The organism is Streptomyces capparidis (genome assembly GCF_054782095.1).
In genome coordinates this window covers 56,472-111,737 of sequence record NZ_BAAGTD010000010.1, presented here as the reverse complement: position 1 = coordinate 111,737, position 55,266 = coordinate 56,472, and the positions used below count along the sequence as shown (strand labels likewise).

At 76.5% G+C, this 55,266-nt stretch carries 54 protein-coding genes and 1 pseudogene (2 of these 55 running past the window's edge); 27 read left to right on the top strand and 28 right to left on the bottom strand.

What is annotated here, in order from left to right:
- The 3 genes from ACYVO2_RS11085 to pcaDC all read right to left on the bottom strand — a co-directional run.
- Window positions 1–148, bottom strand: partial view of a metallophosphoesterase family protein gene (locus ACYVO2_RS11085; RefSeq protein ID WP_461007507.1) — the beginning only. It extends 362 nt beyond the left edge of the window; only the first 148 of its 510 coding nucleotides appear in the window; it begins with the start codon at window positions 146–148; its stop codon lies off the left edge, out of view.
- Window positions 149–161: 13 nt separating this feature from the next.
- A complete protein-coding gene (locus ACYVO2_RS11080; protein ID WP_461007506.1) occupies window positions 162–806 on the bottom strand; it encodes an MBL fold metallo-hydrolase in 645 nt (214 codons plus the stop codon).
- Between the two features lie 253 nt (window positions 807–1,059).
- Complete coding sequence (pcaDC, locus tag ACYVO2_RS11075; protein ID WP_461007505.1) at window positions 1,060–2,286, bottom strand: bifunctional 3-oxoadipate enol-lactonase/4-carboxymuconolactone decarboxylase PcaDC; 1,227 nt, start codon at window positions 2,284–2,286, stop codon at window positions 1,060–1,062.
- A 61-nt stretch (window positions 2,287–2,347) separates the two neighbouring features.
- On the opposite strand from pcaDC, the gene ACYVO2_RS11070 reads away from it, so the two are divergent.
- Window positions 2,348–3,019 (top strand): YigZ family protein, encoded by a 672-nt coding sequence (locus ACYVO2_RS11070; protein ID WP_461007504.1) that lies wholly within the window; start codon window positions 2,348–2,350, stop codon window positions 3,017–3,019.
- 82 nt (window positions 3,020–3,101) lie between these two features.
- Here the strand turns inward: ACYVO2_RS11070 and ACYVO2_RS11065 are convergent, their stop codons facing one another.
- The 5 genes from ACYVO2_RS11065 to ACYVO2_RS11045 all read right to left on the bottom strand — a co-directional run bounded on the left by ACYVO2_RS11065 (window position 3,102) and on the right by ACYVO2_RS11045 (window position 7,926).
- Window positions 3,102–3,620: a hypothetical protein gene (locus ACYVO2_RS11065; protein WP_461007503.1), complete on the bottom strand. Its 519-nt coding sequence runs from the start codon at window positions 3,618–3,620 to the stop codon at window positions 3,102–3,104.
- On the bottom strand, window positions 3,617–4,735 hold the full coding sequence (locus ACYVO2_RS11060) for an ROK family glucokinase (protein WP_461007502.1): 1,119 nt from the start codon (window positions 4,733–4,735) through the stop codon (window positions 3,617–3,619). Before ACYVO2_RS11060 ends, ACYVO2_RS11065 begins: the two co-directional genes overlap by 4 nt.
- A gap of 313 nt (window positions 4,736–5,048) precedes the next feature.
- Window positions 5,049–5,873 (bottom strand): ATP-binding cassette domain-containing protein, encoded by an 825-nt coding sequence (locus tag ACYVO2_RS11055; RefSeq protein WP_461007501.1) that lies wholly within the window; start codon window positions 5,871–5,873, stop codon window positions 5,049–5,051.
- Complete coding sequence (locus ACYVO2_RS11050; RefSeq protein WP_461007500.1) at window positions 5,870–6,922, bottom strand: ABC transporter permease; 1,053 nt, start codon at window positions 6,920–6,922, stop codon at window positions 5,870–5,872. The genes ACYVO2_RS11055 and ACYVO2_RS11050 overlap by 4 nt, the downstream gene beginning before the upstream one ends.
- Entirely contained in the window at window positions 6,919–7,926 is a 1,008-nt protein-coding gene (locus tag ACYVO2_RS11045) for a sugar ABC transporter substrate-binding protein (RefSeq protein WP_461007499.1), read from the bottom strand. The genes ACYVO2_RS11050 and ACYVO2_RS11045 overlap by 4 nt, the downstream gene beginning before the upstream one ends.
- A 373-nt stretch (window positions 7,927–8,299) precedes the next feature.
- Between ACYVO2_RS11045 and iolB the strand changes: the two genes are divergently transcribed.
- The 4 genes and pseudogenes from iolB to ACYVO2_RS11025 form a co-directional block, all read left to right on the top strand.
- Window positions 8,300–9,178, top strand: a complete 879-nt coding sequence (gene iolB, locus ACYVO2_RS11040) for a 5-deoxy-glucuronate isomerase (RefSeq protein WP_461007498.1) — start codon at window positions 8,300–8,302, stop codon at window positions 9,176–9,178.
- Between the two features lie 331 nt (window positions 9,179–9,509).
- Window positions 9,510–9,839, top strand: a complete 330-nt coding sequence (locus ACYVO2_RS11035; RefSeq protein ID WP_461007497.1) for an STAS domain-containing protein — start codon at window positions 9,510–9,512, stop codon at window positions 9,837–9,839.
- Window positions 9,840–9,844: 5 nt separating this feature from the next.
- Window positions 9,845–10,798, top strand: coding sequence for an anti-sigma factor RsbA family regulatory protein (locus ACYVO2_RS11030; RefSeq protein WP_461007496.1), 954 nt, complete (start codon window positions 9,845–9,847; stop codon window positions 10,796–10,798).
- Window positions 10,711–11,286, top strand: a pseudogene (locus ACYVO2_RS11025) (GNAT family N-acetyltransferase); the annotation flags it as partial. The gene ACYVO2_RS11030 and the pseudogene ACYVO2_RS11025, both read left to right, overlap by 88 nt.
- On the opposite strand, the gene ACYVO2_RS11020 reads toward ACYVO2_RS11025, so the two are convergent.
- The 4 genes from ACYVO2_RS11020 to allB all read right to left on the bottom strand — a co-directional run bounded on the left by ACYVO2_RS11020 (window position 11,217) and on the right by allB (window position 15,350).
- Complete coding sequence (locus ACYVO2_RS11020; protein ID WP_461007578.1) at window positions 11,217–11,405, bottom strand: hypothetical protein; 189 nt, start codon at window positions 11,403–11,405, stop codon at window positions 11,217–11,219. The pseudogene ACYVO2_RS11025 and the gene ACYVO2_RS11020 sit on opposite strands and share 70 nt — an antisense overlap.
- Window positions 11,406–11,512: 107 nt before the next feature.
- Window positions 11,513–12,721: a cytochrome P450 family protein gene (locus ACYVO2_RS11015; protein WP_461007495.1), complete on the bottom strand. Its 1,209-nt coding sequence runs from the start codon at window positions 12,719–12,721 to the stop codon at window positions 11,513–11,515.
- 77 nt (window positions 12,722–12,798) lie between these two features.
- Entirely contained in the window at window positions 12,799–14,007 is a 1,209-nt protein-coding gene (alc, locus tag ACYVO2_RS11010; protein WP_461007494.1) for an allantoicase, read from the bottom strand.
- Complete coding sequence (allB, locus tag ACYVO2_RS11005) at window positions 14,004–15,350, bottom strand: allantoinase AllB (RefSeq protein ID WP_461007493.1); 1,347 nt, start codon at window positions 15,348–15,350, stop codon at window positions 14,004–14,006. The genes alc and allB overlap by 4 nt, the downstream gene beginning before the upstream one ends.
- A 385-nt stretch (window positions 15,351–15,735) precedes the next feature.
- On the opposite strand from allB, the gene ACYVO2_RS11000 reads away from it, so the two are divergent.
- The 8 genes from ACYVO2_RS11000 to ACYVO2_RS10965 all read left to right on the top strand — a co-directional run bounded on the left by ACYVO2_RS11000 (window position 15,736) and on the right by ACYVO2_RS10965 (window position 23,839).
- Window positions 15,736–16,521, top strand: coding sequence for an IclR family transcriptional regulator (locus tag ACYVO2_RS11000; protein ID WP_461007492.1), 786 nt, complete (start codon window positions 15,736–15,738; stop codon window positions 16,519–16,521).
- A gap of 126 nt (window positions 16,522–16,647) precedes the next feature.
- Window positions 16,648–18,135: a hypothetical protein gene (locus tag ACYVO2_RS10995; RefSeq protein ID WP_461007491.1), complete on the top strand. Its 1,488-nt coding sequence runs from the start codon at window positions 16,648–16,650 to the stop codon at window positions 18,133–18,135.
- A gap of 61 nt (window positions 18,136–18,196) precedes the next feature.
- Window positions 18,197–18,799, top strand: coding sequence for a nucleotidyltransferase family protein (locus ACYVO2_RS10990; RefSeq protein ID WP_461007490.1), 603 nt, complete (start codon window positions 18,197–18,199; stop codon window positions 18,797–18,799).
- A gap of 256 nt (window positions 18,800–19,055) precedes the next feature.
- A complete protein-coding gene (gene aceB / locus ACYVO2_RS10985) occupies window positions 19,056–20,702 on the top strand; it encodes a malate synthase A (protein ID WP_461007489.1) in 1,647 nt (548 codons plus the stop codon).
- 203 nt (window positions 20,703–20,905) lie between these two features.
- Window positions 20,906–21,682, top strand: coding sequence for an SDR family NAD(P)-dependent oxidoreductase (locus ACYVO2_RS10980; protein WP_461007488.1), 777 nt, complete (start codon window positions 20,906–20,908; stop codon window positions 21,680–21,682).
- A gap of 2 nt (window positions 21,683–21,684) precedes the next feature.
- Complete coding sequence (locus ACYVO2_RS10975) at window positions 21,685–22,683, top strand: aldo/keto reductase (protein ID WP_461007487.1); 999 nt, start codon at window positions 21,685–21,687, stop codon at window positions 22,681–22,683.
- The gene (locus ACYVO2_RS10970; protein WP_461007573.1) at window positions 22,683–22,994 is read left to right on the top strand and encodes an L-rhamnose mutarotase; all 312 of its coding nucleotides are present in this window, start codon (window positions 22,683–22,685) and stop codon (window positions 22,992–22,994) included. The genes ACYVO2_RS10975 and ACYVO2_RS10970 overlap by 1 nt, the downstream gene beginning before the upstream one ends.
- Window positions 22,982–23,839, top strand: coding sequence for an amidohydrolase family protein (locus ACYVO2_RS10965; RefSeq protein ID WP_461007486.1), 858 nt, complete (start codon window positions 22,982–22,984; stop codon window positions 23,837–23,839). The genes ACYVO2_RS10970 and ACYVO2_RS10965 overlap by 13 nt, the downstream gene beginning before the upstream one ends.
- A gap of 45 nt (window positions 23,840–23,884) precedes the next feature.
- On the opposite strand, the gene ACYVO2_RS10960 is transcribed toward ACYVO2_RS10965, so the two are convergent.
- The 4 genes from ACYVO2_RS10960 to uraD form a co-directional block, all read right to left on the bottom strand.
- Window positions 23,885–24,250 (bottom strand): STAS domain-containing protein, encoded by a 366-nt coding sequence (locus tag ACYVO2_RS10960; RefSeq protein ID WP_461007485.1) that lies wholly within the window; start codon window positions 24,248–24,250, stop codon window positions 23,885–23,887.
- A 232-nt stretch (window positions 24,251–24,482) separates the two neighbouring features.
- Window positions 24,483–25,859 (bottom strand): 8-oxoguanine deaminase, encoded by a 1,377-nt coding sequence (locus ACYVO2_RS10955; RefSeq protein WP_461007484.1) that lies wholly within the window; start codon window positions 25,857–25,859, stop codon window positions 24,483–24,485.
- A 42-nt stretch (window positions 25,860–25,901) separates the two neighbouring features.
- Window positions 25,902–26,807: a factor-independent urate hydroxylase gene (gene pucL / locus ACYVO2_RS10950; RefSeq protein ID WP_461007483.1), complete on the bottom strand. Its 906-nt coding sequence runs from the start codon at window positions 26,805–26,807 to the stop codon at window positions 25,902–25,904.
- Between the two features lie 6 nt (window positions 26,808–26,813).
- The gene (uraD, locus tag ACYVO2_RS10945) at window positions 26,814–27,737 is read right to left on the bottom strand and encodes a 2-oxo-4-hydroxy-4-carboxy-5-ureidoimidazoline decarboxylase (protein WP_461007482.1); all 924 of its coding nucleotides are present in this window, start codon (window positions 27,735–27,737) and stop codon (window positions 26,814–26,816) included.
- Between the two features lie 372 nt (window positions 27,738–28,109).
- Between uraD and ACYVO2_RS10940 the strand changes: the two genes are divergently transcribed.
- Window positions 28,110–28,835 carry a hypothetical protein gene (locus ACYVO2_RS10940; protein ID WP_461007481.1) on the top strand — a complete coding sequence of 242 codons (726 nt, stop codon included), beginning with the start codon at window positions 28,110–28,112 and terminating at the stop codon, window positions 28,833–28,835.
- Window positions 28,836–28,916: 81 nt separating this feature from the next.
- On the opposite strand, the gene ACYVO2_RS10935 is transcribed toward ACYVO2_RS10940, so the two are convergent.
- Window positions 28,917–30,482 carry an AMP-binding protein gene (locus ACYVO2_RS10935; protein ID WP_461007480.1) on the bottom strand — a complete coding sequence of 522 codons (1,566 nt, stop codon included), beginning with the start codon at window positions 30,480–30,482 and terminating at the stop codon, window positions 28,917–28,919.
- 311 nt (window positions 30,483–30,793) lie between these two features.
- Here ACYVO2_RS10935 and ACYVO2_RS10930 point away from each other — a divergent pair, with 311 nt between their 5' ends.
- Both ACYVO2_RS10930 and ACYVO2_RS10925 read left to right on the top strand, forming a co-directional pair.
- Window positions 30,794–31,579, top strand: coding sequence for a helix-turn-helix transcriptional regulator (locus tag ACYVO2_RS10930; RefSeq protein WP_461007572.1), 786 nt, complete (start codon window positions 30,794–30,796; stop codon window positions 31,577–31,579).
- 226 nt (window positions 31,580–31,805) lie between these two features.
- A complete protein-coding gene (locus ACYVO2_RS10925; RefSeq protein WP_461007479.1) occupies window positions 31,806–32,975 on the top strand; it encodes an FAD-dependent oxidoreductase in 1,170 nt (389 codons plus the stop codon).
- Between the two features lie 44 nt (window positions 32,976–33,019).
- Here the strand turns inward: ACYVO2_RS10925 and pucD are convergent, their stop codons facing one another.
- The 3 genes from pucD to ACYVO2_RS10910 are packed head-to-tail and all read right to left on the bottom strand — an operon-like array spanning window position 33,020 to window position 36,818.
- A complete protein-coding gene (gene pucD, locus ACYVO2_RS10920; protein ID WP_461007478.1) occupies window positions 33,020–35,407 on the bottom strand; it encodes a xanthine dehydrogenase subunit D in 2,388 nt (795 codons plus the stop codon).
- On the bottom strand, window positions 35,404–35,943 hold the full coding sequence (locus ACYVO2_RS10915) for a (2Fe-2S)-binding protein (RefSeq protein WP_461007477.1): 540 nt from the start codon (window positions 35,941–35,943) through the stop codon (window positions 35,404–35,406). Before ACYVO2_RS10915 ends, pucD begins: the two co-directional genes overlap by 4 nt.
- A complete protein-coding gene (locus ACYVO2_RS10910) occupies window positions 35,934–36,818 on the bottom strand; it encodes an FAD binding domain-containing protein (protein WP_461007476.1) in 885 nt (294 codons plus the stop codon). The genes ACYVO2_RS10915 and ACYVO2_RS10910 overlap by 10 nt, the downstream gene beginning before the upstream one ends.
- A 337-nt stretch (window positions 36,819–37,155) precedes the next feature.
- Here ACYVO2_RS10910 and ACYVO2_RS10905 point away from each other — a divergent pair, with 337 nt between their 5' ends.
- The 4 genes from ACYVO2_RS10905 (at window position 37,156) to ACYVO2_RS10890 (ending at window position 42,227) form a co-directional block, all read left to right on the top strand.
- Complete coding sequence (locus ACYVO2_RS10905; protein ID WP_461007571.1) at window positions 37,156–38,865, top strand: PucR family transcriptional regulator; 1,710 nt, start codon at window positions 37,156–37,158, stop codon at window positions 38,863–38,865.
- Window positions 38,866–39,089: 224 nt separating this feature from the next.
- Window positions 39,090–39,827, top strand: a complete 738-nt coding sequence (locus ACYVO2_RS10900) for a hypothetical protein (RefSeq protein ID WP_461007475.1) — start codon at window positions 39,090–39,092, stop codon at window positions 39,825–39,827.
- 356 nt (window positions 39,828–40,183) lie between these two features.
- A complete protein-coding gene (locus tag ACYVO2_RS10895; protein WP_461007474.1) occupies window positions 40,184–40,984 on the top strand; it encodes a (2Fe-2S)-binding protein in 801 nt (266 codons plus the stop codon).
- A 172-nt stretch (window positions 40,985–41,156) separates the two neighbouring features.
- Entirely contained in the window at window positions 41,157–42,227 is a 1,071-nt protein-coding gene (locus ACYVO2_RS10890; protein WP_461007473.1) for a DUF2637 domain-containing protein, read from the top strand.
- Between the two features lie 116 nt (window positions 42,228–42,343).
- Here ACYVO2_RS10890 and ACYVO2_RS10885 read toward each other — a convergent pair whose 3' ends face one another.
- The 3 genes from ACYVO2_RS10885 to ACYVO2_RS10875 all read right to left on the bottom strand — a co-directional run bounded on the left by ACYVO2_RS10885 (window position 42,344) and on the right by ACYVO2_RS10875 (window position 44,844).
- Complete coding sequence (locus ACYVO2_RS10885; protein ID WP_461007472.1) at window positions 42,344–42,820, bottom strand: ATP-binding protein; 477 nt, start codon at window positions 42,818–42,820, stop codon at window positions 42,344–42,346.
- 70 nt (window positions 42,821–42,890) lie between these two features.
- Window positions 42,891–43,604, bottom strand: coding sequence for a hypothetical protein (locus ACYVO2_RS10880; RefSeq protein WP_461007471.1), 714 nt, complete (start codon window positions 43,602–43,604; stop codon window positions 42,891–42,893).
- 118 nt (window positions 43,605–43,722) lie between these two features.
- Window positions 43,723–44,844 (bottom strand): protein phosphatase 2C domain-containing protein, encoded by a 1,122-nt coding sequence (locus ACYVO2_RS10875; RefSeq protein ID WP_461007470.1) that lies wholly within the window; start codon window positions 44,842–44,844, stop codon window positions 43,723–43,725.
- Between the two features lie 333 nt (window positions 44,845–45,177).
- On the opposite strand from ACYVO2_RS10875, the gene ACYVO2_RS10870 reads away from it, so the two are divergent.
- From ACYVO2_RS10870 to ACYVO2_RS10860, 3 genes are all read left to right on the top strand, one after another.
- Window positions 45,178–45,621, top strand: a complete 444-nt coding sequence (locus tag ACYVO2_RS10870) for a hypothetical protein (protein ID WP_461007469.1) — start codon at window positions 45,178–45,180, stop codon at window positions 45,619–45,621.
- Window positions 45,622–45,856: 235 nt separating this feature from the next.
- Window positions 45,857–46,510 carry a DUF3105 domain-containing protein gene (locus ACYVO2_RS10865; RefSeq protein ID WP_461007468.1) on the top strand — a complete coding sequence of 218 codons (654 nt, stop codon included), beginning with the start codon at window positions 45,857–45,859 and terminating at the stop codon, window positions 46,508–46,510.
- A gap of 86 nt (window positions 46,511–46,596) precedes the next feature.
- The gene (locus ACYVO2_RS10860; RefSeq protein WP_461007570.1) at window positions 46,597–47,208 is read left to right on the top strand and encodes a DUF305 domain-containing protein; all 612 of its coding nucleotides are present in this window, start codon (window positions 46,597–46,599) and stop codon (window positions 47,206–47,208) included.
- A 61-nt stretch (window positions 47,209–47,269) separates the two neighbouring features.
- Here the strand turns inward: ACYVO2_RS10860 and ACYVO2_RS10855 are convergent, their stop codons facing one another.
- A complete protein-coding gene (locus ACYVO2_RS10855) occupies window positions 47,270–47,773 on the bottom strand; it encodes a methylated-DNA--[protein]-cysteine S-methyltransferase (protein WP_461007467.1) in 504 nt (167 codons plus the stop codon).
- A 2-nt stretch (window positions 47,774–47,775) separates the two neighbouring features.
- Window positions 47,776–49,320, bottom strand: coding sequence for an AlkA N-terminal domain-containing protein (locus tag ACYVO2_RS10850; protein ID WP_461007569.1), 1,545 nt, complete (start codon window positions 49,318–49,320; stop codon window positions 47,776–47,778).
- 156 nt (window positions 49,321–49,476) lie between these two features.
- Between ACYVO2_RS10850 and ACYVO2_RS10845 the strand changes: the two genes are divergently transcribed.
- A complete protein-coding gene (locus ACYVO2_RS10845; protein WP_461007466.1) occupies window positions 49,477–50,550 on the top strand; it encodes a LacI family DNA-binding transcriptional regulator in 1,074 nt (357 codons plus the stop codon).
- 150 nt (window positions 50,551–50,700) lie between these two features.
- The gene (locus ACYVO2_RS10840; protein WP_461007465.1) at window positions 50,701–50,856 is read left to right on the top strand and encodes a hypothetical protein; all 156 of its coding nucleotides are present in this window, start codon (window positions 50,701–50,703) and stop codon (window positions 50,854–50,856) included.
- 75 nt (window positions 50,857–50,931) lie between these two features.
- Here ACYVO2_RS10840 and rsgA read toward each other — a convergent pair whose 3' ends face one another.
- Window positions 50,932–52,053 carry a ribosome small subunit-dependent GTPase A gene (gene rsgA / locus ACYVO2_RS10835; RefSeq protein WP_461007464.1) on the bottom strand — a complete coding sequence of 374 codons (1,122 nt, stop codon included), beginning with the start codon at window positions 52,051–52,053 and terminating at the stop codon, window positions 50,932–50,934.
- Window positions 52,054–52,616: 563 nt separating this feature from the next.
- Here rsgA and ACYVO2_RS10830 point away from each other — a divergent pair.
- Complete coding sequence (locus ACYVO2_RS10830; RefSeq protein ID WP_461007463.1) at window positions 52,617–53,036, top strand: VOC family protein; 420 nt, start codon at window positions 52,617–52,619, stop codon at window positions 53,034–53,036.
- On the opposite strand, the gene ACYVO2_RS10825 is transcribed toward ACYVO2_RS10830, so the two are convergent.
- A complete protein-coding gene (locus tag ACYVO2_RS10825) occupies window positions 53,008–53,709 on the bottom strand; it encodes a helix-turn-helix transcriptional regulator (protein WP_461007462.1) in 702 nt (233 codons plus the stop codon). The genes ACYVO2_RS10830 and ACYVO2_RS10825 overlap by 29 nt on opposite strands.
- The gene (locus tag ACYVO2_RS10820; RefSeq protein ID WP_461007461.1) at window positions 53,706–54,890 is read right to left on the bottom strand and encodes a YihY/virulence factor BrkB family protein; all 1,185 of its coding nucleotides are present in this window, start codon (window positions 54,888–54,890) and stop codon (window positions 53,706–53,708) included. Before ACYVO2_RS10820 ends, ACYVO2_RS10825 begins: the two co-directional genes overlap by 4 nt.
- Before the next feature lie 18 nt (window positions 54,891–54,908).
- Here ACYVO2_RS10820 and ACYVO2_RS10815 point away from each other — a divergent pair, with 18 nt between their 5' ends.
- Window positions 54,909–55,266, top strand: partial view of an acyl-CoA dehydrogenase family protein gene (locus tag ACYVO2_RS10815; RefSeq protein WP_461007460.1) — the start only. The gene runs 1,307 nt beyond the window's last position; only the first 358 of its 1,665 coding nucleotides appear in the window; it begins with the start codon at window positions 54,909–54,911; the stop codon falls past the right edge of the window.

Here is a 55,266-nt window from a genome sequence, read left to right as displayed (position 1 = left end):
CGGACTCGAACAGGTCCAGGGTGGCGGTGTCCACCCAGTCCCCGGCGTGGATCACCACGTCGGCCGCCGCCAGGCCCGCCAGCAGCTCGTCGGGGAGCCGGTTGGCGCGCTTGGGCAGATGGGTGTCGGAGGTGAGCAGCAGGCGCACGGCCGTCCCCCGGTCAGGCCAGCTCGGTGCTCTCGCCGGGCAGCAGCCTGCGGAACGTGGCGCCGGTGCCGGGGCCGCCCTCGCCGAGCATCCGGTCGTAGACGACGAAGCCGTTGTCCGAGAGCAGGCCGTCGTGCAGGGAGTACGTCCGCGCGGGCTTGACCTCCCGGACGTAGTCCAGCACCTCGGCGATCTTGGACCAGGGCGCGTGCACGGGCAGCATCAGGTGCTCCACGGGCCTGCCGGGCACGGTCAGGGCGTCACCGGGGTGGAACAGGCTGCCGTCCACGACGAACCCGATGTTGGTGATCCGCGGGATGTCGGGGTGGATCTCCGCGTGCAGTTGGCCGTGCACCTCGATCTCGAACCCGGCCGCGGTGAACGTGTCGCCGTCGCCGACCGTGTTCACCCGGCCGGGGAACATCCCGGTGAGCTGGTCGGCGACGCTGCGCAGCGTCCAGATCCGGGCCTCGGGGTTGCGGTCGAGGGCGGCCCGCAGCCTGCCGACGTCGAAGTGGTCCGGGTGCTCGTGCGTGACCAGCAGCGCCTCGGCGTCCACGGCCGCGTGCTTCTCGCTGAACGCCCCGGGGTCGATGACGAGCGCGCGGCCGTCCTTCTCGACGCGGATGCAGGCGTGGCCCCTCTTGGTCAGCTTCATGGCTGTCGCACCTCTGTGACTGTTGCCTTCTGTTACTGCCGGGATGGTTCCGGTCGGGTGTGCCCACCGGCGTGGACGGCCACACCGCCGTGCGTGCCTCACCGCCGTGCGTGGTCGCACCGCCGTGAGAGGTGTTGCTGGTGTGCATTGTGGTGCCTGTGGTGTCCCGTGGGCGGGTTCCTCCGGCTACCAGTACCCCGTCAGCGGCCGCCCTCGCCCCGATCCGCCGGTTTCCCGCATCCCTGCCGCGCGCTCAGCGCTCGGCGGCGATCACCCGCTGGGCCACCGCGAACGCCGAGTTCGCCGCGGGCAGCCCGCAGTACACGGCCGTGTGCAGCAGCACCTCCTTGATCTCGTCCGGGCTCAGCCCGTTGCGCAGGCCCGCCCGGACGTGCAGCTCGAGCTCCTCCAGGTGGCCGCGCGCGACCAGGGCGGTGAGGGTGACGACCGAGCGGGTGCGGCGGTCCAGGCCCGGCCTGCCCCACACCTCGCCCCAGGCGTAGCGGGTGGCGAACTCCTGGAAGTCGCCGGTGAAGTCGTCGGCGCGGGACAGGGCGCGGTCCACGTGGGCGTCGCCCAGCACCTCGCGGCGGATCTTTATCCCCTCCTCGTGGGCGTCCCGGCCCTCGGTCCCCGGCACGGGCACCGGGACGGGGATGTGCACCGGCTCGGGGGCGGGCGGGGGCGGCGGCGGGGGCGCCTCGCGCCAGGTGGCGGCGAAGTGGCGCAGCAGCAGTTGGGTGACCGGGCCGGGCTGTTCGAGGTTGGCCAGGTGGGCGGCGTTGGGGACGACGGCGAGCCGGGAGTCGGGGATGCCGGCGATCAGCTCGCGGGCGGCCCCGGGCGGCGCCGTGGTGTCCTCCGCCCCGGCGATCACCAGGGTGGGGGCGGTGATCGCGGGCAACTGGTCGCGCAGGTCGTGCTTGGCGAGGGCGTCGCAGCAGGCGGCGTAGCAGGCGGGGTCCACGGTGCGCACCATGGCCGCGCACGGCTCGGCCAGGCCGGGCTCCTCGGCCAGGGAGGCGGCGGTGAACCAGCGGGCGGCGGCGGTGCGCGCCTCGTGCTCCAGGCCGGTGGCGCGGACCACCACGGCGTGCTCCCGCCAGGTGGCCGGCGGTCCCGGCGGGCCCGCCGAGGAGCCGATGAGGGCCAGCGACGCCACCCGGTGCGGGTGGCTGAGCGCGAGCAGGGTGCCCACCGAGCCGCCGATGCCGACCCCGGCGTAGCCGAACCGCTCCACCCCGAGCGCGTCGAGCAGCTCCAGCAGCAGCACGGCGAGCTCCTCCACGCTGTCCGCCGGGTGCGCGGCGGAGCCGCCGTGCCCGGGCAGGTCGTAGCGCACCACCCGCCAGTACTTGGCGAGGTCGGCTATCTGCTCCTGCCAGATCTGGGCGGTGGTGCCCAGAGCGGGGCCGAGCACCAGGGCGGGGGCGTCCTCGGGCCCGTCCAGCCGGTGCCTGAGCAGAGGGACGTCGGTCATCGGGGAGGTCCTTCGTCGCGGGGGGAGGGCTGACCGTCGAGCGTAGGCTGTGCGGGCGGAGATGGGACAGTCACCCTGGGAGTGTGGGCAGGTGCCGGAGCCCGGCGGGGCGTTCTCGCGGACCGTCGCGGGCGGCGGCGAGCACGAGATCGAGATCAGGAAGTCGCGGTTCCGCTGCGCGGTGGCCCGGGTGGCGGACGAGGAGGCCGCGCAGGCGTTCGTCCGCGAGGTGCGCAGGCGGCACTGGAACGCGACGCACAACTGCTCGGCGTACGTGGTGGACGGCGGCCGGGTCCGCAAGTCGAGCGACGACGGCGAGCCGGGCGGCACCGCGGGCGTGCCGATGCTCGAGGTGCTGGTGCGGCGCGGCCTGGACCAGACGGCGGCCGTGGTCACCCGCTGGTTCGGCGGGGTGAAGCTGGGCGCGGGCGGGCTGATCCGGGCGTACGGGTCCGCGGTGTCGGCGGCCCTGGACCAGGTCGGGGTGCTGGAGCGCAGGCCGCACGTCCTGGTGACGGCGGAGGCGGACTACGCGGTCGCGGGCCCGCTGGAGAGCGAGCTGCGCGCGGCCGGGCACACGGTGCGCGAGGTGCGGTACGGGGCGCGGGTGGCCGTCGAGGTGGCGGTGCCGGAGGCCCGGGTGCCGGACTTCACGGCCTGGGTGGCCCGCGCCACGGCGGGCGCCGCCGCGGTGACGGTGGGCGGACGGGTGCTGGTGGAGGTGCCCGCCTGAGGGCGGGCGCGGCTCCCCCGCGCGCCGCGGCGGCCCGGCCCGGGACGCACCCGGGCCGGGACCGCGTTGGTACCTCGCGCGCTCAGAAGTCGAGCGTGGACACCACGTACACCGCGGGCCGATCGGGCCGGGTGAGGTTCACCACCAGCGAGCGGGTCGGGCCGCCGTCGTGGGGCGGGTCGAGCCGCAGGCCGTACAGCTTCTGCCGGGCCGCCCAGTCGCCGTGGAAGTTCCAGCCCACCTTCTCCTGCTGCTCCCAACTGATCGGCACGGCGTTGGCCCGCAGCTCGGCGCGGCTGGTGCCGAGCTCGCCGAGGAACCAGTCCAGGCCGCCGGGGACGGTGGTGAAGCGCACGTACAGCGAGCTGCTGCGCCAGGAGTTGGTCTCGAAGAACCGGGCGGCCTGGGCGCGCCCGGGCACCGGGACCTCGTAGATGTCGCGGGTGGTGCTGTCGGGGCGCCCGTGCAGGGGCGAGGTGGCGGCGGCCACCCGCTCCTTCATCTCGCTGCCGTCCAGGCTCTGGAAGGAGGCGACGACCAGGTAGGTGGCCGGGATGGTGACCAGCACGGCCGCGACCGCGGCCTTGCCGAGCCGGTTCATCGGTCGAACACCCCCGCGTACCGCTCCACCCGGCTGCGCTTGGCCCGGCGGAAGCGGCGGGCCACCAGGCGGGCCAGGTCGGCGGCGCCGACCAGCCCGGCCTCGTTGCCGAGCTGGGCGCGCACCACCCGGGCCTCGGGGCGGAAGCCGCGCCCGGTGAGGGTGCGGCGGTACGCCTCCCGGGCGGGGCCGATCAGCAGGTCGTCGGCGGCGCTGACGCCCCCGCCGATGACGAAGCAGCTCGGGTCGAGGGCCGCGGCCAGGTTGGCGATGCCGACGCCGAGCCACTGGCCGACGTCCTGGAGCAGCTCTATCGCCATCGGGTCGCCCGCGCGGGCCGCCTCGGTGATCAGCGGCCCGGTGATGTCCCCGATCTCGCCGCCGACCCGGTCCAGGATCGCGTGCGCGACCGGGGAGTCCGCGGCGGCCAGCTCCCTGGCCTCGCGGACCAGCGCGTTGCCCGAGGAGTACTGCTCCCAGCAGCCGCGGTTGCCGCAGGGGCAGCGGTGGCCGCCGGGCACCACCTGCATGTGGCCGAACTCGCCCGCGACGCCCCACCTGCCGCGCCGCAACTGCCCGTCCTCCAGGATGGCGCCGCCGATGCCGGTGCCGAGGGTGATCATGACGAGGTGGTCCTCGCCGTGGCCCGCGCCGAACCGCCACTCGGCCCAGGCGGCGGCGTTGGCGTCGTTGTCCACGATGACGGGCAGCAGCAGCCGCTCCACCAGGGCCTCGCGCAGCGGCTCGTCCCGCCACGACAGGTGCGGGGCGAACAGCACCCTGGCCCGGTCGGCGTCCACGAAGCCGGCGGCGCCGATGCCGACGGCGTGCACGTCGTGCCGGTCGGCGAGGTCGAGCACCAGGTCGACGATGGTGTCCTCGACGACCTTGGGGCTCTTGGACTTGTCCGGGGTCTCGGTGCGCAGCTTCTCCAGGATGTTGCCGTCCGCGTCCACCACGCCGGCGGCCACCTTGGTGCCGCCGATGTCGATGCCCACGGTGGGCACCCGGGGCGCGGTCAGGTGGGAGCGCCGCTCGCGGCGGCTCACCGTCCGCATCATGGTGGCGCGGGCCACCGAGTCCCGGTACTGCCTGCGGTCGCGGTACATGCTCAACTGCTGGCCCCTTCCGTCGCACTGGTGCGGGGGCGGCCGCGAGGGGTGTGCCTCGCGGCGCTCGCCGGCTGCGGGTTGCGTCGGGACGCTTGCCGGGCCCCGCGTCGCGTGCGGGGGGCGGGCGGGCGGCTCGCTGGCGGCGCTGGCAACGGAAGCGGTTCCCTGGTCTCGTCGGCGGGGCGGCAGCCCCCTGGCGTGGACGCGCTCGTCCTGGTCATGGCCTCTCGCCTGGATGCGGGGGCCGGGCCACCCGCTGGACGGGTGACGGGGGTGATTCTGCCCCAGCCCGGGCCCCGCCCGCATGGGTGGTCCGTCACGGTCGCTGCCGCACCGTGGTCACGGGTTCCCGCGATCCGGGTCCGGACACCCTTTCCCGCGCCAGCTCGTGGGCGAGTTCCTCCAGGTCGGAGCCGCCCGCCATCTGCCGGGTCAGCTCCTCGACGGTGATCCGCGCCCGGTCGTGGACCCCGGCGGGCCCGCCCCGGCGCAGCAGGACGAACCGGTCGCCGACCAGGTGGGCGTGGTGCGGGTTGTGCGTGACGAGGACCACACCGAGCCCGGAGTCGCGGGCCGCGGCGACCAGTCTGAGCACCACTCCGGACTGCTTGACCCCGAGCGCGGCCGTCGGCTCGTCCAGCACCAGCACCCGGGCGCCGAAGTGGACGGCGCGGGCGATGGCCACGCACTGGCGCTGCCCGCCGGAGAGGGTGCCGACGGGCCGGTCCACGTCGGGCAGGTCGATGCCCATGCGGGCCAGCGCCTCGCGGGTGGCGGCGCGCATGGCGGGCGCGTCGAGCCGGCGGAGGGGGCCGCGGCCGCGGACGGGTTCGGAGCCGAGGAAGAAGTTGCGCCACACCGGCATCAGCGGCACCACGGCCAGGTCCTGGTGGACGGTGGCGATGCCGCGGTCCAGGGCCTGGCGCGGCGAGGTGAGCCGCACCGGCTCGCCGTCGATCTCGTAGGTGCCGCCGTCGTGCTGGTGCAGCCCGGCGATGATCTTGATCAGGGTGGACTTGCCCGCGCCGTTGTCGCCCAGCACGCAGGTGACCCGGCCCGCCTCGACCTCCAGGGACACCCCGTGCAGCGCGCGGACCCCGCCGTGGGACCTGCTCACCTCGGTGAGCCTGAGCAGCGTCACCGGTTCGCCTCCGCGCGCCGCCGCACCCAGGCGTTGAGCAGGGTCGCCAGCAGCAGCATCGCGCCGAGGAAGAACTTGAACCAGTCCGGGTTCCACTGCGCGTACACGATGCCCTTGCTGGTCATGCCGAAGATCAGCGCGCCCACGGCCGCGCCGGCCGCCGAGCCGTAGCCGCCCGTCATCAGGCAGCCGCCGATCACGGCGGCGATGATGTAGAGGAACTCGTTGCCGACGCCCTCACCGGACTGCACCACGTCGAACGAGAACAGCAGGTGCTGCCCGGCGATCCACGCGCACAGCGCCACGCCGAGGTAGAGCCCCACCTTGACCCGTTCCACGGGCACGCCGACCGCGCGGGCCGCGTCCTGGTTCCCGCCCACCGCGAAGATCCAGTTCCCGGCGCGGGTGCGCAGCAGGATCCAGGTGGCCACCGCCACCAGGCCGAGCCACCACAGCACGGTGACCCGCAGATAGGCGGGCCCGATGTCCCACCGGGAGTCGAACAGGGCGTGGGCGGAGGAGAAGCCCTCCATGTCGGCGATCGTCTTGGTGCTCACGCCCTCGCTGATCAGCCGGGTCAGGCCCAGGTTCAGTCCGGTGAGCATCAGGAAGGTGCCGAGCGTGACGATGAAGCTGGGCAGCTTGGTGCGCACCAGCAGCACCCCGTTGAACAGCCCGACCGCCAGGGTGACCAGCAGCGACACCGCCACGCCCACCCACACGTTCGCCGTCATCTGGTACGAGAACTGGGAGGAGACCAGCGCGGAGCTGGTCACCAGCACGCCCGCGGACAGGTCGAACTCGCCGCCGATCATCAGCAGCGCCACCGGCACCGCCATGATCCCGATGGTGGACGAGGCGTACAGCACGGTGCTGAGGCTGGACGCCGCGAGGAAGCTGTCCGCGGCCACGCAGAAGAACGCGAACACGGCGGCGGCGCCCGCCACCGCGCCGACCTCGGGGCGGGCCAGGAGGCGGCGCAGCGGGGAGGGGCCGCCCGGGGTCTTCGCGGGGGCCCGGCCGGGGGCCGCGGTGGTCGTGCCGGTCACCTGGTCCCCCGGTCGGTGTACTGCTTGAGGTCGGCGGCGTCCTCGCGGGTGACGATCTGCGGGCCGGTGAGGACCGGCCGGCCGCCGCCGAGGACGTCCGCGTTGTACTTGTACAGCCACATCAGGTCCACGGCCTGGTAGCCCTGGAGGTAGGGCTGCTGATCGACGGCGAAGGCCAGGCTGCCGTCGGCCAGGCCGTCGGCGACCTGCGCGTTCAGGTCGAACGTGGCGATCTCGGCGTCGCTGTCCGCGTCCTTCGCGGCCCGCACGGCGGTCGCGGCGTAGGGGGCGCCGAGGGTGACCACGGCGTCCACCGAGCGGTCGGACTGGAGCTGGGAGGTCATCGAGGACAGCACGTCGGGCATGTTGGTGCCCTCGACGTAGAGCTTCTCCAGCTTCCCGGCGAAGGTCTCGCCGACGCCGTCGCAGCGCTGCTCGTGGCCGACATTGCCCTGCTCGTGCAGCACGCACAGGGCCTTCTTGCGGCCGCGCCGGTTCAGCTCCTCGCCCACGGCCTCGCCCGCGATGGTCTCGTCCTGGCCGATGTGGGTGAGCGCGCCGAACTCCTTGGACTCGGCCGACCCGGAGTTGATGGTGATCAGCGGGATCCCGGCCTCGCGGGCCTTGGCCAGCACGCCCCGCATGGCCTCGGGCTTGGCGAGGGTGACGATGAGGCCGTCCACCTTCTGGTCGATGGCGGCCTGCACCAGTTGCGCCTGGCCCTGGGCCTCCTTGTTGTTCGAGTACAGGAACCGCAGGTTGTCCTTGACCGCGGCCTGTTTCGCGCCTTTCTGCACGATGTCCCAGAAGGTGTCGCCCTGCCCGGCGTGGGTGACCATGGCCACCGTCCAGCGCGGGGTGTCCACCGCGGCCCGCCCTCCGGCGGCGGCGCGCTCGGCGCGTTCCTCGGCGCGCTTGCCCCCGGTGTCGCTGCACCCCGCCAGGGCCACGCCCAGCAACGCCGCGAGCGCCGCGCTCAGGGCGCGCTTCCCGGTCACAGCCATGTGTGTGTGCAGCCTTCCTCACGGGGACGGAAACGGGGGCCGAACCGCGGGCAGGGTTGCCCGCGCGGCCGCCCCAGTATGCAAAAGCCCAGGTAGCCGATGCGAACCGGGGTTCACCCACCCGGCGCGGGGCGCTGCTCCGCCCGGGCGCGGCGGCGGCGCCGGGGGCGGGCGGGGCCCGGCGGCGCGCCCCGGCGGTCCGCCGGGGGCGCGGGGAAGGCCGAAAGTACCGGTCGTCTAGCACGGGCGGCGCATCATGGCCTCGCACCCCGCCCCACCGCCACCCGGCGGTGGGGCGCAACTGACCAGCGAGTAGGGTGACCAAATGGTGACCGAGGGTGAGATCGGGCCGGAGAGGCCGAGGAGGCAGTCCGTGACGTCGCTGCACCTGCCCGCCGGAAGCACCGTCTACGACGGCTACACCGTGAACATCGAACCGGAGACCGCGGGCTGGGAGTACTGCTACCTGCGCGTGCTCGAGCTGTCGCACGGCGGGCTGCACTCCTTCCGCACCGAGGAGAGCGAGTGGATCGTGCTGCCGCTGTCCGGCGGCTGCACCGTCCTGGTGGACGACCAGTGCTTCGAGCTGCACGGGCGGTCCGGCGTCTTCGACTCCGTCAGCGACTTCGCGTACGCGCCGCGGGACGCGCGGGTGACCATCTCCTCCGGCGCGGGCGGGCGGTTCGCGCTGGCGGGCGCGCGCTGCGAGCGGCGCCTGCCCGCGCGCTACGGGCCCGCGTCGGGCGTGCCGGTGGAGCTGCGCGGCGGGGGCAGCGCCAGCCGCCAGGTGAACAACTTCGCCGCCGCCGACGTGTTCGAGGCCGACCGGCTGATCGCCGTGGAGGTGCTCACGCCCGGCGGCAACTGGTCGTCGTACCCCCCGCACAAGCACGACGAGGAGCGGGAGGGCGAGACACCGCTGGAGGAGATCTACTACTTCGAGCTGGCCGGCGGCCCGTCCGCCATGGGCTACCAGCGGGTCTACCCGTCAGGGGCGGGCAAGGAGAGCGACGTGCTCGCCGAGGTCCGCGACGGCGACTGCGTGATCATCCCGCACGGCTGGCACGGCCCCAGCATGGCCGTCCCCGGCTACGACATGTACTACCTGAACGTCATGGCGGGCCCCTCCCCGGAGCGCGCCTGGCGCATCTGCGACGACCCGGCGCACGCCTGGGTGCGCACCACCTGGCAGCGCGAGCGGGTGGACCCCCGGCTGCCGCTGTACACGGCGCCCGCGCACGGGGAGCGCTAGGCCGTCACCGGCCGGCCGTCCGGGGCGCTCCGGACGGTGCGTGGGGGCCCGTTCCCGCGCCCCCGCCCCTCCCTGCCGCAGCCTCACCTGTCGCCTCGTCAGGCGCGGTCGCGCAGGTGGCGGAGGGCGGTGTTCCGCTCCTCCAGCGGCGCGCGAGCCGCGCGCTTCAGCGGTGGGTCGGCAGTGACTACTGTCGTAGTCGCACTCGTGTGTGAGTGCCGTGGCACCGCGCGGGGCGCGATCCGCAGCCGCCGGTCCCGGCACTGATGACAGGGCGGACTTCACCGGCCTAACCTGGGCCCGTCGCACCTCATCGGGGAGGGGGCGCCGCGTGGACGTGCTGTACCAGAGCGGCCTGTTAAGGGTCACGCGCACGTACGAACCGTTGGGGCTGCGCGTGGTGGGCGACGTGGACGCCTTCACGGTGCCCGTCCTGGAGAGCGCCCTGCGATCCCTGCTCGACTACGAGGGCGACATCCACCTGGAGCTGTCCGGGCTCCAGTTCATGGACGTGGCGGGCCTGGAGCTGGTGGTCTCCACGGCGCGCGACCTGACGGACGGCAGGCGGCTGGTCCTCCACTGCCTGTCCCCGCACCTGAGGCGGGTGATGGAGCTGGTCGGCTGGGACCGCACGCCGGGCCTGGGATTCGCCGGGGAGTGAGTGGAGTGCCGCCACCGGACGCGGGGTTCGCACACCGGGCGCTGCGCTACACCAGTGACGCCGGCTTCCTCGGCGGCACCCTGCCGTTCCTGCGCGAGGGCCTGCGCCGGGGCGACTCCCTGCTGGTGGTGACCGGGCCGGAGCACCGCGGCCTGCTGCGCCGGGCGCTCGGCGGCGACGCCCGGCGGGTGGAGTTCGCCGACGCCGCCACCTGGTACGCCTCCCCCGCGCGCACCCTGGCCGCGCACCACCGCTATGTGCAGGAGCGCCGGTCGCTGCCCGGCCGGGTCAGGGTGGTCGGCGAGCCGCCGCCGCCGGGCCCGGGCCCCGCCGCGATCCGGGAGTGGGCGCGCTACGAGTCCCTGGTCAACGTGGCCCTCGCCGGGTCCGGCGCCCTGCTGCTGTGCCCCTACGACGCCGACGGGCTGCACCCCGCGGTGCTCGCCGCCGCCGCCCGCACCCACCCCGAGCTGGCCTCCGACGCCGGGGAGCCCACCGGCAGCGCCCACTACACCGACCCGGAGGCGTTCGCCGCGGAGTGCGACGCCGAGCCGCTGCCGCCGCCGCGCGGGCAGGTGCGGGAGCTGGAGTTCACCCACGGCGACCTGTCGGTGGTGCGCGCCTTCGTGGAGGTGTGCGCCCGGCACGCGGCGCTGGACCCGGCCCGCCGCCAGGACCTGGTGTTCGCGGTCAACGAGGTGGCCACCAACGCCCTGGTGCACGGCGGCGGGCAGGGGCGGCTGCGGTACTGGCGCGAGGACGGCGCGATCGTCATGGAGACCGAGGACCGGGGCGGCGGCGCGGCCGGCGCCGCGTCGCCGTTCCCCGGCCAACTGCCCGCCGACCCGGCCACCCGGCGCGGCCACGGCCTATGGGCGGTGCGGCAGTTGTGCGACCTGCTCCAGGTGCGCTTCCGCGCGGGCGGCAGCACGGTGCGGCTGACGTACCGGCTGCGGTGACCGGGGCCGGGGCGGAGGGCTCACGGACGGAGGGCTCACGGAGGGAGGGGCCGCCGCCGTCGGCGGGGCCCGGCTGCGCCGTGCGGGCCGCCGTGCCGCACCATGGGCCGGTGACGACGCGAACCCCCAGGCTGATCCTGCGCCGCTGGCACCGGCGGGACGTCCCGGCGCTGGCCGCCGTCAACGCCGACCCCGAGGTGATGCGGTGGATCGGCGACGGCTCGGTGCAGGACGAGGAGTACACCCGCGCGATGGTGGAGCGGATCGAGTACGAGTGGTCCTCGCAGGGGCTCGGCCTGTTCGCCGTGGAGGTGGCCGGGACCGGGGAGCTGGCCGGGTTCACCGGGCTCACCCACCAGGCGTGGGTGCCCGGCGTGGAGGTCGGGTGGCGGTTCGGGCGGGCCTTCTGGGGCCGGGGCTACGCCACCGAGGCGGGGCTGGCCTCGCTGCGGTTCGGGTTCCGCGCGCACCCGCTGCCGCGGATCGTGAGCGTGTGCCAGGTCGGCAACGACGCCTCGGAGCGGGTGATGCGCCGGCTGGGGATGCGCCTGGACCGGGAGATGCCCGACCCCAGGTTCGGGCGTCCCCTGCGGGTGTACGCGATCACGCGGGAGGAGTTCCTCGCGCAGGAGGCGGAGCGGGACAGGGCAGAGCAGGGACAGGCCGGGCGGGGACAGGCCGGGCAGGGTCAGGCCGGGCGGTGGCGGCGGGGGCTCACCACCGCACGGGCAGGCTCAGGACCCCGCGCATCAGGCGGCCCGGCCGCCAGGACAGCAGCGCGGGGTCCGCGTCGAGCGCCAGGCCGGGGCAGCGCTCCAGCAGCATGCGCACCGCCGTCCTGCCCTCCAGCCGGGCGAGGGACGCGCCGAGGCAGTAGTGGATGCCGTGGCCGAACGCCAGGTGCCCCGGGGAGCGGCGGCGGATGTCGAACGCGTCGGGGTGCTCGTACCGGCTCCCGTCCCGGTGGGCGGCGGCCAGGGAGACGATGACCACGGCTCCGCCGCCGGGCACCACCGTCCCCCCGAGCTCCACCGGCTCGTCGGTGAAGCGCGGCGTGGCGCCCTCCACCGGCCCGTCGTAGCGCAGCATCTCCTCCACCGCCCCGTCCAGCAGTCCCGGGTCGGCGCGCAGCGCGGCGAGCTGGTCCGGGTGCAGCAGCAGGGCCAGCACGCCGTTGGCGATGAGGCCCACGGTGGTCTCGTGGCCCGCGACCAGGAGCAGCAGGGCCATGGCGTGCAGTTCGTCGGGGGACAGCCGGCCGCCGCCGTCGGTGGCGCCGATCAGGGCGCTGAGGATGTCGTCGCCCGGGCGGCGGCGCTTGTCCGCCACCAGGTCGCGCAGGTACGCGTTCAGCTCCCGGGCGGCGGCCAGGGCGCTCGCGGGGTCGTCGCGGTCGGGCGAGGTGACCCGGTGGGTCCAGGCGCGGAACGGCGCCACGTCCAGGTGGGGCACGCCCAGCACCTCGCAGATCACCTCGACGGGCAGCGGGTGGGCGAGGGCGTCCACCAGGTCGGCGCGGCCGTGCGGCGGCAGCGCGTCCAGCAGCCGCGCGGTGATCTCCTCCACGCGGGGCCGCAGCGCCTCGACCCTGCGGGGGGTGAACGCGGCCGTGACCAGGCGGCGCAGCCGGCTGTGGGCGGGCGGGTCGGCGCTGAGCATGTGCCGGCCCAGCAGGGACTCGGTGGCGTCGGGCCGGCCGAAGGCGACCGCCCGCCACGCCGGGTCGGCCATGACCGGGTCCTTGTACAGGCCGGGGTGGGCGAGCGCGGCCCTGGCCTCCTCGTGGCCGACGACCAGCCAGCCCTCGGTGCCGTCGGGGAACATCACCCGGTGGACGGGGCCGCGCTCCCGGAGGGCGGCGTAGTGGGGGTAGGGGTCGTCGGTGAAGGACTGGCCGTGCGCTCGCAGGTCCACCGCGGCCATGGCCGCACCTCCCGTCGGGCAGGAACCGGGGGGCTTCCCGCGCCCTACCCGACGGTAACCACGCCGGTGCCGTCCCGTCAGCCACCGCCCGTGGCCGAGGCCCAGCGTTCGGCCAGCTCGCGGCGGCCGTTTTCGGTCAGCGCGCCGTGCACCCGCAGCCTGGCCACGCCCCCGTCCGGCAGCACCTCCAGGCGGACGTGGGTGACCGGGGCGGCGCCGGTGACGACGAAGCGGTGCGCGGTGTCGGGCAGCAGCGGGGTGCGGGGCACCAGCTCCCGCCAGGCGGCGGGGTCGGCCGGGTCGGCGCCCGCGGTGGTGTCGCACCCGAGCAGCGCGGCCCAGCCGGGGGCGTTGCCGCGGAAGTAGGAGGTGTCGATCTCGACGGCCCGCACCGCGCCGTGCCCGGCCAGGCGCAGCCGCACCCAGTCGTGGCCGGTGCCGCGGCGGCGGCGGTTCTCCCAGCCCTCGTCCATGCCGCGGGGGCGGCCGGGCAGGATCAGGTTGCCCGGCGGGGAGTAGAAGCGGTCGGAGGCGTCCTCGACCAGGCCGCCGTGCTCGGCGCAGGCCAGGTCGAACGCCTCCAGCGCGGCCAGCCACCGCGGGTCGGGCAGCACCTCGCCGTGGACGCGCAGCCTGGCCACGCCGCCGTCGGGGAACTGACGCAGCCGCACATGGGTGGCGCGGTGCCCGCCGGCCACCGGGAAGCCGTTGGCGGCGTGGCCGCGCACCCGGGTCCTGGGGACGATCTCCCGCCATTCCACTTCGTCCGAAAGCAGTCGCCCGGGGCCGGGGGCGCCGGGCACGTGCGCGGCGTCCACGGCGACCTCCGCGGGGTGGTTGCCGCGGAAGTGGGCGGTGTCCACGAGCACGCCGCGCACCACGCCGGGCGCGCCGAGGCGGACCAGCGCCCAGTCGTGCTCGCCGTCGCCCGGGAGCGGGCGGGCGGCGTCGGGGCCGCGGCGGCGCCGGGTCTCCCAGCCGTCCATGGCCTTGCCCTTGGGGCCGAACGCGTCCGGGTCGAACCGGGCCGGGCGGGGGTCGAGCAGGTTCTCCCGCTCGGCGAAGAACTCGTCGCTGGCGGCGAGGACGGTGCCGCCCAGGCGGCGGTCGGCGAGGTCGGTGAGGCGGGTGAAGGGGAAGTCGCCGCCGCGGTAGTCGGCGTACGGGTCGCCGCCGGAATAGGGGCGGGCGTTGCCGGAGGCGGGGTCGCGGGGGGCGTCCGGGGTGGGGGCGGCCGGGGTGGGGACGTCCGGGTCCCGGGGGGCGGGGTGGCGGGCGGTGGTCATGCGCGGCCTCGTTCCAGGAGACGTCCGGCCGGGGCGGGGTCCGCCTCCGGCCCGTGGACCTGCCGCCCGCGCAGCCAGGTCGAGCGCACCACCCCGTGCAGCGTCCGCCCCGCGTACGGGGTGACGGGGTTGCGGTGGTGCAGCGCCCCCGGGTCCACGGTGAACGTCTCGTCGGGGGCGAGCACCGCGAAGTCCGCGTCCCGGCCGGGGGCGATGGCGCCCTTGCCGCGCAGCCCGGCCAGCGCCGCGGGGGCGGCGGACATCCAGCGGGCCACGTCGGCGAGGGTGTGGCCGCGCCGCCGGGCGTGCGTCCACACCGCGGGCAGCCCCAGTTGCAGGGAGGCGATGCCGCCCCAGGCGAGGGCGAAGTCGCCGGTGCCCGGGCACTTGAGGTCGGCGGTGCACGGCGAGTGGTCCGACACCACGCAGTCCACGGTCCCCGCGGCCAGGCCCCGCCACAGCGCGTCCTGGTTGGCGGCCTCGCGGATCGGCGGGCAGCACTTGAACGCGGTGGCGCCGTCGGGCACGTCCTCCGCGGTCAGGGTCAGGTAGTGCGGGCAGGTCTCCGCGGTGAGCCGGACGCCGTCGGCGCGGGCCGCCTCGATCAGCGGCAGGGCGTCGGCGGAGGACAGGTGCAGCACATGGGTGCGCGCCCCGGTGCGGCGGGCCAGCTCGATCAGCCGGGCCACGGCGGCGTTCTCCGCGGCGCGGGGCCGGGAGGCGAGGAAGTCGGCGTAGGCGGGGCCGCCGCGGACGGGCGCGGTGTCGATCGTGTGCGGGTCCTCGGCGTGGACGATCAGCAGCCCGTCGAAGCGGGCCAGCTCCACCATGGCCCGCTCCACCTCGGCGGGGGACAGCGGCGGGAACTCCTCCACCCCGGAGGGCAGCAGGAAGCACTTGAAGCCGAACACGCCGTGCCGGTGCAGGGGCGCCAGCTCGGCGAGGTTGCCGGGCACCGCGCCGCCCCAGAAGCCGACGTCCACGGACACGTTGCCGCGCGCCGCCGCCCGCTTGGCCCGCAGCCCGGCGACGGTGGTGGTCGGCGGCACGCTGTTGAGCGGCATGTCCACGACGCAGGTGACGCCGCCCGCCGCCGCGGCCCTGGTGGCCGAGGCGAAGCCCTCCCACTCGGTGCGGCCGGGCTCGTTGATGTGCACATGGGTGTCCACCAGGCCCGGCAGCAGGACGTCGTCGCCGAGCTCCGCCACCCGCGCCCCGGCCGGTGGCCGCGCGTCGTGGGGCAGCACCGCGGCGATCCGCCCGTCGGCCACCGCGACCGCCGCGGGCCGCTCGCCGCCGGGGGTGATGGTGCGGGTCGAGCGCAGTACGAGATCGACGGCCACCCGCCGCCCTCCCTTCCGCCGTGCCGGCCGCGGTCCGCGGCCGGAGCCTTCGCCGTGCCCGGACGCCCTCCCGGCGGCCGGGCGCCTCCTCCGTGCCTGGCGCCGTCCTCGCCCCGCGCCGTCCCCGCGCCGTCCGCGCGCCGGGCGCCGGGGGCGCCGGAGGGGTCGCCGGTGGGGGCGCAGAGGTGTCCTACGCGGTGGACGTGTCCGGAGTGTTTCGCTTCTGACGCAACTGCGTTGGTATCGGTGTGCGGAACTGACGCATCAGCATCCGTATCTGAATGAGCTGCCCCGTTCCGCTTACCGAAAATCATCTTTCGAAAGTCGCCTTGTCGGAAGAGTAGGCTGCGGTGCTGTCCCCGCAGCCGCTCCGAGAGGACGGAATGTGCCGCCTGCCCGCGCCAACCCCCCTTCCGGCTCCGTCCAGTCCCTCGATCGGGCCTTCGACCTGCTCGAGCGCATGGCGGACGCCGGGGGCGAGATCGGCCTGAGCGACCTCGCGGCGCGCAGCGGACTGCCGCTGCCCACGATCCACCGGCTGGTGCGCACCCTCGTCGCCCGCGGCTACGTCCGCCAGCAGCCCAGCCGCCGCTACGCGCTCGGCCCCCGCCTGATCCGGCTCGGCGAGGGCGCCGCCCGGCTGCTGGGCACCTGGGCCAGGCCGCACCTGGCGGAGCTGGTCGAGGCCACCGGCGAGACCGCCAACATGGCGCTGCTCGACGGCGACGAGGTGGTGTACGTGGCCCAGGTGCCCTCGCGGCACTCCGTGCGCATGTTCACCGAGGTCGGCCGCCGGGTGCTGCCTCACTCCACCGGCGTCGGCAAGGCGCTGCTGGCCGGGCTGCCGCCGCAGCGGGCCCGGGCGCTGCTGGAGCGCACCGGAATGCCCGCGGAGACCGCGCACACCATCACCGACCCGGACGAGTTCCTGCGGGTCCTCGCCGCGGTGCGGGAGCGCGGCTGGGCGGTGGACGACAACGAGCAGGAGATCGGGGTGCGCTGCCTGGCGGCGGCCGTCCCCGACTCCCCCACCGCCGCCGCGGTCTCCGTCTCGGGGCCCTCCGGCCGCCTGACGGACGAGGCGATGGAGCGGTACGTGCCGGTGCTGCTCGACGTGGCGCGGCGCCTGTCGCTGGCCCTGGCGGCGGAGGGGGAGCCGGAGCGGCCGTAGGGCACCCGGCCGTGGCCCGTCCGCCGCGTGCCCGGCAACACCCCCCGCGGCCGAGGCCGTTGCCCTAGGATCGGCGACTGGCCGACCGAGGCGGGACGAGACGCTGACCAGGAGATGGCGCTGCCGATGACGAGGGCGATCCGAACCGTGTCCGCGCTGGCCGTGGCCGCCGCCCTGCTCGGCGGCGCCGCCTGCTCCGGCGAGGGCGGGCCGCCCCGCGGCGACGGCAGGGGCGAGCGGACCGGCGCGGCGTCCCCGTCGGCCGCCGCCTCCGCCTCCGCCCGGCCGGCCCTGCCGAGGGCGAGCCGCTTCCCCGTGCCCGAGGGCTTCGACAACACCCGCGGCTGGACCGAGGCCGTCACCGAGCCCGACTCCCGCTCGCACGGCTCGTGGGCGGTGGCGCCCGCCGCGGGCCTGCTGGTGCAGGCGGTGAACGCCGACGGCGAGGTGCACGCCCGCGAGCTGGCCACCGGGGAGGAGGCGTGGACGTTCACCGCGCCGACGAAGCTCAGGAGCGCGACCACCGACGTCCACATCACCACCGAGCCCGGCGGCGGGGAGCTCGCCGTGATCGTCCGGGACGGCATCACCGCCGAGGACGACGGGGTCACCAGGTCCCGCTCGGTGGTGACCGTGGACACCGTGCGGGCCGGGTCCTCCGGCGCGGCCGCGGCGGTCCGGCACTTCGAGTACGAGGACGGCGAGGTCGGCCCGTTCACCGGGGCGCTGCTGGTCACCGACCGCGCGAAGGGCCGCCTGGTGGCGCTGGAGCCCGCCACCGGCAAGGAGTACCCGGTGCGGCCGGCCGGCGAGGTGAAGCTGCCCGCCTGCCGGAAGGCGGACATGCCGCCGAGCGCCGCCTGCGCGGCCGACGCCACCGTGGAGTTCACCACCCCCGCGGGCCCGGTCGCCGCCTTCACCCAGGACAGCTACTGCGACCACCGCTGGCGGGAGTCGGACCGCATCCCGTGCGCCGAGGGCTTCACCGTGGGCGTGGCCTGGAACTCGGCGAAGGTGGCGCCGAAGGGCGCGGCCGACGCCACCCCGCTCGCGGTCGTCGGCGACCACGTGGTGGTGGCGTGGAGCCAGTTCCGCGACGCGGCCACCGAGGAGGAGGCCGAGCGGGACGTGGTGGCCGTGCACGACCTGGGCAGCGGCGAGCTGCTCGCCCAGGTGGAGTGCGACATCACCAACCCGCGGACGGGGACGGGCTCGGTGGCGCCGCTCGCGGCCCAGGCCGTCACCCAGTTGTCGGGCGACGGCGACTGGCTCATCTCCGGGCAGGTGGGCTTCGACCTGGCCGCCGGGCGCGGACGGTGCTTCGCGGACACCGCGGGGGAGAAGGGCGTCACGCTGACCGCGGTGACCGACACCGGGCGGGCGTTCGGGGTGACCTACGACGCGTCGGGCTGGGCGGACGTCGCCTACGGCGCCTTCCCCCACGACTTCGCCTCCGAGGAGGCGCCGGTGCGGGCGCGCACCGTGGAGGCCGACCTCGCCTCGGGCCGGCGGACGGCCCTGCCGGAGCGCACCGCGGTGCCGGTGTTCGTCTCCCCGTCCACGGGCCTGTTCCTGCGGGCGGGCACCCTCGGCGCCTACCCGGCGAAGCGGTGACCGGCGGGTCCGCCCCGCGCCGGGTGCCGCGCGGGCCGCGGCGCGGTGCTGTAGTGGAGGGGTGAGGGCGACGACGGACGGCGGTGCCGCGGGGCTGCTGCTCGCCGCGGGCGGCGGGCGGCGGCTCGGCGGGCGGCCCAAGGCGCTGCTGGAGCACCGGGGCCGGCCGCTGGTGGAGCCGGCGGCGCGGGCGCTGCTCGACGGCGGCTGCCGGCCGGTGCACGTCGTCCTGGGCGCCGCGGCCGGCGAGGTGCGCGCCCGCGCCCGCCTGGAGCAGTGCACCCTGGTGGACAACCCGCGCTGGGAGACGGGCATGGGCTCCTCCCTGCGCGCCGGCCTGGCGTCGCTGGCGGGCACCGGGGCGGGCGCGGTGGTGGTGGCGCTGGTGGACACCCCGCGGATCGGCCCCGGGGTGGTGGCCCGGCTGCTGGCGGCGCACCGGTCGGGGGCGTCGATCGCGGCGGCGGCGTACGGCGGCGTCCGCGGCCACCCCGTGCTGTTCGCGGCCCGCCACTTCGCCGAGGTGGCGGCGTCAGCCGAGGGCGACCGCGGCGCCCGCGCCTTCCTGCACGCCCACCCGGCGGAGATCACCCTGGTCGAGTGCGCGGACATCGCCGCACCGGACGACATCGACACACCGGAGGACCTGGGGCTGCTGGAGTGAGGCGGGGGCGGCTCCAAAACAGAGGGGCCGGGCTGCGGCCCCGGCGGGGCCCAAGGAGGAGCAGCCCTCGGTGGAGAAGACCGGAGGCCCACCTCCCGAGAGGGGCCCGGGGCGCGGCCCCGGTGGGGGTCCTCCTCCGGAGCCCCCTGGCCTCCGGAGGAGGACCCCCACCCAACCCGCCCTCCGCCGCGCCCCTTTGAACTTCCGCCATACAAAAACTACTATCCGAAAACCTGCTCGCGCAGAAGGAGCCCGCATGTCCGCAAGCGCGTCCCCCGCCACCGTCACGGCCCCCCGCACCGTTCCCCGCCAGGAGGAGGTGCTGACCCCGGAAGCCCTGGTGTTCCTCGCCGAGCTGCACCGCAGGTTCACCCCCCGCCGCGACGAACTGCTGCGCCGCCGCGCCGAGCGCCGCGCCGAGATCGCCCGCACCGGCAGCCTCGGCTTCCTGCCCGAGACCGCCTCGGTGCGCGACGCCGACTGGCGGGTGGCCCCGGCGCCGCCCGCGCTCCAGGACCGCCGGGTGGAGATCACCGGCCCCACCGACCGCAGGATGACGGTCAACGCGCTCAACTCCGGCGCCCGGGTCTGGCTCGCCGACTTCGAGGACGCCTCCTCCCCCACCTGGGAGAACGTCGTCCTCGGCCAACTGAACCTGCTCGACGCCCACGAGCGCCGCATCGACTTCACCACCCCGGAGGGCAAGGCGTACGCGCTGCGGCCCGACACCGAGCTCGCCACCGTCGTGGTACGCCCGCGCGGCTGGCACCTGGACGAGCGGCACCTGACCGTGGACGGCCGGGCCGTCCCCGGCGCCCTGGTGGACTTCGGCCTGTACTTCCTGCACAACGCCCGCCGCCTGCTCCGGCGGGGCCGCGGCCCGTACTTCTACCTGCCCAAGACCGAGAGCCACCTCGAGGCCCGGCTGTGGAACGAGGTCTTCTGCTTCGCGCAGGACCACGTGGGCGTCCCGCGCGGCAGCGTGCGCGCCACCGTGCTGATCGAGACCATCACCGCGGCGTTCGAGATGGACGAGATCCTCTTCGAGCTGCGCGAGCACGCCTCCGGGCTGAACGCGGGCCGCTGGGACTACCTGTTCTCGGTCATCAAGAACTTCCGGGACGCCGGGGCGCGGTTCGTGCTGCCGGACCGGAACGCGGTCACCATGACCGCCCCGTTCATGCGCGCCTACACCGAGCTGCTGGTGCGCACCTGCCACCGGCGCGGCGCGCACGCCATCGGCGGCATGGCCGCGTTCATCCCCTCCCGCCGCGACCCCGAGGTCAACGCGCGGGCGCTGGAGAAGGTCAGGGCGGACAAGGAGCGGGAGGCCGCGGACGGCTTCGACGGCTCCTGGGTGGCCCACCCCGACCTGGTGCCGGTGTGCCGGGAGGCGTTCGACGCGGTCCTCGGCGACCGGCCGCACCAGAAGGAACGGCTGCGCGAGGACGTCGAGGTGACGGCGGGGCAGTTGCTCGACGTGGCGTCCACCGGCGCCCGGCCCACCGTGGCCGGCCTGCGCAACGCCGTGCAGGTGGGCCTGCGCTACATCGAGGCGTGGCTGCGGGGCCTGGGGGCGGTGGCCATCTTCAACCTGATGGAGGACGCGGCGACCGCGGAGATCTCCCGCTCCCAGATCTGGCAGTGGGTCAACAACGGGGTGCGCCTCGCCCCGGACGGCGGGAAGCCGGCGGACGCGGAGCGGGAGGGCGGGGTGACCGCGGACGCGGAACTGGTGCGGGCCGTCGCCGCGGAGGAGCTCGCCGCGGTGCGCGCGGAGCTCGGCGAGGAGGCGTTCGCGGCCGGGCGGTGGCAGCAGGCGCACGACCTGCTGCTGGAGGTGGCGCTGGCCGAGGAGTACGTCGACTTCCTCACCCTGCCGGCGTACGAGCTGCTGGACTGAGCGCCCGGCCGCTGCCCGCCGGACCCGCCGCCGCGCCCGGCGGGCGGCGGCGGAGTACGGGAGCGCCGCACCCGAGTCATCCGATCAATCTCCCCTGTACACCGGCCCGTCATGCTCATATGCAGAACGGTGCCGGGATTGGTCGGATTACTTGCCGTCGGGCTTCTTGTCACGCCCGGCGCACGTCCGTAGAGTCCGGCGGCATGGCGGACTTCCACGGTCTCACGGCCATCGTCACCGGCGGCGCCTCCGGCATAGGGCTCGCCACGGCGCGTCTGCTGGCCGCGCGCGGCGCCGCCGTCGCCGTGCTCGACCTGAACCCGGACGGCGTGGACCGCGCGGGCCCCGGCCCGCATCTGCACGCCCTGTACGCCGACGTCGCGGACGACGCCTCGGTGCGCTCCGCCGTCGAGGAGGCCGCCGCCGTGCTCGGGGGACTGGACATCCTCGTCAACAACGCCGGGGCGGGCGCGGTCGGCACGGTCGAGGACAACGGCGACGCCGAGTGGCACCGCCTGTGGGACGTCAACGTCGTCGGCATGGTGCGCACCACCCGCGCCGCGCTGCCGCACCTGCGCCGCTCCGCCCACGCCGCCATCGTCAACACCTGCTCCATCGCCGCCACCGCGGGCCTGCCGCAGCGCGCCCTGTACTCGGCCACCAAGGGCGCCGTGCTGTCGCTGACCCTGGCCATGGCCGCCGACCACCTGCCCGAGGGTATCCGGGTGAACTGCGTCAACCCCGGCACGGCGGACACCCCTTGGGTGGCGCGGCTGCTGGACGCGGCGGCCGAGCCCGCGGCCGAGCGGGCCGCGCTGGAGGCCCGCCAGCCGATGGGCCGGCTGGTCACCGCCGAGGAGGTGGCCGCCGCCATCGCCTACCTGGCCGGGCCTGAGGCCGCCTCGGTGACCGGCACGTCCCTGGCCGTGGACGGCGGGATGGCGGGGCTGCGGCTACGGCAGACCGCGTCGGAGGGCTGACCGTGCGCACCGCGCGGCTCGGCCGCTCCGGGGTGGAGGTCACCACCCTGTCCTTCGGCGCCGCCCCCATCGGCAACCTGTTCACCCCGGTGGGCGAGGAGGCGGCCCTGGCGGCCGTGGACGCCGCCTGGGACGCGGGCATCCGCTGCTTCGACACCGCGCCGCACTACGGGCTCGGCCTGTCCGAGCGCCGCCTCGGCGACGCCCTGCGCGGCCGGCCGCGCGAGCGGTACACGGTCTCCACCAAGGTCGGCCGCCTGCTGGAGCCGGTGGCCGAGGTGGCGGGCGACGACACCGCGCACGGCTTCGCCGTCCCGGCCACGCACCGCAGGGTGTGGGACTTCAGCGCCGACGGGGTGCTGCGCTCGCTGGAGGCCAGCCTGGAGCGGCTCGGCCTGGACCGCGTCGACATCGTCTACCTGCACGACCCCGACGACCACCCCCGGCAGGCGCTCACCGAGGCGTACCCGGCGCTGGAGCGGCTGCGCGCCGAGGGCGTGGTGCGGGCCGTGGGCGCCGGGATGAACCAGGCGGAGCTGCTCACCACTTTCGTACGGGAGACGGACGTGGACGTGGTGCTGCTCGCCGGCCGGTACACCCTGCTGGACCAGCGCGGCGGCGAGGAGCTGCTGCCCGAGGCGGCGCGACGCGGCGTGTCGGTGGTGGCCGGCGGCGTGTACAACTCCGGTCTGCTCGCCGACCCGCGGCCCGGCGCCACGTACGACTACCGGGCGGCGCCGCCGCGGCTGGTGGAGCGGGCGCTGCGGATCAAGGCGGTGTGCGAGGGTGAGGGGGTGCCGCTGCGGGCCGCGGCGCTGCGCTTCCCGCTGCTGCACCCGGCGGTGGCGAGCGTGCTGGTGGGCGCGCGGTCGGCGGAGGAGGTGCGGGACTCGGCGGCCATGCACGGACGGCCGGTGCCGGACCGGCTGTGGGCGGCGCTGCGGGCGGCGGGGCTGCTGCCCGAGGCGCCGGGGAAGCGTCTTGGCGGTGAGGACACATGATGAGGGTCGCCCTGCACACCAAGGTCCGCGCGGACCGCGTCGAGGAGTACGAGGCGGCGCACCGCGAGGTGCCCGAGGAGCTGACGGCCGCCATCCGGGCGGCCGGGGCCACCTCCTGGACGATCTGGCGCAGCGGCACCGACCTGTTCCACGTCATCGAGTGCGAGGACTACGGCAGGCTCATCGCGCGACTGGCGGAGCTGCCGGTGAACGTCGCCTGGCAGGCGCGGATGGCCGGGCTGCTCGAGGTCGCGCACGACTACTCGGCGCAGGGCGCCGACGCGCCGCTGCCGGTGGTGTGGCGGCTGTGACCATCGTCGACGCGCACCACCACGTGTGGGACCTGGCGGTGCGGGACCAGGACTGGATCCAGGGCCCGGAGCTGGCGCCGCTGCGGCGCACGTTCACCGTCGGGGAGCTGGAGCGGGAGGCGGCCGCGGCCGGGGTGGGCGCGACGGTGCTGGTGCAGACCGTCACGGTGCCCGAGGAGACCCCGGAGTTCCTGGCGCTCGCGGCGGAGCACCCGCTGGTCGCGGGGGTGGTGGGCTGGACGGACCTGACGGCGCCCGGCGTCGGGCGGGAGCTGGAGCGGCTGCGGTCGCTGCCGGGCGGGGAGCGTCTGGTGGGGGTGCGGCACCAGGTGCAGTCCGAGCCGGACCCCGACTGGCTGGTGCGGCCCGACGTGCTGCGGGGGCTGCGGGAGGTGGCGCGGGCGGGCCTAGTGTACGACCTGGTGGTGCTGCCGCACCAGTTGCCCGCGGCGGCGCGGGCCGCGGCGGCCGTGCCCGGGCTGACGTTCGTGCTGGACCACCTGGGCAAGCCGCCCATCCTGGAGGGCGCCGTCCACCCCTGGTCGCAGCGGGTGCGGGCGCTGGCGGCGCTGCCCAACACGGTGTGCAAGCTGTCGGGGATGGTCACCGAGGCGGACTGGGGGAACTGGACGCCGGACGATCTGCGTCCGTTTTCGGACACCGTGCTGGAGGCGTTCGGGCCCGGCCGGGTGATGTTCGGCTCGGACTGGCCGGTCTGCCTGGTGGCGGCGGACTACGCGCGCGTGCTGCACACCGCGCGGGACCTGACCTGCGGCCTGTCCCCGGGCGAGCGCGCCGCCGTCTTCCACGGGACCGCCACCCGGGTGTACGGGCTGCGGACGTGAGACCGGCGCGGCCCGGCGGGCGCCGTCCGCGGCCGGCGGGGGCGGTCACGCCGAGTGGGGCACCGGGGGGCGCACCGCCGCCAGGGCGCGGGGCAGCTCGGGGTGGATGGAGAAGGAGCCGAGCAGCCCGGCCGCGCGGAAGGTGTGCAGCACCCGCCGGTCGGCGGCGACCAGCGCCAGGGCGCCGTGCCGCTCCCGCACCCGCAGCCGGGCCCTGACCAGCACCGAAAGCCCTCGGCAGTCGATGAAGGTGACCTGCCGCAGATCCACCACGACCCGCGGGCAGGGGCCCTCGGTGACCTCGTCCAGGCAGCGGGTGAGCCGCGGGACCGCGTCCAGGTCGATCTCTCCCGACAGCTCCACGACCGTGCCGCCGTCGGCTGCCGTACGCACCACGGGGAATCGCGACATGGCTGCTCCCTCCAGTCGCCGCCCCCAAGTCCGGGTGGACCCATCCTTCGCTCCCGGGCCGGGCTAATCAAGCGATGGCGGAAAAAGCCCTTGAAGTTAACAGGAGAGACAAACCGGGGAGACTCGGGTTCACGTCCGGGCCACCGCGACGTGAACCGCCGCGACGCGGGCCGTCACGGCCCTCTCCGTCCCGGCGCGGCAGGTCCCGGCGCGGCACGTCCCCGCCGCCCGGTCACGACGCCAGCCGGGCCAGCCGCCGTGCCTGGTCGCGGGCGGTGCGCGCCACCGCGTCCTCGTCCACCGTGGTCAGCCGCCCGTCCTCCACCACCTCCCGGCCGCCCACCAGCAGCAGGGTGAGCGGCGCCGGGGCGCCGAGCACCAGGGCGGCCACCGGGTCGGCGATGGTGGAGTGGCCGAGCCCGTCGAGCCGCCACAGCGCCAGGTCGGCGAGCTTGCCCGGCTCCAGGGAGCCGATCTCGTCCTCGCGGCCGAGCACCCGGGCCCCGCCGTGGGTGCCCAGGCGCAGCGCCTGCCGGACGTCCATGGCCTTCTCGCCGCCCTTGAGCCGGTGCATGAGCAGCGCGTTGCGCAGCTCGGTGTGCAGCTCGCCGGTCTCGTTGGACGCCGTGCCGTCCACCCCGAGCCCCACCGGCACGCCCGCGGCGAGCATCGCCGGGACGGGGGCGGTGCCCGCGGCCAGGCGGGCGTTGGACGACGGGCAGTGGGCGACCCCGGTGCCGGTGCGCGCGAACGCCTCGATGTCGGCTTCGGACATGTGCACGCAGTGCGCCATCCACACGTCGTCGCCGAGCCAGCCGGTGCTCTCGAAGTAGTCGGTGGGGCCCATGCCGAACAGCTCCTTGCAGAAGCGCTCCTCCTCCACCGTCTCCGAGCCGTGCGTGTGCAGCCGCACCCCCTTGCGCCTGGCCAGGGCCGCGGCCTCGCGCATCAGCTCGGTGGAGACCGAGAACGGCGAGCAGGGCGCCACGCCGACCCGCACCATGGAGCCGGGCGAGGGGTCGTGGTGGCGGTCGATGGCCTCCTCGGTGGCGATCAGCGCCTGCTCGGTGGTCTCCACGGCGAAGTCGGGCGGCAGCCCGCCCGCGGACTCCCCGCGGTCCATGGAGCCGCGGGTGGGGTGGAAGCGCACCCCGATCTCGGCGGCGGCCCTGATCTCCGCCCCGAACAGGTCGCCCGCGCCCCTCGGGAATACGTAGTGGTGGTCCGCCGCCGTGGTCACCCCGCCGCGGACCATCATCGCCAGCGAGCCGCGCGCCGCCGCGTGCACCATCGGCTCGTCGATGCGCGCCCACACCGGGTACAGGGCCACCAGCCAGTCGAACAGGTTGGCGTCCTGGGCCATGCCCCGGGTCAGCCACTGGTAGAAGTGGTGGTGGGTGTTGACCAGGCCCGGCGTGGCCAGGTGCCCGGTGCCGTCCACCCGCCGGACCACTCCCGCCACGTCGGGGGCGGGCCCGGGGCCCACCGCCTCGATGCGGTCGCCGGCGATCACCACGTGCCCGTCGGCGTACTCGGTGCCCTCGGCGTCCACGGTGGCGACGGCGCAGTTCTCGACGACGATCCGGGCGGGCGTGGTGGGCAGGTCCATGCGGTGCTCCTCACGGGGGTGGCTTCGGCTCACGGGGGCGGCTCACTCCACCGGGATGGCGGCCCGGGCGCCCTCGCGCAGCACGGTGCCCTCGATCAGCCCGTACGGGCGGTCGGCGGCGTGGTACACCTCGTTGTCGTTCTCCAGGCCGAACGGCTCCAGGTCCACCAGGAAGTGGTGCTTGTTCGGCAGGGCCAGGCGCACCTCGTCGACGCTCTCCACCTGCTCCACGACCCGCTCGCCCATGGCGTACAGGGTCTGCTGGAGGGAGCGGCTGTAGGTCTCGGCGAACGCTTCCAGCAGGCTCTGCCTGGCGCGGGCGAAGCACTTGTTCCAGTCGGGCGCGCGCTCCCCCGCCGCGCCGGTCCAGCCGTAGCGCCACCAGGCGGCCACGTCGGTGGCGAGGATGCGGTCGCCGGTCTCCCGCAGGGTGGTGTACCGGTCCCTGGCGAAGCCCCGGAACTCGGAGTCGGTGGTGTTGAGCAGCGTCAGGTCCGCCAGGCCCGCGAGCACCTGCCGGTCCCGTCCGTCGTGGGTGACCCGGCACCGCCGCACCTCCCGGCCCCTGCGGGCGAAGGAGTGGCCCGCTCCTCCGGCGGCGGCGCTGCGCGAGTCGGCGGTCAGCCGCTCCCAGGCGTACTCCTCCACGGTGACCCGGGCCCGGTGGATCGCGTCCCGCCCGGTGACGAAGTGCTCGGCGAGGTCGATCGCGAACTGCTCGGGCGAGGTGACGCCGCGCTCCTTGGCGAAGGCGTACACGGTGTTCTTCACCGAGTCCGTCGGCAGGACGGGCGTGTTGTCGCCCTCCAGGTACACCCGCTCCATGGCGCCGGTCAGCGCCACGGACACGTTCAGGTCCGTGATGTGGTGGGTGGCGCCGTCCCGGGTGACGCGGACGACGCGGGTCTCCGCCTTGCCGTAGGCGTGCGGGCCGAGCGTGGTGGTCATCGGCGGTCAGCTCCCTCGGTAGACGGAGTAGCCGTACGGGCTGAGCAGCAGCGGCACGTGGTAGTGCGCGCCCGGCTCGACGGCGAAGGCGGCGGTCACCTCGGGGAAGAAGCCCGCGCCGTGGGTGCGGGCCAGGTACGGGGCGACGTCGAAGCACAGCCTGGCCTGCCGGGCGGCGACGTCCGGCGCGGGCAGGGCGGAGCAGCGGCCGTCGGCGTCGGTGGCGGCGGCGCCCGCCTCGGCCCAGGGCCCGTCCCCGGCGCGCCACTCCAGGCGCACGGCCACGCCGCGGGCCGGGTGCCCGGCCGCGGTGTCCAGCACATGGGTGGTGACGCGGGCGGCCCGCGGCCGGGCGGCGTGCTCCCGCGCCAGTCGCTCCAGGCGGAGCCGGTTGATCCCGGCCAGCTCCGCGCGGGCGGCCTCGCGCTCCCGCTCCGGGCTGTTGCCCAGCCGCTCCCGCAGCGCGGCGAGCAGTTCCTCGCCGGAGCGGCCAGCGGCGCGGATCAGGAAGACGTGGCCGAACCGCTCCTGGTAGCGGCGCCCCAGCGCGAGCAGCTCCTCCCGCGTCCCCTCGCCCACCCCGCCCTGCTCGCGCGCGGAGACCGGGTCGCCGGGCGCGGGCCGCCCGATCGGTGGGTGCCCGGCGAGGGCCTCGTCCAGGTCGGGTCCGGACAGGGCGGCGGTGGCCCGGTCGCTCGCCGCGAGCAGCGCGTCCAGGGTGCCGTGGGGGCGCCCGGCGAGCACCGTCCGCGCCCAGGCCCGGCTCGCGCACACCTCGCGCAGCAGCGCCGCGGCCTCCGCGTCGTCCGCCGCGTCCAGCCGCGCGGCGAGGGCCCCGGCCGGCGGGTCGGCGGGGGGCGGGTCGGCGGGGGGCGGGTCGGCGGACGGCGGGTCGGGTGGTGCTGGTGCGTCGGACGGCCCCGGGGACAACAGCGCCTCCCTGGTGGGACGTGGGCGGTGGACAGCGCGCCGCGGGCGACCGGTGATCGCCCGCGTGCCGCCCAACGTAGCCCGTCACGGGCGGCGGGGGAACGTCTGCGCGCCGTGCCGCGGGGCTCGTCGCGGATACGCCGCCGCGCGGCCGGAGGAAGCCACAAACCCGCCCCGCGGCGGCGGCGCCCCGGCCGGAGGATCCGCCAACACCGCCCGCCGCGGGCCGCGGTCCCCCGGCGCACCCCGTCCGGGCCCGAACCGTTCCCCATCGCCCGCCCCTTCGGGGAGCATGGGGCGGGCACCACCGCGTGCCGGCGCACCGTCCCACCGCCGCGCCCACCCCTGTCGAGCGACCCCAGGAGCACAGCCATGGCAGAGAGCGTTCCGGTGCGCTGTCCGGCCTGCCGCCGAGAGCACTCGTTCACCCCCGCGACCTTCCCCTGCGCCTGCGGCGCCCCGCTGACCGTGCCGCTGCTGCGCGGCGGGTTCCCCGTGGAGGTCCGGCACCGCTCCTGGAACGACTCCTGGGTGACGATGCGCTGCCCCGCCTGCGGGCGCGCCGACCAGTGGCCGCAGCCCGAGTTCGGCTGCCCGTGCGGGGTCACGGTGCGGCTGCCCGTGGACTCCTCCGGGCGGGGCCGCCGCCCCGCGCCGGACCCGGCCGGGCCGCGCCGCCCGGCGGCGGCGCCGCTGCCCGCGGTGCGGCCGCCGTTCCAGCCGGTGACGATCCGCACCGCGGCCGACACCGTCACCGCGGCCGTGCGCTACCTGAAGTGGCTGGGCTTCGCCGAGGTCGGGCCGAGCGGGGACCGGGCCCGCACCGGCGTGGACGTGCGGGGCAGGGGCGTGGTGGCGCAGGTGGACGGGGACATCAGGCCGACGGCGGTCAAGGACGTGGAGTGCCTGTGGCTGAACAGCCTCAACGAGGACGCCGCCGGCGCGTTCTTCGCCCTGGCGGGGTACTCGCGGGAGGCCCGGATCCGCGCCGGGCAGTTGTCCCTGCCGCTGTTCGTGCTGGACCTGACCGGCACGCCGCAGCCGGTCAACGAGGCCGCGGAGCGGCTGGTCCGCGAGGGCGCGCCCGCGGAGGGGTGAGCGGCGGGCGTCCCCCGCCCGCCTGCCCCCTGCCCGTCGGTCCGTCCGCCGGACCGCCCGTCCGCCGGGGCGCCGTCCGCCTCAGCCGAGGAGGGCCAGGTCCCCCGCCGCCCAGGCGCGCAGTTGCGTCTTGCGGACCTTGCCGCCGACCGTGGTCGGGAACGCGTCCAGGACCCGGACGTAGCGCGGGGTCTTCCACGCGGCGAGCCGGTCCGCGCAGAAGCGGTACAGCTCCTCGGCGGTGAGCGTGTCCTCGGGGTCGTTGAGCACCACGCAGGCCAGCACCTCCTCGCCGTACTTGGGGTCGGGGACGCCCACCACCTGCACCTCGGCGATCTTGGGGTGGCTGTGCAGGAACTCCTCGACCTCCCGCGGGTGGATCTTGTCCCCGCCGCGCACGATCACGTCCCTGACCCGTCCGACGAGGGTCAGCCGCCCGTCCCTGCGCATCACCGCCAGGTCCCCGGTGTGCGGCCGGCGGGGCTCGTCGCCGGGCTCGGCGGCCCGGTCCGGCGCGTCCCAGTAGCCCAGCATCGCCGAGGCGCCGCGGGGGTGCGGCTCGCCCGGCTCGCCGCGCTCCACGGTCAGGCCGCCGGCCCGGTCCACCACCTTCACCTCGGGGCGCGGCGGCGCCTCACCGGGCGGCTCGGCGGCGGCCGGGCGGGGCGGCGCCGGGAGCGGGCCGGGCTCGGGCGTGCCGTAGGCGACGCACAGCTCGCTCAGCCCCAGCTCGGCGACCACCCGCCGGACCACCTCCACCGGGCAGGGGGCGCCCGCGACCAGGCCGGTGCGCAGCGACGACAGGTCGTACCGGCGCTCCGGCAGCAGGTCCAGCAGGGCGAGGAACGTCGTGGACAGCCCGTACAGGGAGGTGGCCCGCTCCCGCTCCACGGCGCGCAGTGTGGCCTCGGGGTCGAACGAGGGGCCGGGCAGGATCACGCACGCCCCGTGGCTGACGGCGCCGAGCGCCCCGGTCACCAGGCCGAAGCAGTGGTGCTGCGGGACGGGCAGGCAGATCCGGTCGCGGTGGCCGTGGCCGAGCCGCTCGGCGACGTAGTGCCCGTTGTTGAGGATGTTGTGGTGGGAGAGGGCGACGGCCCTGGGCAGCCCGGTGATGCCGGTGGTGTGCTGCATCACCACGGCGTCGTACGCGGAGACCTCCGCCTCGCGGGCGGCCAGGTGGTCGCGGGGCAGCCGGGCGCCCGCGGCGAGCATCTCCCGCCAGCGCCGCCCGCCGATGACAGCGATGTCGAGGCCCGGCAGGACCCGGCCCACCCACGCGGCGGCGGGATGGCCGCCGTGGTAGGCGGGGTGCGCCAGCAGCAGGGTCGCCCCGGTCCGCCGCAGCACCCGCTCCAGCTCCCGGGCCCGGCGGACGCGGCCGACGTTCACCAGCACCGCGCCGATCCGGGCCGCCGCGTACTGGGTGAAAACCCACTCGGCGCAGTCCGGCGCCCACAGCGCCACCCGGTCGCCCCGGTCCACGCCCGCGGCCAGCAGGCCCGCCGCCACCTCGTCCACGGCGCGGTCGAGCTGGGCGTAGGTGCGGCGCAGGCCGGTGGCGCACTCGACCAGCGCCTCCTTCCCGGGGTGGGCCGCGGCCGTGCGCCGCAGCACGCCTCCGATGGTCTCGCTCAGCAGAGGCACGTCAGCGGTCCCGCGGGGGCGGGAGGGGTCCTTCAGCGGCGTGGTCACTTATCCGGCCTCCCGGGACTCGCGGTGGAGGGAGCGGGGCGTGGTCCGTGCGGCGCGCCGTTCGGAGGCCGTGCGCGGTGGCGGGGGGTCGGGACCCCGCGTTGGCGCCCGACAGGTTTCCTCCTGGTAATTGCGCCGCTACATTGCCATCGTGGGTGAGTGATCCGAGTCTCACTACCCCCGGATGGGGGCGGGGAGCAGGGGAGCGGGGAGGCCGCCGAGTGAGTGACGAGACCGGTCAGCTCGGTGCCGCGCTGCTGGCCATGCGGCGGAGCACGGGCCTTCCGGTCGCCATCGGCGGCTATCTGACCACGCAGGACTGCGTGCGCATCGATCAGCTCGCCGGCACGGCGACGAACGCGCTGCGGGGCCTGGAGGTGGCCACGGGCAACGGCCTGGGCGGCAAGGCCGTGGCGCTGGCCCGGCCGGTGGCGGTCACGGACTACCCGGCGGCGCGCACCATCAGCCACGAGTACGACGCCGCGGTGGGCGCCGAGGGGCTGCGCTCGTTGGTCGCGGTGCCGGTGGTGGTGCGGCGCAGTGTGCGGGGCGTGCTGTACGGGGCGCTGCGGCAGCCGCTGCCGCTGGGCGACCGGGTGCTCAGGGCGGCCGTGGCGACCGCGCGGGAGCTGGAGCGGCGCCTGACCCTGCACGACGACGCGCGGGAGGCGCTCAACCGCCTGGAGGCCCCGGCCGCCGACCCGGCGTGGGAGGAGGTCCGGCAGGTCCACGCCGAGCTGCGGACGCTCGCGGTGGAGGTGGCCGACGAGGAGCTGCGCAGCCGGCTGCGGGCCGCCTCCGCCCGTCTCGCCTCGGCCGCTTCGCCGGGCCCCGCGCCGCGGCTCGCCCCGCATCCGGGGCTGTCGCCGCGGGAGGTGGACGTGCTGGCGCTGGTGGCCAGGGGCCGCACCAACGCGGACACGGCGCAGCGGCTGGGGCTGCGGACGGAGACGGTCAAGAGCTATCTGCGCTCGGCGATGCGCAAGCTGGGCGCCCACACCCGCCTGGAGGCGGTGGTGGCGGCCCGGCGCACGGGGCAGCTTCCGTAAGAGGCGCCCCCGGGCCTGTCGCCGATGGAGCCGCCGAAGGGCCGTCAAGGGTTGTTTCCGGACGTCCTTCCGCCGCTTCTCCCCCGTGTTCCCGCGCCGCCCGCCCCCGGCGTGCGCCGTGCGCCGGGTGTTCCGGCGGGCGCCGGGCGGACCGCTCTTGGCCGGAACCCGACTCCATCCGGCCGGATCCGCGCATACCCGGCCCGCCGGCGGACAGGCGCGGGACATGAACACCTCCACCGTTCCCCCGTCGTCCACCGATGTCGTGATCGTGGGCGCAGGCCCGGTGGGCCTGACCCTGGCCGCGGTGCTGGCCGCCCGCGGCGTGGACCACGTCGTGGTCGACCGCCTCGCCGAGGGCGCCAACACCTCGCGCGCCGCCGGGGTGCACGCCAGGACCCTGGAGGTCCTGGAGGAGCTGGACATCAGCCGCACCATGGTGGAGCGGGGGCTGCCGCTGCCCCTGTTCGCCGCGCGCGACCGGCACCGGGCGCTGGTGACCGTCCCGTTCTCGTCGCTGCCGACGGCCTACCCGTACACGCTGATGCTGCCGCAGAACGAGACGGAGGAGATCCTGCTCGACCGGCTCGGCAAGCTCGGCGGGGCCGTGCACCGGCCGTACGAGGCCGTCGGCGCGGCGCAGGACGGCGACGGCGTGACCGTCACCGTCACCGGCGGCGACGGCGCCGAGCACGAGATCCGCGGCCGGTACGCGGTGGGCGCCGACGGCGTGCACAGCACGGTCCGGGAGGAGGCCGGGATCGGCTTCTCCGGCCGCCCCTACGAGGAGCACTTCGCGCTGGCGGACGTCCGGATGCGCTGGCCGCGCGAGCGGGACCGGCTGGAGATGCTGGTCTCCCCGCAGGGCCCGGTGGTGGTCGCGCCGCTGCCGCACGAGATGTTCCGGGTGGTGGCCACGGTCGCCGAGGGCGCCGACGCCCCGGACGCGGACGACGTGCAGCGGATCCTCACCGAGCGCGGCGCGGGCCGGGTGGCGGTGCAGGAGGTGCTGTGGTCCTCGGACTTCCACATCCAGCACCGCCTGGCGGACCGGTACCGGGCCGGGCGGCTGTTCCTGGCCGGGGACGCCGCGCACGTGCACAGCCCGGCCGGCGGCCAGGGCATGAACATCGGCGTGCAGGACGCGGTGGCGCTCGGCCACGCGCTGCACACCGCCCTCACCCGCGCCGAGCGCGCCGAGGAGGTCCTGGACGGCTACGGCCGCGCCCGCCGCCCGGTGGCGCGCCGGGTGATCGCCTTCACCGACTTCCTCACCAGGACCGCCACCGTGCGCCGCCCCGCCGCCCGGCTGGGCCGGAACACGGCGATGCTGGTGGCGGGCCGGATCCCGGCGTTCCGCCGGGCGATGGCCGCCCGGCTGGCCGAACTGCGGTGAGCCGGCGGCGGTGCGGCGTGTGAGCGGCGGCGGGCGGCGCCCCGTCACGTCCCCGTGAGGTGCTCCGGCCGCACCGGCACCCGGCGCAGCGCGAGCCCCGTCGCGGCGCGGACGGCGGCGACCACCGCCGGGGTGGAGGACAGGGTGGGGGCCTCGCCGACGCCGCGCAGGCCGTAGGGCGCGTGCTCGTCGGCGAGCTCCAGGATCTCCACCGGCAGGTCGGGCACGTCCAGGCAGGTGGGGATGAGGTAGTCGGTGAAGGAGGGGTTCATCACCCGGGCGTCGCCGGAGACGACGATCTCCTCCATCAGGGCCAGGCCCATGCCCTGCACGCCCGCGCCCTGGATCTGGCCGATCACCGCCCGCGGGTTGATGGCCCTGCCGACGTCCTGCGCGGCGGCCAGCTCCACCACCTTCACCAGGCCCAGCTCGGTGTCCACCTCCACCACCGCCCGGTGGGCGCAGAAGGAGTACTGCACATGGCCGAAGCCCTGCCCGGTGGCGCGGTCCAGCGGCTCGGTGGGGCGGTGCCTGAACTCGCGCTCGATGTCCACGGCCCCGTCGCCCAGGACGTCGGCCAGCGACGCGAGCACCTCGCCCGCGGCGGTGACGACCTTGCCGTCGCGCAGGCGCAGCGGCGTGCCGTCGTGCCAGGCCGGGTCCGCGCCGCACCGCCGGCGGCCCAGCCGCAGCACCTCCTCGCGCACCAGGCGGCAGGCGTTCCGCACCGCCCCGCCCGTCATGTACGTCTGGCGGGACGCGGAGGTGGAGCCCGCCGAGCCGACGGAGGTGTCCGCCGGGTGCAGCACGACCTCGGTGACGCCGAGCTCGGTGCGGGCGATCTGGGCGTGCACGGTCACCCCGCCCTGGCCGACCTCGGCCATCGCCGTGTGCACCAGGGCGACCGGCTCGCCGCCCACCACCTCCAGGCGCACCCGGGCGGTGGAGTAGTCGTCGAAGCCCTCGGAGAACCCGACGTTCTTCACGCCGACCGCGTAGCCGACGCCGCGCACCACGCCCTCGCCGCGGGTGGTGTTGGACACCCCGCCGGGCAGCGCCCGCGGGTCGGCGCCCCCGGCCGTCTCCCACTGCCGCTCCGGGGGCAGCGGGCGCTCCTTGACCCGGCGCAGCAGCTCCGCGACGGGCGCCGGGGAGTCCACGACCTGCCCGGTGGGCATGGTGCCGCCCTGGGCGAGCGCGTTGCGCTGCCGCAGCTCCACCGGGTCCATGCCGAGCTCGGCGGCGAGGCGGTCCATCTGGGACTCGTAGGCGAAGCACGCCTGGACGGCGCCGAAGCCGCGCATGGCGCCGCACGGCGGGTTGTTGGTGTACAGGGCGAGCGCCTCGATCTCCACGTCGTCGCACACGTAGGGGCCCAGGCCCAGCGAGGCGGCGTTGCCGACCACGGCGGGGGACGAGGACGCGTAGGCGCCGCCGTCCAGGACGATGCGCCCGGTGACGTACACCAGTTGCCCGTCGCGGGTGGCGCCGTGCTCGTAGGTGAGCGTCGCGGGGTGCCGGTGGACGTGCCCGAAGAACGACTCGTACCGGTTGTAGACGATCTTCACGGGGCGGCCGGTGCGCAGCGCGAGCAGGCACGCGTGCGCCTGCATGGACAGGTCCTCCCGGGCGCCGAACGCGCCGCCGACGCCGGAGAGGGTCAGCCTGACCTTGTCCTCGGGCAGGCCGAGGACCGGGGCGAGCTGGCGGCGGTCGGCGTGCAGCCACTGGGTGGCGATGTACAGGTCGACGCCGCCGTCCTCGGCGGGCACGGCGAGCCCGGACTCGGGTCCGAGGAACGCCTGGTCCTGCATCCCGACCTGGTAGGTGCCGGTGACGACCACCTCGGCGCGGGCGCGGGCCGCGGCCACGTCGCCGCGCCTGACCGGCTGGCGGTGCACGACGTTGGGGTGCGGCACGTGCGGGGCGTGCTGGTCGGTGCGGCCCGGGTGCAGCACGGGGGCGCCGGGCCCGGTGGCGGTCGCCTCGTCGGTGACCGGGGCCAGCACCTCGTAGGCGACGCGGACGCGCTCCGCGGCGCGGCGGGCGGTCTCCGGGTGGTCGGCGGCGACCAGGGCGACCGGCTCGCCCTGGTACCTGACCCGGTCCCCGGCCAGGACGGGCTGGTCGGGGATCTCCAGGCCGTAGTGGGTGGCGGCGGGCAGGTCGGCGTGGGTGAGCACGGCGTGCACCCCGGGGACGCGCAGCGCCTCGGCGGTGTCGATGCCCGTGATCCTGGCGTGCGGGTGGGGGCTGCGCAGGGTGTGGCCCCACAGCATGTCCTCGGCCCACAGGTCGGAGGAGTAGGCGAACTCGCCGGTCACCTTCAGGGTGCCGTCGGGCCGGGGCGCGCTCTCGCCGACGACGCCGCCGCGGGTGTCCCGGACCCGCCGGGCGGCCTCGACGGCGGCCGGGGTGCGGGCCGCGGTCACGGCCCGGCCTCCGCCCCGGCCGGGCCGCCGGCACGCCGGGCCGCGGCGAGCCGGACCGCGGCGAGCCGGACCGCGTCCAGGATCGCCTCGTAGCCGGTGCAGCGGCACAGGTTGCCGGACAGTGCCTCGCGGACGTCCTCGTCGGACGGGTCGGGGTCGCGCTCCAGCAGGGCGTCGGCGGCCACCAGCAGCCCGGGGGTGCAGAAGCCGCACTGCACGGCGCCCGCGTCCAGGAACGCGCGCTGGACGGCGGACAGCGCGCCGCCCGCCACCTGCTCGCCCGCGCCCCCGCCCGGCGCGGCCAAGCCCTCCACGGTGCGCACCTCGCACCCCTCGGCCTGCCCCGCCGCGACCAGGCAGGCGCAGACCGGCTCGCCGTCCAGGCGGACCGTGCACGAGCCGCACTCGCCCTGCTCGCAGGCGTTCTTCGCGCCGGGCAGGCCGAGCCGCTCGCGCAGCACGTACAGCAGGCTCTCGCCCTCCCACACGCCGTCCGCCTCGTGGCGCCGTCCGTTGACCGTGAACGTCACGCGCATCGCTGCTCCTTCCCGCGCAGGTGCTCGTCCCAGGCCCAGCCCAGGGTGCGGCGCGCCGTCACCCGCAGGGCGTGCCGCCGGTAGCGGGCGCTGCCGCGCACGTCGTCGATGGGGTCGGCGGCCTCGGCGACCAGCTCGGCGAAGCGGGCGGCGACGGGCGGCGGCACGGCCCGGCCGCGCTCCCAGTGGCCGCCCTCGTCCAGCGCGGCGGCGAGGAAGTCCTCGGCGGCGCGGGCCCGCAGGGGGGTGGGGGCGGCGGAGCCGACGCCGGTGCGCACGCTCCTGGCGGCGGGGTCGAGCGCCAGGGCGAACGCGCACACGGCGATCACCATGGCGTTGCGGGTGCCGACCTTGGAGAACTGCTGGGGCCCGCGGGCCCGCCGCACCCGCACGGCGCGGATCAGCTCGTCCGGCGCCAGGGCGTTGCGCTTGACGCCGAGGTAGAACTCCTCGGCGGGCACCAGCCTGGTGCCGCGCACCGAGGCCACCTCCACCTCCGCGCCCGCGGCCAGCAGCGGCGGGTGGGCGTCCCCGGCGGGGGAGGCGGCGCCGAGGTTGCCGCCGACGGTGCCGCGGTTGCGGATCTGTGGGGAGCCGACGGTGCGGGCGGCCAGCGCGAGGCCGGGCAGCGGGCCCGCGAGCTCCCGCACGATCCGGGTGTAGGGCACGCCGGCGCCCAGGCGCACCACGTCGCCGTCGGTGTCCCACTCGCGCAGGCACGCGACGCGGGTGAGGTCCAGCAGGGCGTCGGGGCGGCGCAGCCCGAAGTTCAGCTCCACCATCACGTCGGTGCCGCCCGCGACGGGGAGGGCGCCGGGGTGCTCCGCCCTGGCGGCGAGCGCCTCCGCCCAGTCGGCGGGACGCAGGAACTCCATGGCGCCTCCTCGGTGTCCGCCCGGCCGCCGCGGCCCGGCGCCGCCCGCCCGGCCGCTTCGCCTGCCGGGAGGTGTACCGGGCGCACACCGCCAGTACACGCCCGGCCGTCCGTCCGGGTGCAGTCACACAACCCATGAAGCGCCGGGGGAACGCGGCGGGCACACTTGTGGGTTCCTCCTAGCGGGGGCGGCGGAGGGGCGGCGGAAACGTCGCGGCATCCGGCCGGCAACACCGTTGGAACGCGCCGGGCGCGACCCTGGTGAGGGGCGCGCACGAGGGCGCGCGCCGGCCGACAGGGGCTGGCCGACAGGGGCTGAAGGACGGGAAGTGGCGACGATGCGCCTGCGGGCACTGCTGGACACCGAGGAGCTGGGGCTGCGGCTGCTCGGCGGTGAGGACGAGCTCGACCGCACCGTCCGCGGAGTGATGACCACCGACCTGCGCGACCCCAGCCGCTACCTGGCCGGGGGCGAGCTGGTGCTGACCGGTCTGGCGTGGCGGCACGGCCCGCGGGACTCGGAGCGCTTCGTGCGGATCCTGGCCGCCGCCGGGGTGGCCGGGCTCGCCGCGGGCGAGGCCGAGCAGGGCGCCATCCCCGCGGACCTGGTGGCGGCCTGCGCCCGGCACCGGATGCCGCTGTTCGCGGTGGACGAGAAGGTGGCGTTCGCCGCCATCACCGAGCACGTGGTGCGGCAGGTGTCCACCGAGCGGGCCGGGGACCTGGCGGCCGTGGTGGAGCGGCACCGGCGCCTGGTGTCCGCCGGGCCCGAGGGCGGCGGCCCCGACGCGGTGCTCGGCCTGCTCGCCGCCGACCTGGACCTGCGCGCCCATGTGCTGTCCCCGCTGGGGCGCCGGATCGCCGGGGCGCGGCCGCCGCTGCCCGCGGGGCTGTGCGCCGTGCTGGCGGGCGAGCAGATGGCGGCGCGGCTGGCCGGGCGGCCCGTGCCGCACCGGACCGAGGCGGACGGCCGCCGCTTCTCGCTGTTCCCGGTGCGCGGCGGCGGCACGGCGGGCCCGGCCGCGCTGTCGGAGTGGCTGCTGGCCGTGGAGGCGGACTGCGCCGACTGGCCCGCCGAGCGGCTGGACCTGGTCACCGGGGTCGCCGAGCTGATCGCGGTGGAGCGGGAGCGGCGGGAGGCGGCCCGGGCGGTGCGCCGCCGCCTGGCGCGGGAGCTGGTGGACCTGGTCCACGCGGACGCCGCGCCCGCGGAGATGGCGGCCAGGCTCCGGGTGGCCGCGCCGGTGCTGCTGCCCGGGATCGGGGCGGCGCCGCAGTGGCAGGTGGTGGTGGCGGCCCTGGAGCGGGGCGGGCGCGCCGAGCCGGGCGCCGTCGCGCAGCCGCTGCTGGAGGAGGCGCTGACGGATCCGGGGCGGCCCGGCGGCGACCCGGCGGAGCGGATCGCGGTCGCCCACGACGGGGCGGAGGCGGTCGCGCTGGTGCCGCTGCCGTCCGCGGGGGACGAGCAGCGGCCGGAGGGCGACGAGCAGCCGGAGGGCGACGGGGGGCCGGAGGGCGACGGGGGGCGGCCGGGGAGCGGCGGGACCAAGCACGAGCTGCTGCCCGCCGACCTGCTGGCCGCCGTCGCCGAGCCGCTGTCGCGCGGCCTGGCCGACGACGGCAGGCTGACCTTCGGCGTCAGCGCCGTGGTCCACTCCGCGGAGGGCCTGCGCGGCGCGCTGGAGGAGGCCAGGCACGCCCGCCGGGTCGCCGCCGCCCGGCCCGGGCGGGTGTGCGCGGCGGGCCACGACGAGCTGGCCTCGCACGTGCTGCTGCTGCCGTTCGTGCCGGACGACGTGCGGCGGGCCTTCACCGCCCGCCTGCTGGAGCCGCTGCGCGCCTACGACCGGCGGCACCGGGCCGAGCTGATCCCCACCCTGGAGGCGTATCTGGAGTGCGACGGCTCCTGGACGCGCTGCGCGGGCAAGCTGCACCTGCACGTCAACACGCTGCGCTACCGCATCGGCAGGATCGAGCAGCTCACCGGCCGCGACCTGTCCCGCCTGGAGGACAAGGTGGACTTCTTCCTGGCCCTGCGGATGAGCTGAGGGGCGCGCGGCCGCCCCGCCGCCCCGGCGCGCGCCCCTCCTCCCCCGGGGCCCTCTGGCGCGGCGGCTGTCCTTCGCCGAGAATTCACCCCATGATCAATCATACGAACAGTGGCATTTTGATCACTGTTTGATCAACGCACCCTTGGCGCCACGCCAGCGGTCGTGTTGGACTTCGCGCACTACGGACAACACCGGCGTTGCTCGTACCAGGAGGGCTGGCTGTGGGGGACACCGCCGAGGCGGCAGTGTGGCGGCTGAGGTCGCGCGGATGCTGGGGCGAGGCGGCCCGGCTGCTCGAGGAGTCCATGAACGGCACACCGGACCCGGACCGGGCGCTGCGGCGCACGGTGCTGCTGGTGGAGCGGTGCGTGTTCACCTCGGACGGGTGGGAGGAGGCCGAGGACGCGCTGCGGCAGGCGGAGGCGCTGGCCCGCACCGACGCCGAGCGCGGCGCCGCGGCGTGCGAGCGGGGCCACCTGGCGTACGCGGCGACCGTCCTCGGGGTGCGGGACCGCGCCGACGAGGCGCGGGCCGCGCTCGGCCGCAGCGCCGCCCTGCTGGAGCCGGACTCCCCGGCCCGCCCGCTGCTGGACTTCCGCCGCGGCCTGGTGGCCGAGCACGTCTCCCGCAACCCGCCCGCCGCCCGCGCCGCGTACCGCCGCGCCCACGCGGGCGCCACCGAGCTCGGCGACGACCTGCTGTGCTCGTTCACCTGGCGCCACCTGGCCGGCCTCGCCCTGCGCGACGGCGACGTGGAGGAGGCCAGGCACGGCTTCGCCGAGTCGCTGCGGCTGCGGGAGTCCCTGGGCTACCTGATCGGCGTCGCGCCCGCGCTGAGCGCCCTGGCGGACGCCCACCCCGACCCCGAGGCGTCCCGGCTGCGCGCGGAGGCGGCCCGGCTGGTGCAGCTCCTCGGCGGCATCCCCGTCTGGCTCTCCCAGCAGCTCGCCCCCGCCTGACGGGCCCGCCCGGCTCACCCGGGAGGGTGGGATCCGGGCGGCTTTCGGCCGTTCCCCGCGCCGCCCGCGGGGCGGCCCGGCGCGCCCGGCCACCGCCCGCGCGGGCCGCCACGGCACCGCCCCGAACGGCTCCGACCTCCCCGGACTCCCGCTCGCCCCGCCCGTCCGCGCCACGCGGGCGGCACCGGGTCCCACGCCCGTCCCACCTCCGCGGTCCCAGCGGCCCCACCGGCCCCAGCGGTATCCGACCCCCGCCCCAGCGAGTCGAAAGGCGCCTGTGCCGAAGATCGGCTAAGGTAAGGCTTACCTGCCTTGCCCGAACGCCTCAGCGCGCCTCCCCCAGCGGGTGATCTCAGATGCCTTTCGCGGACGCCTACGCCCGGCTCACCGCCGCCTTCCCCGGCCTGCGGGTCCACCTGGGCCCGGCCCGCGAGGGCGGCGGCTGGGTCGGCGCGGCCTCGCTCGCCCGCGACGCACGCGCGCTGGACGCCCTGATCGCCCTGGAGGCCGACGACAGCGAGCGCGACTACGGCACCCGCGCCCGCGGCGACGTCGCCGCCAGCTTCGGCCTGCACCGCTACGCCTGGCCCGCCTGCCTGCTGATGTCGGTGCCCTGGTTCCTCGACCGGCGCGTGCCGCGGCTGCCCGTGGAGCACGTGTCCGTCAACCGCGCCGAGGGCCGGATGACGGCGCTCGTCACCGAGTTCAGTTGCCTGCCGGGCGATCCGGCCGCCGGCCACCCCGGCGCCCGCGTGGTGCCCGACGAGGAGGCCCTGCGCGGAGCCCTGCGCGCCGCCGTCGCCGAGCACCTCGAGCCGCTGCTCACCGCGTTCCGGCCGCGGATGCGCCGCGGGCCGCGCGCGCTGTGGGGCATGGCGACGGACGAGCTGGTCGAGGGCCTGCTCTACCTCGGCCACCTGTTCGGCGACGAGGAACGAGCCGCCGCGGACCTCGCCGCCCTGCTGCCCGGCCGCACCCCGCCGTTCCACGGGGAGGCGGCGCTGCGCCCGGTGCCCTCCCCCGGCGGCGGGCTCCCCCGGTACACCCGGACCAGGCTGAGCTGCTGCCTGTTCTACACACTGCGCCCCGACGAGGTCTGCGCGACCTGCCCCCGCACCTGCGCCGGCGGCCGCGCCAAGCACCTCGTGGCCCACTGACCCTCCCTCAGCGCACCGGCGCCGCACCCGTGTCGGGACTGGCGTCCGGTCAATTACGCACAGGGGCGGTCCCCTTGGCGCCGCCTTCACAGAAACCCCCTATGCTGAGCTGCTTGTCCGCCAAGATGGTGCGGGCCAAACGCCCTGACGGAAAGCGAGGCTTGGACATCCCATGACACTCTCGGACACCCCGCTGGCCTGGGCCCTCGCCGGCTGCTCCACGCTGGCGTTCGCCGCCCTGCTGGCGGTGTTCCTGCGTCGCCGGCGCGCGGACGCCGAGGAGAAGAACGCCGCGCCGGTGGACTCCTGGGAGCGCAGCGAGGAGAGGCGCCGCCGCAAGGAGGCCGTCTACGGCGCCGCTTCCTATGTGCTGCTGTTCTGCTGCGCCGCCGTCGCCGCCGCGCTGTCCTTCCACGGCCTGGTGGGCTTCGGACGGCAGAACCTGAACCTGTCCGGCGGCTGGGAGTACCTGGTGCCGTTCGGCCTCGACGGGGCGGCGATGTTCTGCTCGGTGCTCGCGGTCCGCGAGGCCAGCCACGGCGACGCCGCCCTCGGCTCGCGCCTGCTGGTGTGGCTGTTCGCGGGCGCCGCCGCCTGGTTCAACTGGGTGCACGCCCCGCGCGGCGTGGACCACGCCGGCGCCCCGCACTTCTTCGCCGGCATGTCGATCTCGGCGGCCATCCTGTTCGACCGCGCCCTGAAGCAGACCCGCCGCGCCGCCCTGCGCGAGCAGGGCCTCGTCCCGCGCCCGCTCCCGCAGATCCGCATCGTCCGCTGGGTGCGCGCTCCCCGCGAGACCTACTGCGCATGGTCGCTGATGCTGCTGGAGAACGTGCGCAGCCTGGACGAGGCCGTGGAGGAGGTCCGCGAGGACCGGCGCCGCAAGGAGGAGCAACGGGCCCGCAAGCGGGAGGCCGAGCGGCTGGAGCGCGCCAGGATCCGCGCCCTGAACCGCCAGCACCGCATGTGGCTGCGCCCCCGCGGCGGACGGCAGGTCCCGGCGGTCACCGCGGCCACCGCCGCCCAGCCCGCCTCCGAACAACCCGCCATATCCCCCTCACCCGCGCCCACAACCGACTCGCCCTCCCCGGCCCCCACCCGCCCGGCCCTGCATCCCGCCGCTGAGACCACCTCCGCCACCCCCAAGACCATCGACCTCACGGCGGAGGACGACACGCTGACCCTGCCCAGGCTGGACTCCCTGGAGCGCAAGCTGAAGGATCTCGAGCAGCAGTTCGGCTGACCCGGCCACCACTTCCACGGGGGCGGTCCCGGCCACGGCCGGGGCCGCCCCCGAGCCGTGCGCGGGGCTCCGACCGGACCGGCACGGGCGGCGCGCTCGGCGTCCGCCTGGTCCGGTCACCCGCCCCCGGCCCCCGTCGCCGCCCCCTCACCCGCCCCCGTCGTCCTCAGTTCGAACCACACCGCCTTGCCCGTGCCGCAGGGGCGGACGCCCCAGGAGTCGGAGAGGTCGTGGACCAGGAGCAGGCCGCGGCCGGACAGGGCGCCGGGGCCGGAGCGGCGGGGCAGGGGGCGGTGGGGGTCGCCGTCGTGGACCTCCACGCGTAATCGGCGCGGCGCTCGGTCCGCGCGGCCGGTGAGCTCGGCCACCAGCAGGGCGTCCCGCCCGGTGTGCACGAGTGCGTTGGTGATGAGCTCGCTGGCCAGCAGTTCCGCGGTGTCGGCCACATCGGCCGCGCCCCACAGGTGCAGGGCCTCCCGCAGCATCCTGCGCGCGTCGGAGACCGCCTTCAGATCGCCTCGTTCCAGGCGGCGGCGCAGGTGCCCGGCGCCCGGTTCCCCCGTCTCGTCCAGTCCCCCAGGCCGTCCGGCCATCCGCCCCTCTCAGCCGCCCCCGCCGTCGAACATCTTGCCGAGATGCGTGCCCAGCGTGCCGACCGTCCAGTCATGGGGTTCCGGGCGCCCATCGGCTTTCGGACAGTTCCGGCGGCGGCCCGGGCAGGGCGGGGTACGCCTCGCCGCGCCACTCGAACAGGACGTCGCCCTCGCCGAGGGCGTCGGTGCCGAGCGCGGTGTCCAGCGCGGTCGCCGCGTGCGCCGTCGTCTCCAGGGCCGCCTCGGCCACCAGGGCGCCGCCCTCGGCGCGGCGGACGGTGAGCCCGGCGGTGACGGCCAGGGGGACGCGGGCGCCGCGGTTGACCCTGCCGTACAGGGTCTGGCCGCCGAGGTCCGCGGTCAGGGCGGTGATCACGGCGCGGTCGCCGGTGGCGGGCCGGACCAGGGCGAGGCCGCCGCGCAGGCGGAGGCTGCCGCGCGGCCTGCCGCCCGCGGCCGGGTCGGTGAGGGCGCCGCAGGCGACGGGGAGGGTGACGCCGCCGCGGGCGAGTGGCTCGATCCGGCCTTCCGGCGAGGCGCGGACGAGGACGACACCGGCCCTCCGCAGGGCCGCGGCCACATCGGGGCCCAGGGTGAGGTGGGCCTCGCCGCCGCCGACCGGGACGGCGGGGGCCGGCGCGGGCGCGGCGGGCGGGGCGGGGGCCAGGGCGAGGAGGGCGGCGGCGAGCGCGGTGAGGGCGGCCCGGCGGGGAGGCGCGGGGTGGGCGCGGGCGCCGGGCGCGTACGCCGGAGCGGTGGTGCGGTGGGGTGGCCTCGGGGGCACGGTCCCTCCCGGGCGGAGGTCGCCGACGACCCCTCGGTCATATCACCGGCGGGCCGGGGGCAGGCGCCGCTGCGCGCCGGTTCCCGCGGTTTTCCCGCGAACGGCCGCCCTGGGCCGGTCAGGCGGGCGGCGCGGGCAGGGCCTCCCAGGCCGCGGCCAGCGTCCGGTCGTCCGCGTAGCCCTTCACTCTGATCCGGGCGTCCCGCAGGAACTCCGTCAGCCCCGGCGGGGGCTGCGGCGCGGCCCAGCGCTCGGCGAGCACGGCGGCCAGCTCCGGCTCCTCGCGCATCGGCGCGGCCATGCCCTCGGTGCACAGCAGCAGCGCGTCGCCGGGCTGGGCCACGGAGGCCCGGAAGCGGAACCGGGTGGCCCCGTCCTCCTCCCCGCCCTCCCCCTCGGCCGCCGGCGGCTCGGGCGGGGCCGGGTCCAGGTCCTGCCACTGGTCGTCGCGCAGCCGGAACAGGCCGCCGCCGCCGACGCCGAAGAAGACCCGGATCCGGCAGCGCGGGTCGGCGGGCAGCAGCAGGCAGCGCAGTGCCGCCGTGTATCCCCGCGGGTCCAGGCCCCGCTCCTCGGCGCGCAGCCGCAACTGGCCCAGGCAGCGGTCGGTGAGCCGGTGCAGCCCGGCCTTGAGGGTGCCGCGCCTGGCGGCGCGGATGTCCTCGGCGAGCCGCTCGCCGTGCCTGCCGACGGCGGAGGCGATCCAGCGGCACGCCTCGCGGGCGGCCAGGTGCGAGCTCTCGCCCGAGCGCTCCCCGCACGCCACGGCCAGCAGTAACAGCGCGGCCTCGGCCTCGCCGAACCTGGCGGTCAGCAGCGCGTCCCGGCGGGGCTCGCCGCGGTAGCGGGCGGAGTCGCCGCGCAGCGAGGCGGCGCGCACCGTCAGCGCCCCGTATCTGGCGCCGTCCAGGACGGTGTCCGGGGTCAGCTCCTTCATGGTCTCCGGGTCGGCGGCGGGCCAGGCGGTGGGCTCGGGGTCGTAGGTGGGCGGGCGGTCGCCGACGTGGGCGGGCGGCTCCTTCGCGCGGGGCGCGGGGTCGCGGGGGGCGCGCAGGCGCAGGGTGGGGCGGGTGTCGGCGCGCGTGGCGCCGGGCCGCCCGAGGACGGACCGTACCCCGGCGAACCGCTCGTCCACGGAGTCCGTCCCCGGCGGGGGCGCGGTGTCGCCCACCGGGGCGCCGTAGAGCTGCTGCCACCATCCGTCCTCGGTCCGGCGGTTCGCGTCCCCCTGCTGGCTCATGTCTTCATTGTCCACCGTGGGCGGGTCCGTGGGGTGTTGAACGGACAACGAGCTCGTGGAGCCGCCGTGTCCGCGAGGGCGGATCGGCGCGGCGGCGGCCGGGGGCGCATGATGGGGAGGAGGGGCGGGCGCGCCGCCGGGGGCGGGCGCGGGCCGTCGGCAGGCGGCACGGACCGTTGACAACGACCACAGAGGGACACGGGGCGGCGAGCCGGTGGGGAGCGGGCTCCGGCGCGCGGGGGCGCCGGTCCGGCCGGTCGCGTCGCGTGCGGACCGTCGCGGTCGGCAGGGCCCTGGCCCGCACCCGGGGTGGGCTGGCTACCATCTGTCGCGATGACCGCAGCCCCGCACCGCAGCCGTGCGGCCCGGCCCTGTGCCCGGGTCGCCGCGTTGTGCTGCGCGCTGGCGACGCTGCTGGCCGCCCTGCTGGTCTGCGCGGGGGCGCTGGTCCCCGCGGCCGGACCCGCGGCCACGACCGGGCTCGCGACCGCAGGACCCGCCCTTCCCGGGCCCGTCGCCGCGGCGCAGGACGCGCCGCCGGGGCCCGCGCACGTCTGCTCCCCCTTCGACCGGGGCTCGGGCCACGGCAGCGGGTGCAGCGGGGCCACCGACCACGACACGGACGCCACCCTGCCCGGCCCCCCGCCGCAGCCGACGCCGGCCGTGCCGCCGAGGCTGCCGCCGGTCGCGGCCTCGGCCGCCCCGGGGCCCGCGGGCCCCCTGCCCGGCAGCGACCTCGCGCCCGACCTGCACCTGCTCCAGGTCCTGCGCACATAGCCGCCGCGCGCCGCCCCGGACGCGAACCGCGCGAGGAACTCCCATCGGGGGCAGAACCGTTTCGCGCACGCGTCCGCGCACGGCGTGGCGAGGTGAAAGGCGACGGCCGGGTCCGCGCCGCCCGCCCCGGCAGGTCCGGGCACGTCGCACCCAGCACCACCCAGCACAGCGTCCCCCAGCACCCCCTTCACGACCGCCGCGCACCCTGCCGCGGCGGGGACAAGGACTTGATCCCATGGCTTCCGCGAAGAAGCAGAGTGCCGCAGCGGCCCGCCGCGCCCGGGCCGAGGAGATGCGCCGCGCCGAGGAGGCGCGCGAGCGGCGCAACCGAATAATCGCCGTCACGGCGGGCATAGTCGTGCTCGCCGGCATGGTCGGCGGCGGCTGGGCGATCATCGCCTCCGCCTCGGGCGACGACGACAGCAGCGCGAACGAGAAGCCCAAGGTGCAGGTCGCGGGCGAGCAGACGTGGGGGGGCCTGGGCCGCACCCACGTCGACGACACGGTCGACTACAAGCAGACCCCGCCGGTCGGCGGCGACCACAACCAGGTCTGGCAGAACTGCGACGCCGTCGTCTACGACAAGAAGCTCACCAACGAGAACGCCGTGCACTCCCTGGAGCACGGCGCGGTGTGGATCACCTACAACGAGAAGGCGGCCGACGCCGACGTCAAGGCGCTCCAGGAGAAGGTCAAGAAGTCCACCTACACCTTCATGAGCCCCTACCCGGAGCAGGCCGGGACGATCATGCTGACGGCCTGGGGCCACCAGTTGACCGTGCAGGACTCCAAGGACGCGCGGATCCAGAAGTTCCTCGACACCTATGTGCAGGGCGAGCAGACGCCCGAGCCCGGCGCCGCCTGCACCGGAGGCAAGGCCGCCCCGTGAGCGAGCACGACGTGGACACCGCCAGGGCTCCGCGGGACGTATGGCAGGACGTGCCGGAGGCCGGGCGGCCCGCGCGCGGGCGGCGGGTGTGGTGGCCCGCCGCCGTCGGCGCGGTCCTCGCGCTGTGCCTGGCGCTGGGCGCGGCCCTGGTGTACTCGGGCGACGACGGGTCCGGCACGCCGGGCACCGACTCGGTCGAGGCGGGCTTCGCCCGGGACATGATCGTCCACCACCAGCAGGCCGTGGAGATGTCGTTCATCGTGCGGGAGCGCACGGACGACGAGGAGGTGCGCCGCCTCGCGTTCGACATCATCAACACCCAGGCCAACCAGCGCGGCATGATGCTGGGCTGGCTCGACATGTGGGGCCTGACCCCCACCTCGGGGCGGACCCCGATGGCGTGGATGGGCGGCGCGCACGCGGACTTCGAGCCGCGCGACGGCGCGACGATGCCCGGTATGGCCACCAGGACCCAGTTGGCGGAGCTGGACCGGGCCGAGGGCCGGGCCGCCGAGGTGGAGTTCCTGCGGCTGATGACCGCGCACCACCGCGGCGGCGTGGAGATGGCGCAGGCCGCCGAGCGCATGTCGGACAACGAGCAGGTGGACCGGCTCGCCGGGGGCATCGTGGACAGCCAGGAGTCGGAGATCAAACTGATGAACGACATGCTGGCCGAGCGCGGGGCCGAACCGGCCTGAGGGCTCCTCGCCGGGCCCGCGCGACGCCGGGGGGAGCGGCGCGCGGGCCCGGCCCGCCGGGTCACCGGGCCCGGTGGGGCAGCGCCCCTTCCAGGTGCAGCAGCAGGCGCTTGCGGTCCAGGCCGCCGGCGTAGCCGGTCAGGGTGCCGTCGGAGCCGATCACCCGGTGGCAGGGCCGCAGCACCAGCAGCGGGTTGGCGCCGACCGCGCCGCCGACGGCCCGCACCGCGCCGGGCGAGCCCGCGGCCTCGGCCAGCGCCCGGTAGGTGGTGGTGCCGCCGTACGGGACGTCGTCCAGGGCCTGCCAGACCCGCTGCCGGAACGGGGTGCCGGCGGGCGCGAGCGGCAGGTGGAACTCCTTGGCCTCCCCGGCGAAGTAGGCCCGCAGTTGCCGCAGCGCCTCGGCGAAGGGGCCCGCGTCGCGCCGCCACCCCGGCTCCGGCACCGGGGCGCGGCGCTGCCCGGGCAGGGCGAGGGCGGTCAGGGCGAAGCCGTCGGCGGCCTCGCGGCCGACGAGCAGCAGGTCGCCGAGCGGGCTGGGCACGGTGGTGTGGAAGGTCGTCATGGTCACTCTCCAGGGTCGGGGACGGTGTCCGCGCCGACGGCGGCGCCGGACCGCGGTCCGGGTACGGCCGGCCGCGGGGAGGCGGCCAGCGCCCACAGGTGGTGCAGCGCGTAGGAGCGCCAGGGGCGCCAGGGCTCGGCCGCCCGCTCGGCCGAGCGCGGGTCGCCGGGGCGGCCGGCGCGCAGCAGCCCGTGCCGCACCCCGGCGTCGGAGGGCAGGAACACGTCCGGGTCGCCGAGCGCGCGCATCCGGATGTAGCCGGCCGTCCACGGCCCGATGCCGGGCAGCGCCAGCAGCGCCTCGGCCGCGGCGGCGCGGTCGGCGCCGGGGTCCAGGCACACCGTGCCGTCGGCGAGCGCGGCGGCCAGGGTGCGCACCGCGCGCCGCCGGGCCTCCGGCATCGCCAGCACCGCCAGGCCGTCGTCGGCCAGTGCCTCGGGCCGGGGGAACAGGTGGGTCAGGCCGCCGTCGGGCTCGGGCAGTTCCTCGCCGAGCGCGGCCGTCAGCCGGGCCGCCAGGGTGCGGGCCGCCGCCACCGTGATCTGCTGGCCGAGCACCGCGCGCACCGCGTGCTCGTGCGGGTCGGGCGAGCCCGGCGACCGCAGGCCGGGGCGCTCCCGCACCAGCGGGCCGAGCACCGGGTCGGCGCTGAAGTGCCCGGTGACGGCGTACGGGTCGGCGTCCAGGTCGAACAGGGCGCGCACCCGCCCCACCGCGCTGGTCAGGTCGCGCACGTCGGTGAGGCGCAGCCGGCACTCCAGCCAGCGCCCGGGGCGCGGGTCGCGCGGCTCGTCCACCTCCGCCACCCCGTGCCCCCGGTCCAGCCGGAGCGTGCGCCGGTAGGTGCGCGCCCCCGGCGGGCCCACCACCTCCTCCACGCCGGGCACGGCCCGCGCCTGGAGGAAGTCGAACACGCCGGTCCCGTCGTACGGGCCCCGGCAGGCGAGGCGCAGCGGCACCAGGCCCGCGGAGCCGTCCGCGCCGCGGGTGCGGGCGGCGGCCCTGCGCAGCTCGCTCGGCGTGTGCCCGTACACCTCGCGGATCGTGTCGTTGAACTGCCGCACGCTGGCGAACCCGGCCGCGAACGCGACCTCGGTGACCGGCAGCCCGGTCGTCTGGAGCAGCACCCGGGCGGTGTGGGCGCGTTGCGCCCTGGCCAGTGCGACCGGTCCCGCGCCGACCTCCGCGGTGAGCTGGCGGTGCACCTGCCGGGCGCTGTAGCCGAGCCGCCGGGCCAGCCCGCCGACGCCCTCGCGGTCCACCACGCCGTCGCCGATCAGCCGCATGGCGCGGCCGACGAGGTCGGCGCGGGCGTTCCAGTCCGGGGAGCCCGGAACGGCGTCGGGGCGGCAGCGGCGGCAGGCGCGCAGGCCCGCGCCCTGGGCGGCGGCGGCCGTCGGGTAGAACCGGGCGTTGACGCGCTTGGGCGCGACGGCCGGGCAGCTCGGGCGGCAGTAGATGCCGGTGGTGGTCACCCCGAGGAAGAACACCCCGTCGAAGCGCGCGTCCCTGCTCAGCACCGCCCGGTAGGCGGTCTCGTCGTCGATCACGCCGTCCAGTGTGCTCGGCCGCGGACCCGGGCACTGGCGGATATCGGACGTGGCGCTGGGGGCTGTCCGGTCCCTGTCGCACCTCTCTCACCAGCCGTTCCCCGGCCGGTACGCTGCCACGAGCGCCACCGCCCACCGGAGGAGAGCCCCGCCGTGCCCGACCGCCCCGGCAACGCCCGACCCACCCTGGAGGCCGTGGCCGCGCACGCGGGGGTGTCCAGGGCCACGGTCTCCCGCGTCGTCAACGGGTTCCCCGGGGTGCGCCGTCCGCTGCGGCAGCGGGTCGAGCAGTCCATCGCGGCCCTGGGCTATGTGCCGAACCAGGCCGCCCGCACCCTGGTCACCCGGCGGCACGACGCGGTCGCCGTGGTGGTGGCCGAGCCGGAGAGCCGGGTGTTCGGCGACCCGTTCTTCGGCACCCATCTGCGCGGGATGAGCCGGGAGCTGTCCGCGGCCGACTGCCAACTGGTGCTGCTGCTGGTCGAGACCCGCGACGACCACGCCCGCGTCGGGCGGTACCTGGCGGGCCAGCACGTGGACGGGGCGATGGTGTTCTCCCTGCACACCGGCGACCCGCTGCCCGCGCTGACCCGGCAGGCCGGGCTGCCCACCGTGTTCGGCGGCCGCCCCGGCGGGGCCCCGCAGACCCCGCGGGGCCCGCAGCCCCCGCAGCCCGGCGTCCCGGAGGCGGACGGGCCCGGCGAGCTGTACGTGGACAGCGACAACCGCGGCGGGGCGCGCCTGGCCGTGGAGCACCTGGTCTCCCTCGGCCGCCGCAGGATCGCCCACATCAGCGGCCCCCTGGACCAGACCTCGGCGCTCGACCGGCTGCTCGGCTACCGGGACGTGCTGCCCGACGCCGACCCGGCGCTGACCGTCCACGGCGACTTCACCCGCCCCTCGGGCGTGGCGGCGATGGAGCGGCTGCTCGCGGCGGCCCCCGACGTGGACGCGGTGTTCGCCGGGAACGACCTGATGGCCTCCGGCGCGCTGCGGGTGCTGCGGGCGCGCGGGCGGCAGGTGCCGCGGGACGTGGCGGTGGTCGGCTTCGACGACGTCGAGGACGTGGCGCCCTGGACGGAGCCGCCGCTGACCACCGTGCACCAAGACGTGGAGGGCATGGGCCGGGAGATGACGCGGCTGCTGCTGCGGCTGCTCGGCGAGGGCCCGGACGGGCTCGCCCCGGTGGTGTTCCCCACCCGCCTGGTGCGGCGGGCGTCGGCGTGAGAGGGCTCGCGCGGGGCGCGTAAGCGGAGACAGTGCCCGCATCGAGGTGTGGGCGGCTTCCCCGGCGGGCAGATCTGGTGCATGCACCAGGCGTAACGGGGCGAACCGTGCCCCCCGTTGACGGAACCTCGACCCCAGGAGGCACAGGGTATGGCCGCCACGATCATCCTCGGCATCGTCATCGTCGCCCTCGGCGCGGGCACCGTGGTCTACTCGTTCTGGCACGAGGGCAGCCCGCTGCGCGCGCCCCGTCGCCGCCGCCCGCACACCGGCCGCCCGCACACCGGGCGTCCGCACACCGGCTGACCGCACACCGGCTGACCGGGGCGCCGCGGCCGGGGCCGGGCGGAGCCGCGGGGCGGCCGCCGCCCGGCCGCGCCGTCACCGGCGCCGGATCGCGCCGGACTCGCGCACCGACTTCTGGATCACCTTCCACTGCCTCCTGCGCTCCGCGCGCAGCCGGGCGTCCGTGCGGGAGGCGATGAACTCGTTCTCCCGCAGCAGCTTGCGGTAGCTGTCCAGACGGCGGCGGGCCAGCGTGCCGTCCTCCACCGCGGCCAGCACCGCGCAGCCCGGCTCGGCGGTGTGCGAGCAGTCCTGGAACCGGCAGTCCGCCGCGAGCTCCTCGATCTCGGCGAACACCTGCCGCAGCCCGGACTCCGCGTCCCACAGGCCGACGCCGCGCACCCCGGGCGTGTCCACCACCACGCCGCCCGTGGGCAGCGCCAGCAGGTCGCGGGCCGTGGTGGTGTGACGGCCCTTGCCGTCCCGGTCGCGGGTGTGGTTGACGGTCTGCACCTCCGCGCCGAGCAGCGTGTTGACCAGGGTGGACTTGCCCGCGCCCGACTGCCCGACGAGCACCGAGGTGCGCCCGGCCAGCACCGCGGCCAGCTCGTCCACGCCCTCACCGGTGGCGGAGCTCACCTGGAGCACCGGCACCCCGGGCGCCGCGGCCTCGGCGTCGGCGCGCATCAGGTGGCCGTCCCCGGCCAGGTCGGCCTTGGTGAGCACGAGCACCGGCTGGGCGCCGCTCTCCCAGCCCAGCGCGAGGAAGCGCTCCACGCGGGCGAGGTCGGGCTCGACGGCGAGCGAGACCGCCACGACCACCTGGTCGATGTTGGCGGCCAGCACCTGGCCGTCGGACCGCTTGGTCGAGGCGGAGCGGTACAGCGCGGTCCGGCGCGGCAGCACCGCGGCGACGGCCCGCTCCGCGGCGTCGTAGGCGGCCCAGTCGCCGGTGCAGGCCCACTCCAGCGGGTCGGACGCGCGGACCGGGGCGAGCCCCGCGCGCAGCCGGGCGACACCCGCGCCGTCGGCGGCGACCAGCTCGCAGCGGCCCCGGTCCACCCGCACGATGCGGGCCGGGACGAGCCCGGCCTCGGCGTGGGGCCGGAAGGCGTCGGCGAAGAAGCCGTCCCAGCCGTAGGCGGCCAGGGGATGGGAGGAGACGTTCTCCGCGGAAAGAGAGGAAGAGGACGCCGCGGAGGGAGAAACGTGAGACAAGACGGGAAACCCTTCGGGGGCGGGCCCCGGTCCGTCACCGCGATCGGCGGGGACGGCTCAGCCGGAGACCCTGAGGTCGGCGAGAACAACCGCGTGCGTGCGCAGGGCACGGAAACCCACAGCCACCACGGCACTCACCTCCTCGACTCGTCCCACGTCGTCGTGACGCTCGGAGGCTAACGAACCGCCCCGACACCCCGCCACCGAATTACGGGCGGGGGATGGGGTGGGTGGGGCCGGCGGGGCCGATGGGGTGGCGACGCGCCGGGGGCGGTGGAGGGAGGGGGGACCGGCCGGGCGGCGGTGACGGGCGGGGCGGGTGAAGGACGGCCTTCTCCGCCGGGACCCCGCTGCCGGTCCCGGGCGGCCCGGTCCGCCGCCCGACGCACCCGTCCCGACCCCGGCGGGCACCCACGCCACCACGCCACCTCCCCGAACCCCGCTCGCCCACCCCACAGCGACGGCCGAAGGACCCACCGCCCTCCGAACCACCCCACTCCCCCACCCGCCCGGTGTCCGATTCCTTCAAGACCCGTCGTCCCCGGCCTGCCTACGGTGGCGTCATGACCGCTCGATTCAACGCTCTCGGACTGGCCGTGGCCGACATGGCCGTCTCGCTCGCCTTCTACCGCCGTCTCGGCCTCGACGTGCCACCCGAGGCCGACGGGCAGCCGCACGCGGAGGCGGCACTGCCCGGTGGGCTGCGCATCATGTGGGACACCCACGAGGGCATCCGGACCATCGACCCGGACTGGTCCCCCGGCCCCGCGGGCGACATCCACCTGGCGTTCGTCTGCGACGGCCCGGCCGACGTGGACAAGGTCTACGCCGAGCTGGTCGCCGCCGGGTACGCCGGGGAGAGCGAGCCCTGGGACGCGGTGTGGGGCCAGCGGTACGCCGTGGTGCGGGACCCGGACGGGCACTGCGTGGACCTGTTCGCCGCGCTGGACGGTGTCAGCGGCCCAGCAGCGTCCGCGGGGTGACACCGGTCAGGGCGCGGACCTCGCGGGTGAGGTGGGCCTGGTCGGCGTAGCCGGTGAGCGCCGCCACCTCGGCCAGCGGGGCCCGGCCCGAGCGGGCCAGCTCCAGGGCGCGGCGCAGCCGCAGCACCCGGGCCAGCGTCTTGGGGCCGTAGCCGAAGGCGGGCAGGCAGCGGCGGTGCAACTGCCGTTCGCTCAGGCCCAGCGCCCGCGCGACGGCACCGACGGCGGCGCCCCGGCGCAGCGCGGCCACCACGGCGGGCGCCACCGGGTCCGCGAGGGCCCCGCCCGCCTCCCGCAGCCGGGCCGCCGCGAACTCCTCCAGCACCCGCCCCGGCCGCGGCGCCGGGGCCAGTCGCTCGGCGAGCCGCTCCCCGGCGCGTCCCGTCCACAGCTCGTGCGCCCGCACCCGCGTGTCCCGCAGCTCGTGGGCGGGCACGCCGAGCACGGCGGGCCCGGTGCCGGGGGCGAACCGCAGCCCGGTCCAGACGCTGCCGGGCGGGGCCGAGGCCAGGTGGGCGCGGGTGTCGGGCCCGGCCACCAGCAGCCCGCCGTCGTCGTTCCACACCAGGTCGGTGCAGCCGTCGGGGAGGATCCGCCCCTCGCCGCCGTCCGCGACCCGGGTCCACACCACGGCGCCGGGCAGCACCGCGGAGGGCCGTTCCCGGTAGCTCATCCGGAGCCTCCCGAGCCGTCCCGTTTGCCGCCGCGCCCGGCCCGCAGGTGGGCGCGCACGTCGTGCGGCGGCAGGAAGTCCGCCCAGCGCTCGGGGAACTCCGCGGGCGCGTCCGCGCCCTCGTCGAACTCCTCGCCCGCCTCGGCGGCGGCGCGGCGCGCGGCGGCCCGCGCGACCACCTCGGCGGCGGCGCGCTCCGCGGCGATGGCGTTCTCCTCGCGGGCGGCCGCGGTGGCCAGCGACGGCCACACCCGGTCCACGGCCGCGTTGACCGCGGCGCCGACCAGGATCGCGAACGCGGACACGCCGATCCACAGCAGCACCGCCACCGGCGCGGCCAGCGACCCGTACAGGGACGGGCCGTCCACGGTGTGGGTGAGGTACAGGCGCAGCAGGAAGCTCACCAGCACCCAGGTCAGCAGCGCCACCAGCGCCCCGGGTATGTCCTCCCGCCACGGGGTGCGCACCGGCACCGACACGTGGTAGAGCGTGGTGAGGAACACCACCGAGAGCACCAGCGTGACGGGCCAGTACAGCACCTGGACGACGCCCGCGCCGAACGGCACGACGTGCTCCACCGCGCCCGGCCCGATCACCATCAGCGGCATCACCACCGCGCCGATGACCAGCGCGATCACATACAGGCCGAAGGACAGCAGCCGGGTCCTGACGATGCCGCGGCGCCCTTCCAGGCCGTACATGATCGTGATGGTGTCGACGAAGACGTTGAGCGCCCGGGAGCCCGACCACAGCGCTATCGCGAAGCCGAGCGAGATCAGGTCGGGGCGCCCGCTGCCGAAGGCGCTCTCCAGCAGGGGCCGCACCAGTTGGTCCACCCCCTGCTCCGACAGCACCTGTGCGGATGCGGTGATGATGTTGTGCCGGAGGTTGTCCACGGTGTCCACGCCGATGAGGCTGTCCAGGTAGCCGAGGGCGCCCACCAGGCTCAGCAGCAGCGGCGGCAGCGACAGCAGGGTGAAGAACGCCGCCTCGGCGGCGAGCCCGGTGACCCGGTACTCCATGCAGGAGTTCACCGTGTCCTTCAGCAGCAGCCACACCACGCGCCGCAGCGGCAGTCCCCGGTAGACGACGCGCACCCGCCGGATGCGCCCGGGGAGCCGGTTTCTGCGGGCCCGGTGCCTGGGGCCCGCGGGCCGGGGTGTTCCGCCTGCTGCTCGCACCTCCTTACCGTATCTGTCATGACGCCCCCTACTCATACCGTGACCAACCAGCCTCCGCCGCTGGTCGGGTACGACGTGTTCTCCTCCGACGCGGCGCTGGTGGACGGCGTGCGGCGGCACGCCGCGCCCGAGCTGCTGGACGAGCTGCTGCGGGACCTGGCCGACCTCGGCCGGGCGGCCGGGTCCGCCCAGGCCCAGGAGTGGGCCGACCAGGCCAACCGGTACGGGCCCGTGCTGCGCACCCACGACGCCCAAGGCAACCGGATCGACGAGGTGGAGTTCCACCCGGCCTGGCACCGGCTGCTGGGGCACGCCGTCACCCACGGGCTCACCGGCAACGCCTGGACCCGCCCCGGCGGCCAGTTGCGGCGCGCCG

Coding starts and splice junctions, on each gene's coding strand:
- ACYVO2_RS11080 (WP_461007506.1), bottom strand. CDS start 806: ATGAAGCTGACCAAGAGGGGCCACGCCTGCATCCGCGTCGAGAAGGAC.
- pcaDC (WP_461007505.1), bottom strand. CDS start 2,286: ATGACCGACGTCCCTCTGCTCAGGCACCGGCTGGACGGGCCCGAGGAC.
- ACYVO2_RS11070 (WP_461007504.1), top strand. CDS start 2,348: ATGGGACAGTCACCCTGGGAGTGTGGGCAGGTGCCGGAGCCCGGCGGG.
- ACYVO2_RS11065 (WP_461007503.1), bottom strand. CDS start 3,620: ATGAACCGGCTCGGCAAGGCCGCGGTCGCGGCCGTGCTGGTCACCATC.
- ACYVO2_RS11045 (WP_461007499.1), bottom strand. CDS start 7,926: ATGGCTGTGACCGGGAAGCGCGCCCTGAGCGCGGCGCTCGCGGCGTTG.
- ACYVO2_RS11015 (WP_461007495.1), bottom strand. CDS start 12,721: ATGGCCGCGGTGGACCTGCGAGCGCACGGCCAGTCCTTCACCGACGAC.
- alc (WP_461007494.1), bottom strand. CDS start 14,007: ATGACCACCGCCCGCCACCCCGCCCCCCGGGACCCGGACGTCCCCACC.
- ACYVO2_RS10995 (WP_461007491.1), top strand. CDS start 16,648: ATGACGAGGGCGATCCGAACCGTGTCCGCGCTGGCCGTGGCCGCCGCC.
- aceB (WP_461007489.1), top strand. CDS start 19,056: ATGTCCGCAAGCGCGTCCCCCGCCACCGTCACGGCCCCCCGCACCGTT.
- ACYVO2_RS10980 (WP_461007488.1), top strand. CDS start 20,906: ATGGCGGACTTCCACGGTCTCACGGCCATCGTCACCGGCGGCGCCTCC.
- ACYVO2_RS10970 (WP_461007573.1), top strand. CDS start 22,683: ATGAGGGTCGCCCTGCACACCAAGGTCCGCGCGGACCGCGTCGAGGAG.
- ACYVO2_RS10960 (WP_461007485.1), bottom strand. CDS start 24,250: ATGTCGCGATTCCCCGTGGTGCGTACGGCAGCCGACGGCGGCACGGTC.
- ACYVO2_RS10955 (WP_461007484.1), bottom strand. CDS start 25,859: ATGGACCTGCCCACCACGCCCGCCCGGATCGTCGTCGAGAACTGCGCC.
- pucL (WP_461007483.1), bottom strand. CDS start 26,807: ATGACCACCACGCTCGGCCCGCACGCCTACGGCAAGGCGGAGACCCGC.
- ACYVO2_RS10940 (WP_461007481.1), top strand. CDS start 28,110: ATGGCAGAGAGCGTTCCGGTGCGCTGTCCGGCCTGCCGCCGAGAGCAC.
- ACYVO2_RS10930 (WP_461007572.1), top strand. CDS start 30,794: ATGCGGCGGAGCACGGGCCTTCCGGTCGCCATCGGCGGCTATCTGACC.
- ACYVO2_RS10925 (WP_461007479.1), top strand. CDS start 31,806: ATGAACACCTCCACCGTTCCCCCGTCGTCCACCGATGTCGTGATCGTG.
- ACYVO2_RS10915 (WP_461007477.1), bottom strand. CDS start 35,943: ATGCGCGTGACGTTCACGGTCAACGGACGGCGCCACGAGGCGGACGGC.
- ACYVO2_RS10910 (WP_461007476.1), bottom strand. CDS start 36,818: ATGGAGTTCCTGCGTCCCGCCGACTGGGCGGAGGCGCTCGCCGCCAGG.
- ACYVO2_RS10905 (WP_461007571.1), top strand. CDS start 37,156: ATGCGCCTGCGGGCACTGCTGGACACCGAGGAGCTGGGGCTGCGGCTG.
- ACYVO2_RS10895 (WP_461007474.1), top strand. CDS start 40,184: ATGCCTTTCGCGGACGCCTACGCCCGGCTCACCGCCGCCTTCCCCGGC.
- ACYVO2_RS10890 (WP_461007473.1), top strand. CDS start 41,157: ATGACACTCTCGGACACCCCGCTGGCCTGGGCCCTCGCCGGCTGCTCC.
- ACYVO2_RS10885 (WP_461007472.1), bottom strand. CDS start 42,820: ATGGCCGGACGGCCTGGGGGACTGGACGAGACGGGGGAACCGGGCGCC.
- ACYVO2_RS10875 (WP_461007470.1), bottom strand. CDS start 44,844: ATGAGCCAGCAGGGGGACGCGAACCGCCGGACCGAGGACGGATGGTGG.
- ACYVO2_RS10870 (WP_461007469.1), top strand. CDS start 45,178: ATGACCGCAGCCCCGCACCGCAGCCGTGCGGCCCGGCCCTGTGCCCGG.
- ACYVO2_RS10865 (WP_461007468.1), top strand. CDS start 45,857: ATGGCTTCCGCGAAGAAGCAGAGTGCCGCAGCGGCCCGCCGCGCCCGG.
- ACYVO2_RS10855 (WP_461007467.1), bottom strand. CDS start 47,773: ATGACGACCTTCCACACCACCGTGCCCAGCCCGCTCGGCGACCTGCTG.
- ACYVO2_RS10840 (WP_461007465.1), top strand. CDS start 50,701: ATGGCCGCCACGATCATCCTCGGCATCGTCATCGTCGCCCTCGGCGCG.
- ACYVO2_RS10830 (WP_461007463.1), top strand. CDS start 52,617: ATGACCGCTCGATTCAACGCTCTCGGACTGGCCGTGGCCGACATGGCC.
- ACYVO2_RS10825 (WP_461007462.1), bottom strand. CDS start 53,709: ATGAGCTACCGGGAACGGCCCTCCGCGGTGCTGCCCGGCGCCGTGGTG.